Genomic DNA, 57,671 nt, shown 5'->3' with positions numbered 1-57,671 from the left:
CGCCGCCCGCCTGCGCCCGGAGAAGAGCGAGGTGGAGCGCCTGTGCGCCGCCAACGCCAAGGCGCACGGGCTGTTCGGCTGGACTCCCGCCTACGGCGGGCCGGAGGGCCTGCGCCGCGGCCTGGCGGAAACCATCCGTTGGTTCACCGAACCGGCGAACCTGGCCGGTTACAAGGCCGGGCGCTACAACATCTAGGACGACCGTAATGTCCACGTCCCTCTGCGACGACTTCCTCTCCGGCCTGAACGCCGTGCTCGGCGGCGCTGCAAAGCCGGTCGCCCTGCACGAACCGGAATTCGCCGGGCGCGAGTGGGAGCTGGTCAAGGACTGCCTGGACACCGGCTGGGTCTCCTCGGTCGGGCGCTACGTTGACGAATTCGAGGACCGCCTCGCGGCCTACACCGGCGCGCGCCATGCAGTCTCGGCGGTCAACGGCACCGCCGCCTTGCACGCCGCGCTGCTGTGCGCCGGGGTCGGCCGCGACGACGAGGTGCTGCTGCCGACGCTGACCTTCATCGCCACCGCCAACGCGGTGGCCTATTGCGGCGCGATCCCCCACTTCGCCGACAGCGCCGCGGACAACCTCGGCCTCGACCCGCAGGCCCTGGCGGCGCGCCTGGACGAAATCGCCGAGCCGGTCGCGGACGGCTGGCGCAACCGGCAGACCGGACGCCGTCTCGCGGCGGTGGTGCCGATGCACGTGTTCGGCCACCCGGTGGACATGGCCGCCCTGCTGGACGTCTGCGGGCGTTATGGCCTGCCGGTGGTGGAGGACGCGGCGGAATCCCTCGGCTCCCGCATCGGCGGCAAGCACACCGGCACCTTCGGCCTGGTCGGCACCTTGAGCTTCAACGGCAACAAGACGATCACCACCGGCGGCGGCGGCGCGATCCTCACCGACGATGCGGAGATGGGCAAGCGGCTGAAGCACCTCACCACCACCGCACGGGTGAAACACCAGTGGGAGTTCCTCCACGATGAGGTCGGCTACAACTACCGCATGCCCAATCTCAATGCCGCGCTCGGCTGCGCCCAGATGGAGCGCCTGCCCGAGATGCTGGCGCGCAAGCGCCGCCTCGCCGCGGCATACCACGCGGCCTTCGACGGCAAACCGGGCTTCCGCGCGGTGCGCGAGCCGGAAGGCTGCGAGGGGAACTACTGGCTGAACGCGGTGGTGCTCACCGAGCCCGACCGTGCGGCGCGCGACGCCTGCCTGCAAGCCGCCGCCGATGCCGGATACCAGTGCCGCCCGCTGTGGCGGCTGATGCACCATTTGCCGATGTACGAATCCTGCCCGCACGGGCCGCTGCCGGTGGCGGAGCGGCTGGAGGCCGGGCTGATCAACATCCCGAGCAGCGCCAAACTCGGGGGAGGGTCCTGATATGACGCGCACCGTCTGCGTGGTCACCGGATCGCGCGCCGAATACGGCCTGCTCCTGCCCTTGCTCAAGGGCATCGCCGCCGACACGCGCCTGACCCTGCAACTGGCGGTGACCGGCATGCACCTGTCGCCGGAATTCGGCCTGACGGTGCGGCAGATCGAGGCCGACGGCTTCACCCCCGACGCGCGGGTGGACATGCTGCTCGCCTCCGACACGCCGGCGGGCGTGGCGAAGTCCCTCGGCCTCGGGGTGATCGGCTTCGCCGACGCGCTCGACCGCTTGCGTCCCGACCTGCTGGTGGTCCTGGGCGACCGCTTCGAGATCCTGGCGGCGGCGCAGGCGGCGATGATTTTGCGCATCCCGATCGCCCACATCCACGGCGGCGAACTCACCGAGGGTCTGATCGACGAGGCGATCCGCCATTCCCTGACCAAGATGTCGCACCTGCACTTCACCGCCGCCGAGCCCTACCGGCAGCGGGTGATCCAGCTCGGCGAAGCGCCGGAGCGGGTATGGACGGTGGGCGCGCCGGGCCTGGACGCGATCCGCCTGACGCCGCGCCTCTCCCGCGCCGAACTCTCGGAGTCCCTCGGCTTCGACCTCGCCGCGCCCTATTTCCTCGTCACCTACCACCCGGTCACCCTGGACGCGGCGGGCGGCGGCATCGCCCCCCTGCTGGCGGCGCTGGCGGAATTCCCCGGGCACCGCATCCTCTTCACCGGGGTCAACGCCGACCCCGACAACGCCCCCATCCGCGAGGCGATCTCGGCCTTCGCCGCGGCGTGCCCGGGGCGGGTGCATGCCGCGGTATCGCTGGGGCAGAAGCGCTATCTCGGCGCGCTCGCCCATGCCGACGCGGTGATCGGCAACTCGTCGAGCGGCATCCTGGAGGCGCCTTCGTTCCGTATCCCCACGGTGAACATCGGCGACCGCCAGCGTGGCCGCCTGCGCGCCGCCTCGGTGATCGACGCAGGCGAGGACGCCGCCACGATCGCCTCGGCGATCCGCCACGCCCTGTCCGCGGATTTCCGCGCCGGACTGGTGGACATGCAGAGCCCCTTCGGCGACGGCCACGCCTCGGAACGGATGCTCGAGACCATCGCCACCCACCCACTGGAAGGACTGCTGATGAAGCGCTTCCAGGATATGCCGTCATGACCTCCCTGCGCGCCGTCTTCATCGGCTGCGTGCACTCCAGCCTCGCCATGTTGGAGGAACTGCTGACCGTACCCGGCCTGGAGATTTGCGGCGTGGTGACGCGGCAGGCCTCCACCGTCAACGCCGACTTCACCGACCTGTCCCCTCTCGCGCGCGCCAACGGCATCCCGGTGTTCCACGCGGAAGGCTCCGGCCAGGACGAAATGGCCGCCTGGATACGCGACCGCGGCGCCGATATCTGCTTCTGCCTGGGGTGGTCGTACCTGCTGAATCCGGCGGTGCTGGCCGCCGCGCCGCGGGGCGTGGTCGGCTATCACCCCGCCCTGCTGCCGCGCAACCGCGGGCGGCACCCCCTGATCTGGGCGCTGGTCCTTGGCCTCACGGAAACCGGCTCGACCTTCTTCCTGATGGATGCGGGCGCGGATTCCGGCCCCATCCTGTCGCAGGAACGCATCCCGATCGCGGACGACGACGACGCCGGAATCCTCTACGGCAAGATGATCGCCACGGCACGCGCGCAGGTGCGGCAACTCGCCCTCGGCCTGTGCGCCGGAACCGCCGCCGCGGTGCCGCAGGATGCCTCCCGCGCCAGCAACTGGCGCAAACGCGGCAGGGCGGACGGCCAGATCGACTGGCGGATGCCCGCATCGGGCATCCACAACCTGGTGCGCGCCCTGGCGCCGCCCTATCCGGGGGCACACGCCCTGTTCCGCGGCGCGGAGGTCAAGGTGTGGAAAACCCGCCTCGGCCCCGGCGGCCCTGCCGACGTCGAGCCGGGATGCGTGCTCGGGGTGGCGGGCAACGATATTCGCGTGCAATGCGGCGAGGGAACCCTCATCCTGGAACGCCACGAATTCGGGCCGGGTTTGCGGCCGGGAGACTATCTATGAGCATCGTTCTGGCCATCGCGCCCCACCCCGATGACGAAACCCTGGGTTGCGGCGGCGCCCTGTTGCGGCACCGTGCCCGCGGCGACGATATCCACTGGCTGATCGTCACCGCGCTCACCCCCCGCTTCGGCGACGCCGCGCGCATCGCCGGGCGCGAACGGGAAATCGCGGCGGTGGCGGAGGCGTTCGGCTTCGCCTCGACCGTCGAACTGGGGTTCGAGACCACCGCCCTCGACCGTGTGCCGATGGGCGATCTGGTCGCCCGCATCGCCGGAGCGGTGGACCGCCTGCGCGCCGAGACCGTCTACCTGCCCCATCCGGGCGACGCGCACTCCGACCACCGCGCGGTTTTCCAGGCGGGGATCGGCGCAACCAAGTGCTTCCGCCATCCCTCGGTCAAGCGGGTGCTGGCCTACGAAACCCTGTCGGAAACCAACTTCGGCCTCGACCCGCTGACGCTTGCCTTCCGCCCCACCACCTATGCGCCGATCGGACCCTGGCTGGACCGCAAGGTGGAAATCATGGGCCTCTACGAAGGCGAAACCGGCACGCATCCCTTCCCCCGTTCGGAACGCGCCATCCGCGCGCAGGCGACCCTGCGCGGCACCGAATGCGGCACGGAGGCGGCGGAAGCCTTCATGTTGATCAAGGAAATCCTGCCATGAGCGTGTTCGTCATCGCCGAGGCCGGGGTCAACCACAACGGCGACATCGAGATGGCGCACCGGCTGATCGACGCCGCCGCCGACGCAGGCGCCGATGCGGTGAAGTTCCAGACCTTCCGCGCCGCCGATCTGGCGGGCCGTGACGCGCCCAAGGCCGCCTATCAGGAACGCGCCACCGGTGCCGCCGAAAGCCAGCTCGACATGCTGAGGCGGCTGGAGCTTGCGCCCGCCGCACACTTCGCCCTGCGCGACCACGCGGCGAAGCGGGAAGTCGCTTTTCTCTCCACACCGTTCGACAGTGCGAGCCTGGACTTCCTCACCGGCGAGATGGGGATGGAAACGATCAAGATCCCCTCCGGCGAAATCACCAACGGTCCGTTCCTGCTGCGCATCGCGCGCGCCGCGCAAAGGATCGTTCTCTCCACCGGAATGAGTTCGCTCGGCGAGGTGGAGGCGGCGCTCGCCGTGCTCGCCTTCGGCCTGTCCGCCACGCCGGACACCGCTCCCTCGCACGCCGCGTTCGAGGCCGCCTTCCTCTCGCAGGCCGGGCAGGCGGCGCTGCGCGCGCGCGTCACCCTGCTGCACTGCACCACCGAATATCCCGCCGCCGCCGCCGACGTGAACCTGCGCGCCATGGACACCATGGCCGCCGCCTTCGGCCTGGCGGTCGGCTATTCCGACCACACCCAGGGCATCCACATCCCGGTCGCCGCGGCGGCGCGCGGCGCGGTGCTGATCGAAAAGCACTTCACCCTCGACCGCTCGCTCCCCGGCCCCGACCACAAGGCCTCGCTGGAGCCGGAGGAACTGGCGGCAATGGTGCGCGCCATCCGCGAGGTCGAGGCGGCGCTGGGCGACGGCGTCAAGCGCCCGGTGGCGGCGGAGATCGGCAACCGCGCGGTGGTGCGCAAAAGCCTGGTGGCGGCGCGGCCGATCGCCGCGGGCGAGACCCTTTCCGCCGAGACCCTAGCCTGCAAACGCCCCGGCACCGGCATTTCGCCGATGGACTTCTGGGCGCTTTGCGGCCGCCCCGCCGCCCGCGCCTACGCGGAGGGGGAGGCGATCGACCCATGAGCGCACCCCTGATCGTCATCGGAGCCGGAGGCCACGGCCGCGTCGTCGCCGACTTGGCCCGCGCCGCAGGTTTCGCCGTGGCAGGCTTCCTCGACCCCGCCCCCACGCTGCGCGGCGCGGAGGTCGATGGCCTGCCGGTGCTCGGAGACGACGCCTATCTGGCATCCGCCGCGCCCGGCTCGGTGTTGCTGGCCAACGGCGTCGGCGGCGCGGGCAAACCGGAAATCCGCCGCGCTGTGTTCGAACGTTTCGCCGCCGCGGGGCACCTCTTTCCCGCCCTCGTCCACCCGTGCGCCCATACGGCGGGCAACGTCACCTTCGATCCGGGCTGCCAGGTGATGGCGGGGGCCACACTGCAAACCGGGGTGCAGGTGGGCGTCAACGCGCTGGTCAACACCGGCGCGGTAATCGACCACGATTGCCGCATCGGCGCGCACGCCCAGGTCGCGCCGGGCGCGGTGCTGTGCGGCGGGGTGACGGTGGAGGACGACGCGCATGTGGGCGCCGCCGCCTGCGTGATACAATGCCTGTGCGTCGGCGCGGGGGCGATGGTGGCGGCGGGCGCGGTGGTGATCCGCGACGTGCCGCCGCAGGCGCGGGTCGCCGGGGTTCCGGCGCGGACGATGGGATGAAGAATGCCGAACTGGACTGACATGCTGGTGCCGCCCGAGGCGACGATCCGCCAGGCCCTGGCGGCGATCAACGCGGCGCGGTCGCAACTGGCCCTGGTGGTGGATGCGGAACGGCGGCTTCTCGGCACCCTGTCGGACGGCGACATCCGCCGCGCCCTGCTGGGCGACGCCACCCTGGACGATCCCGTCGCGCCCTGGATGAATCGCCGGCCCAAGGTGGCGCACGACGGCGACCGGCCGGAGGACATCCTGGCGATGATGCGGGTGCACGGGATGCACCGCCTGCCGATCATCGATACGGCGTCGCGCGTCGTCGGCTTGCGCTCCGTCGATGACTTCCTGCAAAGTCCGGAACGCGAAAGCCCGGTGGTGATCATGGCGGGAGGCCTGGGGTCCCGCCTCAACGAGCTCACCCGCGACCGGCCGAAGCCGATGCTGCCGGTGGGCGGGCGTCCGATCCTGGAAACCATCATCGAACGCTTCGTCGCCCAGGGATTCCGCGACATCTGGCTGGCGGTGAACTACCGCGCCGAGGTCATCGTCGATCACTTCGGCGACGGCGCGGCGCTCGGCGCGCGCATCCGCTATCTGCGGGAGGAAAAACGCCTCGGCACCGCCGGGGCGCTCAGCCTGATGCCGAAGGACCTGGCGCATCCGGTGCTGGTCAGCAACGCCGACCTGCTCACCAGCCTGGACTACGCCGCGCTGCTCGACGCCCATTGCGCCGCGCAGGCGGAGGCCACCATGGCGGTGCGCGAGCAGGAGCACGCCATTCCATTCGGCGTGGTCACCGAGACCGAAGGCCGGGTCCTCCGCATCGAGGAAAAACCCAGCCAGCAGGTCCTGGTCAACGCGGGCGTCTACGTCCTCGAACCCTCGGCCATCGGCCTGGTGCCGGATGGCACCTATTACGACATGCCGCAGCTCCTGGATGAGCTGATCCGCCGCGACCGCATGGTCCGGTGCCACCGCATCGACGGCTACTGGCTGGATATCGGTCGCCGCGCCGACTACGAACGCGCCCAGAACGAGTTCGGAACGCAATGACGCACGCACCCGCATCCCCGATCCTGGTGGTCGGGTCGGGCAGCATCGCCCGCCGCCACATCGCCAACCTGCGGACACTCCGCCCGGATAGCCGCATCCTGGTGCTGCGCCGCCCGGACAGCGACTCACCGCCGCTGCCGGAGGGCGTGGAAGCCGCCGCCGACGTGGAGGCCGCCCTGGCGGAACGCCCCCAGGCCGCCATCCTGGCCAACCCCGCGCCGTTCCGCGTTGCCCTGGCGCAGCGCCTGGCCGAAGCGGATTGCCACCTGTTCCTCGAAAAACCCTTGTCCACGACGCCCGACGGCATCGCCGAGCTGCTGCGCGCCGCCGCGGCGCGGAATCTGGCCGTGCTCGTCGGCTACAACCTGCGCTTCCTGCCCTCCGTCCGTGCCCTCGCCGACGCGGTGAAACGGGGCGCGGCCGGACGTCCCTTGCGCATCGAGGCCACGGTCGGCCAGTACCTGCCGCACTGGCGGCCGGGAACCGACTACCGGCGCGGCGTCTCCGCCCGCGCCGACCTGGGCGGCGGCGCACTCCTCGAACTCAGCCATGAACTCGACCTCGCGCTCTGGCTCGGCGGTCCGGCGCGCCGGGTATCGGCCCGCCTCGCCGACATCGGCGGCCTGGACATCGACGTCGAAGACACCGCCGACCTGCTTCTCGACTATGCCGACGGCGCGCAGGGAACCGTCCACATGGATTTCCTGCAGCGCGCGCCGCACCGCACCGTCCGCGTAATCGGCGGCGGCGCGACCCTGGAGTGGAACTACTTCACCGACCGCGTGACGCTCCACCGCACAGGCACGGAGACGGAAACCCTCTTCCAGGGGGAACCGGCCGACCGCAACCGGATGTACCTCGACGAGATGCGCCATTTCTTCGCGTGCGTCGCGCAAGACGCCACACCCCAGATCACCGGCGAAGAAGGCTACCGGGTGGTGCGCGTCATCCACGCCGCCCGGGACTCGGCCCGCCGCAACAGTGCGTTCGTGGACCTGACGGAATGACTCTCAAGCAACGCCTCCGCGGCAGCTTCCTCGCGCCCCTGATCCGCCGGGGAATCCGCCTGTACTGGCTGACCGTCGGCTTTCCCCGCTTCTTCCGCTCCTGGAGCCTCGACCGGCTGAGCCGCCACGCCTACCACCGCCTGAGCGAAGCGGAGCTGCGGGCGGCGCGGCGTTCCGACACCGTGTTCATCTGCGGCACCGGGGCGTCGCTCCGCAGCATCACGCCCGAGGAATGGGCGCGCATCGGCGAGCACGACGTGTTCAGCTTCCGCGACTTCCCGCGCCAGACCTTCGTGCGGGCGGACTTCCACATGTCGGGCGAGATCGACGTGCTGGACGAGTACGCCGCGGCGATCAACGCCAACCCCCGCTACGCCGGCGCCAAGTTCCTGGTCCAGGAAGGCTGGGAAGCCTGGATGTGCAACCTCCTGATCGGCAAGAGGAAACTGCGCGCCGACGCGCCGGTGTTCCGCTATCGCCGCACCGCGCGCGGCAAGATGGCCCCGCCCAGCGAGCGCTTCGCCGACGGCGTGGTGCACGGCGGCGGCTCGGTGGTCAGTGCCACCAACATCGCCCTGATGCTGGGATGGAAACGTATCGTGTTCGTCGGCATCGACCTCTACGACCACCGCTATTTCTACATGCCGCCGGACCAGACCCGCGCCGTGGAAAAGAAGGGCGTGGACCACACCAACCCCTTCTCCAGCGGCGATTTCATTGTCGAACAACTGGGGGCTTGGGCCGTTTGGGGGCGCTCTCGGGGGATAGAACTCCTCTGCTACAATCCACGCTCATTGCTGACTCGCCGACTGCCCGTATTCGGTTGGGACACACCCCCGCACCCATCCACCGATCAATCCGAGGGAGCCTCCATATGAACATCCTCGTCGTCGGAGCCGGCCAAATCGGCAGCCGCCACGTCCAAGGCTTGGCCGCCATTCCCCGGGTTCGCTGCGTCACCGTGGTGGACCCTTCACCGGAATCGCGCCAACGCACGGCGGAACGGTGGCGCGACGTGCCCGGGCATACGGACAAAAACCTGGTCCTCCTGGAGGAACTTCCCGCATCCGGCGATTTCTCCGCGGCCATCCTTTCGACCAACGCCACGGCACGGCTCGATCTTTTGCGGCAAGCCGCCGCCCTCGGCATCCGCCGTTTCCTCGCCGAGAAACTGCTGTTCCAATCGGAAGCGCAGTGGGGCGTGGCCCTCGGCCTTGCCGAAACCAAGAATCTGGCGGTCTTTCCAAACTATGTTTACCGCTATGCACGGCCTTGGGCGGAGGTGCGCGAGGCCCTGCGGGGGCGGACGTTCTCGATGGAGGTCTCGGCCGGAGACATCGGGCTGACCACCAACCTTCCGCATTGGCTGGATCTTTTCGAGTTCCTCGGCGGGTCGCCGCTGCACAGCCTGGATGTGGAGAAAATCGGCGCCGTCTACCCGAGCAAACGCGGGCAGGGCCTGATCGAGTGCTCGGGCGCCCTTTCCGGAACCGAGGCCTCCGGCTCTCGCGTCCACATCGACTTCTCCGCCGGAACCGCCGCCCCGTCCTGCACGATCAGAGCAGGGTCCGACTGGATCCGCATAGACGAAAACAACGCTGCGATCGAGGGAACCCTGGCCACGCCGGACATGCGGATGGAAGCGCCCATGGTCAGCCGTATTACCTCCCTGGCCATTCCCGATATTCTCGATGACCGGACCCTTTTGCCGTCTCTGGCCGCCACGGCGAAAATGAACCGTCTGTTGCTGCGTGTCCTGGGCCCGGCCCTGGGGTTCCGCGACGGCCCGGACCAGACAATTCCGATCACTTGAAACCAAGGACATCACCATGCTGTTGATCATCGGGGCGGGCGAAATCGGTCGCGAATATGCCAAGACCGTGCGTCATCTCGGCATCGGCGACGTGGACATCCTGTCCCGTCGGGCCGATCCGGCCGAGGCATTACGTCGTGAATTCGGCTTTCATCGGGCTTTCGGCGGAGACTTCGCACGCCTGCCGGAGATCATCGGCCGCTACGATAGGATCATCGTCGCCGCGCCGGTCGATACGCTTTCTCGGTATTTGACGAGCCTTGCCGAACTCACCCGTGCGCCCGTTCTGGTCGAAAAGCCCGCGGCCTTGACGGCGGCGGAACTGGCGGCCCACATCGACTGCCACCCGCAACAAAACGCCATGGTCGCCCTGAACCGGCTATTCTACCCCTCCGTACTCACACTCCGGCAGCGCCTGTCCGACGACCCCGTGCTCTCGGCCGATTTTTCCTTCACCGAGTGGCTGCACCGCATCGACCTGACCCGCTATGCCTCCCCCGTGCTGGCCCGTTGGGGAATCGCCAACAGCATCCATGTGCTTTCCACGGTGTTCGACATCATCGGCCACCCCGTTACCCTGCATGCGGAAGTTTCGGGAGCGGGAAGGATCGCCTGGCACCCTTCCGGCACCGTGTTCGCGGGAAGCGGCCGCAGCGAGGCGGGGATTCTCTTTTCCTATGCCTCCAACTGGATCAGCGCCGGCCGGTGGAGCGCCGCCTTCCGTACCGAGAAGGGCTCCTACCACCTGGAGCCCTTCGAGGGCTTGAGTTTTTGCCCCAAGGGCCGAATCGACCGGGAGGAAATCGAACCGGTCTGGGGCGGCGAGCTGAAGTGCGGCTTCGAAGGCATGGTCCGTGGCTGGCTGAGCGGGGAAAAGATCGACGAACGGTTCGGCCTGCCGCAGATGCTCCGGCACCTGACCACGGCGGAACGCATCATCTATCCGGACAAGCCCTGATGCCGCTCCCTCTTTGCCCCAAGGACATCCTGGACCTGTCCGTCGATCCCTTCGTCTTCTACAATTTGCTGCCCGGCGATGTGCAAGACCTGTCCACCGACTGGCCCTCGATCGACCTCGGCCGCGCCGGAGATTCGGCGCTGAAGCAACCGCCCGACGAGGCCTCTCTGGACACGCTCGCCCTGGGCCTTATGGCCTTACGGGGAAAGCCCTTGCCGGACTCCATCGACTGGGCGGCTCTGGCGGAAACCTGTGCGCGGCTCTATGCCCGGCATTTGCGGCCCGATGGCCGGCGCCCCCTTCGGATGCGTCTGGCCCGGATCGCCTTCATGCTCCACGACATTCTGGATCGGGATCGGCCGGACGAGACGGAGATACTCGCCCAGCAGGCGTTCCCCCAAGGATTCGTCTGGGATTGGCTCCCCCTGGAAGAAGGGACGCTGATCGCCGACAGCCGCCGGAAAAACGTTCACCATGAAGTCGGCGGCGCCGTCCGGTCGTCCCAACGCCTCGGACTTCCGACCCAGATCGACGCCCTGCCGGATGGGCGCGTCGGCATCGGTTCCTGCTACAGCGACGGGTGGTACGCGTGGAAACCGGGGGAAAAGGGCCACCATCACCCGAGGGAAACCGCCGTCGTCATGGTCTTTCCGCATGACGGCCGATTGTCGGAGCTCTCCTCGGACGGCACCGTGCGCGCGGAAACCGGTGCCGTGCTCGCCCATTTGCCGATACGGAAGGTCTGGTGCGCCCGCCACATCGACGGCCGGGTTTTCGCAAGCGACTGGAGCGAGCCGGGCGTTCTCTTCGTTCTCGATCTCCGCAGCATGATCTGCGACCGCGTCTCCATCGCTCCGGTGATCCTGACCAACGACATCTGCCGTCTGGGCGATTCCTATTACCTCGTGGACAAGATGCGTGGCCGGGTGCTCGCATTCGACCTCGACTTCCACTTCCGCGAGGCCCGCTTGAGATTTGGCAAGGGGGCCGGACGGTTGTACGATCCGATCGCGATCCGGGCGCACCAAGGCCTGTTGCACGTGCTCTCCTGGGTCACCGGTTCCCTCGTCACCATAAGGCCGTTCTGATGGCACTGCTGCACGTCGTCCACTGCATCGACACCGAAGGCCCCCTCACCGAGACCCTGGAGGCCAGCTTCGAGCGCCTGCGCGGCAGCTTCGGCATCGACCTGCCGCCCGACGCGGACACCCTCGCCCGGCTGCAACGCCGGGAAATCCCGTTGAACGGGCGGGAAGAGGCGGTGGCGCGGATGCTCGCGCCCGAGCTTCTCGCCTACAATTCCTCGTGGAACGCCATCGACGCCATGTTGGCGGAGCTTCTCTCCCCGGAATTCCGCAACCGGATGCGCGGCGGCGACGGCAACGGCTGGGTCTATTCCTGGCATTGCATGGACCACATGCGCTATGCCGAGAACCCGCGCCACAAGGACGTCGGCTACGGCAACGTCTTCCGCTTCTATCGCAATGCGTTGCGCCGCCACGGCGCGGAACGGGACGAGATCGACTGGCACTTCCACCCACTGTCGCTGACCCGCAACCCGCTACACGCCGCCACCAGCTTCGCCAACTCGCAGGACGTGCTGCTGGAGATCATCGCTCGGCGCATCCTCGAGGACGACTGGTTCCCGGTGGTCAACCGCCCCGGATTCCACGCCGAGCGGCCGGATTCCCACCTTTTCCTGGAGCAGTGGCTGCCCTTCGACTACGCCAACCAGGCGCACGAGAACGAAACCGACCAGCCCGATCTCTCCGGCGGCCGCTTCGGCGACTGGCGGCGCGCGCCGCGCTCCTGGCGGGGGTACCGGCCCAGCCACGACGACTATCAGGTGCCCGGCGGCTGCCGCCGCTGGATATTCCGCTGCCTCAACGTCGGCACCCGTTTTCGGGCAATGACGTCCGATCACTTGCGCGAAGCCTTCCGCGAAGCGGCGGAGACGGGTAAGGCGATCCTCGCCTTCGCCGACCACGATTATCGCGACATCCGCCGCGACGTCGCGACGGTGCGGGCGATGCTGGCCGAGGTGCGGCCGGAATTCCCCGGCGTCGAAGTACGCTTTTCCGGCGCCGAAGCCGCCGCCCGCGATCTTTTAGGAGTCTCGGACCGACCGGCGCCGCGCCTGTCGCTGCGCATCGAAGGCAGCCGTGCGGTGGTCCGCGTCGAAGCAGGAGAGATTTTCGGCCCCCAGCCCTTCCTCGCCCTGCGCACCCGCGACGGTCGGGCGCTGCACGACAATCTGGACTTCCAGGAGCCGGGTCGCCTGTGGACCTATTGCCTGGATGGCCAGACCCTGCCGCCCGAGGCTTTGACCGCCATCGGCGTCGGCGCCGCCGGACGCTGGGGCGGCTTCGCCACCGCCAAACTGGAGATGCCGCGATGACCCCGCGCGTCGTCGCCTTCATCTTCGCGCGCGGCGGCTCCAAGGGACTGCCGGGGAAGAACCTCTGCCCTCTGGCGGGCAAGCCGCTCCTGGCGCACGCCGTCGATGTCGCCAAGGCGGTTCCCGGCATCGCGCGGGTGGTGGTCTCCACCGACGACCCGGCGATCGCCGAGGCGGCGCGCGCCGCGGGAGCCGAGGTGCCGTTCCTCCGCCCGGCGGAGCTCGCCTCCGACACTGCGCCGGAGTGGCTGGCCTGGCAGCACGCCATCCGCGCCCTGCGTGAAACGGGCGACCCGGTGGACGTGTTTCTCAGCCTGCCCGCCACCTCGCCGCTGCGCCGCCCGGTGGACGTCGCCTGCTGCCTCGACACCCTGGCGGACGGTGACGCCGACATGGTGATCACGGTGCGCGAGGCGGAGCGCAACCCCTACTTCAACATGGTGCGGAAGGAAAAGGATGGTTCGGTGCGGTTGGCGGTAGAGGGCGTCTATCACCGCCGCCAGGATGCGCCGCCGATCTTCGACATCACCACCGTCGCCTATGCGGCGCGGGCGGATTTCATCCTTTCGGCGAACCGCATCTTCGACGGGCGGGTGCGCGCCGTGGTGATCCCGCGGGGGCGGGCGCTCGACATCGACGACGCCCTCGACCTCGCCATCGGCGAGGCCCTTTACGGACGCATCGACGACACCCCCGCGCCCTATCCGCTCTGAGCCCGATCCTCCCCCAGGAACCGCCCCTCGGATGGATTTATTTGCAGCCCTTCCGGCGATTTGCTATTCCTGCCGGATCAATCAGTTGCCGGAAAAAGGCGAGCGCGGCACATGGGTAGACCCCTACTGCAACGAATTCTCGGGCGTGTGCAACGGGAAATCGCGGCGCGCAAGCCGCGCCGCGTGAACGCCTGTCTGGCCGAGGCCTTCGTCGATGCGCTCGGCACGCTCGGCGTGACCCCCGGCAGCCGCGTCATGCTCTGCCTGGACGAAAGCGCGCTGCTGCAAACCATGCCGTCGCCGCCTCTGCGGGGAGACTCCGAGGGACGGGCACGGGGAAAGCTGATGGAGCGGACCCTGGCTTTGGTCGGGGGGGACGGACTGCTCGCCATTCCCTACCATCCGCTGAAGGAACCGAAGCGGGATGCCTTCCACCACACCCCTTTTTCACCGCAAGCCGCCCGCATCGAAGGCCTGGCCGGCGTCCTGTCGGCGCGTCCCGGGGCCTGCCGCAGCGCGTCGCCGATTCTGGCGGTTGCCGCAGTCGGCCGCGGCGCACGGGAACTGACGGCGAACCATCTGGAATCGGCCCCCTTCCCCATGGGGCGGCACTCCCCGTGGGAGCGTCTGCTGACGCCGCCGTCGGCCACTCTGGTGGTCTCGCGCGGAACCCGGTGTTTCAACCCGGGCCTTCTGTTGCCCGCGCACCAGAAGCCGCAGGATTACCTCCGTCCCAGTTTCTTCCACCGCCCCTTTTCCTTTCGTATCGCCGAGGCGGCGAACGCCCCTAGGGACGTTGCCTTCCACTTGCATGCGGTCCCCTTCGAACCACGCTACGATTTGGCGCTCCATAGCGACTTCGGGCTGTTTATGGACTACCTCGACGACAAATACGGCCTCTACCGCAAGGCCCGGGTCGGCGGTCTGGATCTCTGGGCTTGCGATCTCGCCGAGCAGTACGCTGCCTGCTTGGCGGAGATGAAGCTCGACAACTATCTTGAGGACGCACGTTATTGGTAACGGAGAAGACGATGACAGACGTTGTGGAAATCGAAGACTGGACCGCCGCATGGATCCGTGAAAAGAGCCGGACCGCCGAGGCTCGCATCGCCCCGGACATCGACTTCATCGAAGCCGGGATGCTCGATTCCATAACCCTGGTGCAACTGGTCTGTTCCGCCGAGGAGCGTTTCGGCATCCGCTTCAACGAAGGGCATTTCGCCGAACGCGACTTCCAGACCGTCGGCGGTTTCTCGCGGATCGTCGCCACCCTGCAGCAGAACAAAACCGCTCGGCCGGGACCTCGGCGATGACGGACGAAGGGGCATCGCTGGTTGACGAACTGCGCGCCCATCTGACCGCATCGGGTATCGGCACAGGTTCGGCGGTATTGATTCATTCCGGAATCAGCGACCTCCTGCTGGCCCATCCGCAAGTCCGGCCGTCCGACTTTTCCAAAGCCGCCGTCGCCATGTTGAAGGAATTGGTCGGTCCTCAGGGCACCCTGATGATGTCGACGGATTCCATCCGCAACCCGCGCGAGTTCTCGTATCGGGGGCTGGTGTTCGACGCCGAAACCATGCCCTGCCGCCGCGGCGCGATCAGCGAGGCGTTCCGTTTGAGTGACGGGGTGCTCCGCAGCCGCCACCCCTGGTGCAACGCCACCGTTTGGGGACGGCATGCGGCCTGGTTGCTCGCCGAACACATGGAAAGCCGCCCCTTTGCCATGGACCGCCATTCTCCCTGGTTCCGCCTGCTCGAACTCGATGCGGACATCGTCTACGTCTGCATCCGGCCCCATGTGGCGAACCTGTGCTCGGTGATGCCGCAGCACGTCATGGGCAACGATTATCCGGTCGGTTGCTTCATGGACAAGCCGGTTCCCTTGCAGACCCGCATGGAAGACGGCAGCATCGTCACCTTCCCCGTGCAGTTGGACGTCCACGACTGGTTCAAGGACGATGTCATCCGCTTCACCGGCCTGATCGGCAAAAGGTACAAACTGTACAACAGGCATGGCGGCAAGCTGTGCTACATCTATCAGGGCAGAGCGAAGGCCCAGTTCGATGCGCTGATGGCCGAGCTGGCCAATGGCCATGCACAACCCGACCTCCGCTACTGGGCGTGACCTCAATGACCTATGCTTTGTATTACGCCGGAATGGCCGGCGATCTGGTGACGGAACAGATCGGCCTCGCCGTGTCCGAAGACGGCCTCGACTTCACCCGCGTCGGCGACGGTCTGCTGGTTCCCACCTCCCCGGCACACCCCTGGAAAGCCCTGCGCACCTGCAACCCTACCGTGGTCGCCCGGCCCGGCGGCGGCTATGCGATGTTCTATCAAGGAATTTCCCAGCTGCAGGAAACCTGCATCGCCGCCGGATGGTCCGACGACGGCCTCTCCTGGCAGTTCGACGACGAACCGCTACTCTCCGTATCGACGCTGGGGGAAGAGTTGGAGGCCAAGGCGCGGGGCCTCTTCGGCCTGATCGAACCCTCGGTCCTGGTTGACTCTGACGGCTTCCGCATGTGGTTCGTCAGCCGCGGCGCGAACGAGCCGGGAAACCGCCTGCACCACGCGCGCAGCACCGACGGCAGGACCTGGCGCCTCGACGGCGCAGGCCTCGTCACGGGCGGCGATTTCGGTGCGGGCCGAATGATCCACTATCCGCAGGTCTCCGTGCACGGCAACGGCTTCATCCTCGACGTCAGCCTGAAGGCACGCGACGGCTCCTTCACCGTGATCCGCGGTTTCTCCGCCGACGGCCTCACCTTCGGCGACTGGCGGGAGGAGGTGCCGCGCGCTTTCCGGCGCGGCCTCTGCCACCGCATCCGCCGACGCCTGTTCCGCGACGCCAAACGCTTCGCCCTGGGGCTTGCACATTCGCACGTCGTCCCTGGAGAAACCGCAACCTATTACCACGCCTATCACCTGAACCGGCGCGGGCGGATCTGGATGGACGTGGTCCGCCGCGACGCCTCCGCGCCAGACGTCGCGCGGACGGTGTTTTCCCCCGCCGAGGCGGCGGATGCCTGGGATTCCTTCTTCGTCGCCGATCCATACATCATCCGCCTGGGCTGAGGCCCCGCGTCAGAAGGCGGAATAGACGAACGGCGGGCTGCCGAACCGCCACAGCAGCGCAACGGCGCAGACGGCGCAGGCCAGGGCTCCGGCGGCCCACGGCAGGGTCGGCGCCCAGCGCAAACCGCCCAGGATGCCCGGAGCGGCCTTCTCCTCGCCCATAATCTGGTGGCTGTTGGGCAGGCCCAGGGCAATCGCCGCCGCAGCTGCGGCCACCCAGAGGATTCGCCAGTCCGGCAAAGATGCCGCCCGTGGGGCGCCCTCGGCGCCCACTCCCGCCAGAGAGGCCAGCATCCGCGCCGCGGTGGGGACGTCGGCGGCACGGAAGAAGATCAGGCTGACCATCACGAAGACGAAAGTCGCCGCCCACCCGGCGACGGCCGGAAGGCGCGGCGCCTTGAACTGCCGCCAGGCCTGATTGACCGTCAGGCCCAGGCCGTGCAGCAGGCCGAAGATGATGAAGCTCCAGCCGCCGCCGTGCCAGATGCCGGAAACCAGCATGGTGACCACCGCCGGAAAAGCGGCGGTTTCGAAAAACATGCGCAGCCTCCCCGGGCGCGTCCGCATCGACGCCCGCGTCCGCCACAAGGCCAGGGGATTATAGATCACCCCCATCAGGAACTTCGTCAGGGTGGCGTGCCAACGGCTCCAGAAATCGGCCAGGCTGCAGGCCTTGAGCGGCGACTTGAAATTTCCGGGCAGAACGATGCCGCAGGCGCGGGCCAAGCCGATAGCGATGTCGGTGTAGCCGGAAAAGTCGAAATAGAGCATCAGGAAGAACAGCAGCAGACCTGTCCAGGCCTCCGCCATCGGCAGCGTGGCTCCTGCGGCAAGGCTGGAATAGACGGCATCGACGGCGGGGCGCAGGGGGTCCGACAGCACCGCCTTCTTGAACAGGCCCAGACTCAGATAGGTCGCGCCGATCCAGAGGTCGCGCCGGGCATCCCGCTGCCCGCCCGACGTGCCGATCTGCCGCGCCACGTCGCAAACACTGGTCAACGGCCCGCAGACCAGCTTCGGGAAAAAGAGGACTGCGGCGAAATAGTCGAGAGGACGCGGGCACACCGCTCCGTCGCGGTTCATCTCGAACAGAAACGTCACCTGCTGGAAGACCAGGAACGAAAGGGCGAGCGGCATGCCGATGTCCGCCCAGAACCCCGGCAGGCTCTGGGAAAAGGCGAACTTGTACTTGAAAAAGATCAGAGGCAACAAACCGGACAGCAGACCGGCGAAGAAAAGCACCCTGCGCATCCCCGCGCCGTCGCTGCGGCACAGCCGCGAACCGATCAGATAGGTCAGACTCAGCGAGGCAAGACCGATCCCCAGCGAATACCAGCCGCCCGCAGCCTGGAAGAACACGAGGCTGGCGGCCAGAACCACAGCCGTCGCCACCGTCCGGCCCGTGCCGAACCTCCCGGCAAGCCAGAATGCCGCCAGAAAGAGCGGCAGGAACTGCGACAGGAAGGCGAGGGAGTTGAACGGCATGGAGTCAGACCGGATGCGGCGCCGGGACGGCAAGGCCGACCGCAATGTGATGGGGGTGCGGAGAAAAGGAATCCAGCCGCAGACGCCAGATTGTTGCGCCGCCGTCCTCCGCGCCATCCTGCGAGAACCCCAGGCGCCGGTAGTGGTCGCGCACCAGTGCGTTCTTTTCGGTCGGGCGATAGACGCCGCGCAGCCAACGGAAGCCCCGTTGCCGGGCCAGTCCGGCAACGACGTTCAGGGTCGCGCACTCGACGCCGCGGTTCAGCACCCGGCAGCTCATCAGCCAAGTGTCCAGGTCCAGGGCATCGCCGTCGGGGCGGCCGATCACCACGCTGATCATGCCGTTATCGCCGAAGGTATCCTTCAGCCGGATCTGCAAGGCCAGAACCTGCGGGTCCTGTTCCATGGCCAGAACGTCGCGTTCGGTATAGCGCCGGGTGGTCAGGTTGAACTGATTGGTTTTGTTGATCAGTTGGGTGATCCGGGTCCGACCCATCGCGTCGAATGCGGACACGGTCATCTCCATGCCCAACGACGCCAGATAGCCGTCCATGTCGGTCACCGCCGCCCCGGCCTCGGAACGGCGCGCATTGTCCGCGTAATATCTGGCGCGAACCGCATCCTCGTCCGAATAGGCGGCCGCCTCGAACAGCCCCGACCAGGCCAGCACGCGCGGATAATCCGCCGGGTCCTCGGGCAGTTCCGGCACGCCCACCTGGGGCAGCTCGCGGCGCACCAGGGCGCGCTCGGCCGGGTTGTCGTCCAGCAGCGCCAAGGCATCGACGCCGATGTCCAGGCGCTTGGCGATGTCCCGCAGATTTCCGGCCTTGTCGCGCCAGTTGGCGACGAAGACGGCGATGTCGTCTTCCTTGATCAGCATGTCGCTGTGGCGGCGAAACGGCTGGCGCGCGATCTCGTCCTGGTTCTTCGAACAAACGGCCAGCACGATTCCCCGATCGCGCAGGGCCAGCGCCGTCTTCTGAATCGCCAGGAATGCCTCGCCCCGCGCCGTGCCGTTTCCCAGTTCGATGCCGTCGAGCCCGTCGTCGCCGATGACGCCTCCCCACAGGGTGTTGTCGAGGTCGAGGACCAGGCACTTGCGGGTCTGTCCGCGCGAGGCCGCCAGAAGCCGCAGGACCACATCGGCATAAAGCGGCACCAGGCTTTGCCCGAAGGACAGCTTGGCGATGTTCCACAGCGCCTCGTCATGCCAGGTTTCCAAGCCGACCGTCTCCGCCAGGCCCGCCACATCGAGAAGCAGGCTGCCGCTGCCGGCGGCCATCTCGGCGATGCCGCGGTTGACCGCAGCCAGCAGGTGCCGCCAGGCGCCGTTGACGCGGGCGTCCAGGCTGCCGAACAACGGCGCCGCCGGAGCCGGAATGGTGGGAAGCAGCAGGGTCGCGTGCGTATGGCTTTGGAAGCCTCGGCACAGGGACGACACCCACCCCAGCGCCTTTTCGACGTCGGCGGCCTCCTCCTCGGGAGAGCGGGGGCCTGCGGCAAGCGGCAGCGCCCGATGGTCCAGCGCCAGAAGCACATAGTCCGGCGCCGCCCGATTGATCTCAGAATCCGGATCCAACGCCTCGTGCGAGATCTGGCCGAACGCCCCCTGCACCACCCGCAGGTCGAAGCCGTAGCGGACCGCGGTGCCCCGCAGGGCCTTGGCCAAAAGATCGGTGGTGCCGTTGCCCGCCACCGCCAAGGTCAACGGCTGCAACGGGTCCAGGCTTTGCCCGGCCGCGCTACGCCGGTCCAGCGCCTTGCAGATCTGGTTCAGATGGCTTTCCGACATCGCATGCGCGGCCAGGCGGCGCGCCTCGACGGCGAAGGCCCCGTCCGGCAGGCCGGAGAGCTTCCGGCACGCCTCGCGGAAGTCCGGTGGCGTCGGGCAGAGCCAAGGAAGATCCTTAAGAGCCGGACCGGATTGCGACATCAGATGCCCTTGCGTGTCATCAAGTCTGCCAGTTCGCCGACGTTGTTGAGGGCGGTGATCTCGTCCGTGGTGAACCGCACGCCGAACTCTTGCTCTATGGCGACGAACAGGCGGATGTTGCTCAGGCTGTCCCATTCCTCGACATCGGACGAAGACAGCTCCGGCGTCAGGACCAGATCGTCGCGATCGAAGACATCCTGAAAAATCGGCGTCAGTTTCTGCGTGAGTTGGGGGTCGAGCATTCTATCCTCTAGCGGTTTCCGATGACCGGGCGAACGCCATGGCGCCGCCCCCTGCGCGCGGCGCGCGGGGAACGTATCCCACGCCCCGCGCGACCTTTTTCTTCCCGGGCGAGTATGCAATGATGCCGTACCGATGAAACCGGGCGGCCTCGCCGTCGCCCCGCCAAGGTCCAGCAGTATGACAAATGCCCCCCTCAAGATCACCCGGGAAATGCAGGACGCTTTCGCCCGGTTGTCGGGGGACGTCAATCCCCAGCACGTGGACGAAATCGCCGCCCGCCGTCTGATGTTCGGCATGCCGGTGGTACACGGCATCCATTCCCTGCTCCGCGTTCTCGAAGCGGTTGCCGAGGCCCGTGCCGAGGCCCGCGCTCTGGCCTCCCTGCGCGTCTCCTTCGATCTGCCGGTGGCGATCGGCGAGCCGCTGGAGTTGACCCTCGACGGCACGTTTCCCGAAGTGAAGTTTGCGTTGCAGCGCGATGGGCGAAAGGCCGTGCGGGGCCGCGCAAGCTTCTCCGCCACGCCGTCGCCGGAGCATCGGCCCTCTCCCTTGCCGGGCGGCCTCGTCTGCCGGACGCGCGGCGCCGCGGAGATAGACGATGCCCACGGCGCACTGCCCATCGGCTACGATCCGGACCTTTTCCAATCCCTGTTTCCCAATCTGTTCAAGACCTTCGACCGCGAGCAAGTGGCAATGCTTCTGACCGCCACCCGGCTGGTCGGCATGGAATGCCCCGGATTGCACTCGATCTTCGGCGGCTTGAAGATGACCTTCCATCCCGCCGCCGCGCCCTGCGCCGCCCTGGATTACCGCGTCACCACGTGGAACCCCGAATTCCGTCTGCTGCAAATGGCCATCTCCTGCCCCCATGCCGAGGGTATAATCGATGCCTTTCTCCGTCCTCCACCGGTGGCGCAGGCGGACATGGCGACGATCCGTTCCCTGATCGGCCGCCGCTCCTTCCATGGCCGGACCGCCCTGGTGATCGGCGGCTCCCGCGGGCTGGGCGAGACCACCGCCAAGATCATCGCCGCGGGCGGCGGCCGGGTGGTGCTGACCTACGCCGCAGGCGAGGACGACGCCTGGCGCGTCGCCGCGGACATCGCCGCCGCGGGCGGCCAAGCCAAGTCGGCACACTTCGACGTTCGCAATCCTGCGCCGCTCGACGCGCCGTTCGGCCCCTTCGACCGCGTCTACTATTTCGCAACGCCGCGCATTCCCCACAACGAGGGGAAATCGCTGGATGCGGACATCTTCGCGCGGCTTCTGGACTACTACGCGACCGGACTGGTGCGATGCGCCGCCGCGCTGCGGCCGCTTCTCGCCGATACCGCCGTGCTGTGCGCCCCTTCGACCGTGTTCATCGACCGGCCCGACCCCCGCTTCCGGGAGTACGCCCTGGCCAAGCAGGCAGGGGAGGCAACGGCCCTCGGATTGGCCGACGCGGCGTTGCGCGTCGTCTGCCCGCGCCTGCCGCGTCTGCGCACCGACCAGACCAGCGCCCTACAGGACGTCGGCGCGGCCGACCCGCTTCCCGCCCTTCTGGCGATGATCGATCGGGCCGAAGCGGCAGCCTAAGGATTCACACCGATTACCAGGCAGGAAACGGTCGCCTTGGTCGCCATCGCGCGCTTCAGGGTATAACCCGTCGTCGGATACTCTTCCGCCGTTTCGACGCGGAAACCGGCCTCCTCCACCATCGCCCGCACCTCGTCGAGGGAAGTGAGCAGATAAATGTGATCCGGGGCCGGACTGTTGATCGGGAAGTGGACGAAAATCCGCCCGCCCGGCACCAGGAAGGTCCGCAGGTTCTTCAACACCCGCAGCGGGTCTTCAAGGTGCTCCAGCACCTCGCTGATGACGACGACGTCGAACGGCTCGCCATCCTCGGCGCGGCGGCCGACCTCCGCCACGTCCCGCTGCGCCAGGCGCACCGGCCGGGAAATTCCCATCCGCCGCGTCGATGCCGCGGTCTGTTCCAGGCTTTCCGCGCTTACGTCCCACGCCTCGACCACGGCGCACCGCGGGTTGAGTGCCGCCGTCGCCAGGTACAGACCATGGCCCGGTCCCACCTCGAGGTAACGCGTCCCCTCCTTCAAGCTGTCGATGAAGGCGTCATGAAACAGGAAGGCCCGGGCATGGTTGCTCCACAACAGTTGGGAGACCAGAAGCCCCTCCATGTACTTCTGCATGAAGTCCTTGTTGGCGTAGACCTCGGCGTTGGCCTCGGCGAAGCTGGTGCGGCGGTATTTTCCGGTACGGATGAAAGCGATCTGCTCTTCGTTGAAGACCCCGCAAAGCCACTTGTAGCTGGCCGCAAAATCCGGCAACCGATCCCCCGCCAGGGCGCATATCCGTTCCGACAGGCGCTCTACATGAGCCCTTTCTTCCTCTGTATATCCGGACAGACTCTTAGAGATATAGATCTCATGTTCCGGCCATTCAGAGAGCACTGCGTCTACGATAGACTGCATATTTATCATATTGCTCATGCAAGCCCCATCCTATGGTGAAGCGGAGGTACCATTATTACAAAACGTAGTTACATGTCGCTTTTATATATGCACGGAACATCGCGATGATTTTTTGTTCTGCTTATGCACTGCCGCGGGTCTTCGCTGCGGGAACCCCCGCCCATATCTCGTAAGGACCGGCATCGCGCGTCACCACGGAGTTCGCGCCGATCACCGTGCCCTTTACGCCGGGCATGATCGCCCGGCAGCGTGGTTATACGCGCGCCATGTTGTAGGCGTGCTGCGCCATGCAGCGTTCGATCGTGGCGCGGTTGGCGCGGGTCCAGGCCACCGTTTTCTCGATACCCTCGCGCACCGAAACCTCGGCCGCAAAGCCGAGCTCCCGCCGCGATTTCTCGGTGGAGCCGAAGCGCTTGCCCGAATGGTCCCAGTCGCGCGCCGGGCGCAGGTCCACCGGCGTCGGGTTGCCGGTCGCCTGGTTGATCGTCGCCGCGAGGTCGCCGATGGTGGTCTCCACGCCGGAGGCGAGGTTGTAGACCTCGCCCGGCTTGCCGTTCCGGGCGCAGGCGATGAGGCCGCGCGCCATGTCCTCGACGAAGATGAAGTCGCGGCTGGCGTTGCCGCCGTTGTCGAGCGGCAGGGCCTCGCGGTTCAGCGCCTTCCAGATGAAGGTCGGGGTGACGTTGCGCCACACCGTGTGCACGGTGCCGCGCCACCGCCCCGCGCCGAGAATCTCCCGCGGGCCGAAGACGTTCTGGAAGCGCGCCTTGACCAGCGGCATGCCGTAACGGCCCCAGAAGTAGTTGCCGTAGAGTTCGCCGATCAGCTTGGAGATCGAATACGGGCTGTCGTGGTAGAGCGACACCGGCGCGTCCTCGGTCGTCGCCGTGGCGGTGCCGAAGGTCTTTTCCGCCACCGCGCAGCCCGCCGCGGCATAGACCACCTTCTTCAGGCTGCGGATGTCCTTCAGCCGGTCGAACAGCTTGAGGCTGGTCAGGGTGTTGTTCTCGTGGTCGGCGAAGGGATCGGCGATCGAGCTCTGGTTGCCGTGGTAGCAGGCGAGGTGCCAGGCGAAGTCCAGGTCCTCCGGCAGGGCGCGCAGGATACGGTCGTCGGTGATCGAACCGAGGACGAAGCGCACCCGCGGATCGTCGGGGACGTTGGAGATGTCGGACGACAGCAGGTTATCGACGATGACGATCTCGCGAGGGTCCTGCTCCAGAAGCTGCCGGACGAGGTTGCTGCCGACGAAACCGGCGCCCCCGACGACGAGAAGACGCGCATCGGCGAAGTTGGCCTGGGTCATGTCCGGTTTCCTTCGGCAGTCGGGGCGGAGAGGTGGCTGTAGACGTCGGTGACCCCATGGAGGTCGTACCAGGCGAGCATGCGGCCGATGGTCTCGGCGAAGCCGAAACGCGGCGTCCAGCCGAAGGCTTCCGTGGTGCGCACGGGGTCCAGCACCACGGCGGGCACGTCGTCGCCGCCCGGCGGCAGAACCGGCACCGGCTCGTCCAGGCTGACGCCGAGGTGCGCCACCACCACGTCGAAGATGTCCTTGATGGTGTGGCCCTCTCCGGTGGAGACGTTGAACACCCCGGTCGGCGCGCCTTCCGCCAGCGCCAGATCGATCAGGGAGAAGAAGTCCTCCATATCGAGGAAGTCGCGCACGGTGTCGGAGCAGAAGCACTTCTGCCCCGCCTTCAGCCGCTTGTAGAAGGTGGGGATCGGCCCGATGGCGAGGCGCGGCCCGGTGACGTTGGCCAGCCGCAGGGAAACCACCGGCAGGCCGCTCATCAGCAGGTACTGCTCGCCCGCGGTCTTGGAGATGCCGTAGCTGGTGAACGGCGCGGCCGGATGGTCCACCGGAATCGGCACCGTCCGCGGCCGCCCGTAGCACAGGGCGGTCTGGAAATTGACGAACCGCTTCACCGCGTGGCGGGCCGCCGCGGCGGCGACGTTGACCGTCCCGGCGACGTTGGTGGCGATGTCCTCGCGCCAGTCCGCCGGGTCCTTGTAGGCGGCGGCGCTGTGGATGACGTGGGTCGGACGGAAGCCGTCGAAGCAGCGGTCCACCAGGGCCGCATCGGCGATGCTGCCCTCGGCCACGGCCAGGCCCGCCGCCGGCGGCAGCGACGCGCGCTTGCCGGTGGCGAAGTTGTCCACGACCAGGATCTCGTGCCCGGCGGGGGCGAGCCGCTCCACTAGGTTGGAGCCGAGGCACCCCGCCCCGCCGGTGATCAGAATGCGCAACGCCGCTCTCCCTTACTTCTTGCCGGGTTCGTGCTTGAGGTGGGTATAGCCGCCGGAAACCCCGTAGGCACGGTAGTATTCCACCGCGGCGCGCACGGTTTCCTTCAACGGCGTGAAGCGGATATCGCCGAAGTCGGCGAAGGTGCGCGACGGGTCGAGCAGAATCGATGCGGTGTCGTCGGGGCCGAGGGGGCGGACCTCCGGCTCCGGATAGTCGTTGAGAATCATCGCCTCGACCACCGCATCGTAGAGGTCGATGATCGGCACGTCGGTGCCGGAGGAAAAGTGATAGGTGCCGTGCCCGGTGCCGTCGGCGGCGCGCACCGCCGCCCGCGCCAGGTCCTTGACGAAGACGAAATCGCGGCGCGCCGTGGTGACGAAGCAGCGCTTCCCCTCGGACAGGCGCTGGAAGAAGATCGGCAACGGGCCGGAGACGTTGCGCGGGCCGATGACGTTGGCGAGGCGGAAGGTCACGAAGTCGAGGCCGGAAAGCTCCAGGTAGTCCTCCGCCGCGGTCTTGGTGATGGCGTAGCTGCTGTTGCCCGGCAGCTTCGGATGGTCGAGGCGGATCGGCTGCTGCTGCGGCTTCAGGCCATAGCACAGGGCGGTCTGGAAGTAGACGAAGCGCCCCACCTTGTTGGCCTTCGCCGCCTGCACCACGTTGGCGCCGCCGACGACGTTGGTCAGGGCGTCGGAGTACCAGTCGTCCGGGTCCTTGTAGGACGCGGCGGTATGGATCAGGACGTCGGGCTTGAAGTCGCCGACCAGCCGGTCCACCAGCTCCTTGTCGGCGATGCTGCCCTCGACCGCGTGCAGGCGGTCCTGGGCGATCAGGTGCTCGCGGCGGCCGGTGGCGAAATTGTCGATCGCCATGACTTCGTCGCCGCGCGCGAGCAGAAACTCGGCGATATGGGACCCCACCTGGCCGAAGCCACCGGTAATGAACGCCTTCATTTGAAAACCACCTCTGTATCGACGACGGGATCGGCAAGCATCGCGCGGTAATCCGCCGCGCGGTCGTGAAAGATCTGATGCCACAATTCGAGGCTCAGCAAGCCCCAGGCCTTGCGCGAGAAGCGCCCCGCCTGGCCGAAGTTGGCCAGCACCGCATCGGCGTTGATGTAGGGGCGGGACTTTTCCTTCATGTTGCGGAAGATGTCCTCGACGTCGCCCTTCAATTCGCCGCCGAACCACTCCTTGAGCGGCACCGGGAAGCCCATCTTGTCGCGCCGGTGCGCGATCTCGCCGGGAAGGGTATCCTCGAAGGCGACCTTGAGCAGGCGCTTCATGTGGCCGCCCGCGAACTTGACGTCGGCGGGCACGGTCGCGGCGAACTCCACCAGCGGATGATCGAGGAAGGGCACCCGGCTTTCCAGCCCGTGCGCCATGCTCATCCGGTCTTCCACCTGCAACAGGGCGGGCAGCAGGCACTTGAAGTCGAAGTGGGTCATGCTGTCGAAATAGGCGCCCTTGCGCACGTTGGCGGGGTTCTTGAAGATCGTCTTGAAGTCCTCGACCACTTTGGCGCGGTCGAGCGCGGACCACTCCACCTCGTCCTGCATGTCGGCGGAACGATCGACCAGGCGCAGATACCGCTCGTCCAGGGAATCGAACAGCCCCTCGCTCCAGAACTGCTTGATCAGCGGCTGGTATTCCCGCAACAGGCCGAGATTCGGAATGATCGACTCGATGGTGACGACGAAGTTGCCGTTCCGGTAGGTGCCGTTGATCGCGGCGCTGATGCACTGCTCGAAATAGGCGAGCAGATAGCGCGCGTAGCCGCCGAATATCTCGTCGCCGCCCTGGCCGCCGAGGACCACCTTGACCCGCTCGGCGGCGAGCTTGGAAACCATGAACTGCGGGAACGACCCCGGCCCGGCGACCGGGAAGTCGAGGTGGCGGATGACGTCGCGGATATGGCGGCGGAAGTCCTCCGCGGTGATGTCGATGACCTGCAGTTCCGCGCCCGCGCGCTCCGTGGCGCATGCGGCGTATGCGCTTTCGTCGTAGCCGGGGAATTCGGTGAACTTGCCGTGGAAGCCGAGGTTCGCCGCGGCCCCGGTGCGCCCGGCGAGAATCGCCAGCAGGCTGGAATCGATGCCGCCCGAAACGTAGGACCCCACCGGCACGTCGCTGCGCAGGTGCAGGGCGAGGGACTCCTCGACCAGTTCCACCAGGCGGTTCTCGAAATAGCGCGGGCTGTGGTCGAAATCGATGTCGTAGCTGACGTCCCAATAGCGCCAGACGGTGAGCTTGCCGTTCTCGACCTTGAGCGCATGGCCGGGCAGGAGCTGGCGGATGCCCTTGAACAGGGTCTGCTCGCCGATGGTGTACTGGAAGACCAGATACTGCGCCAGGGCGTCGGCGTCGGTGCCGATGTCGGGCAGGAAGGGCAGCAGCGCCTTGGCCTCGGAGGCGAAATAGAGAACCCCGTCCACCACGGCGTAATAGAACGGCTTGATGCCGAAGCGATCGCGCGCGCAGAACAGGCGCCGCTTGCGCTCGTCCCAGATGGCGAAGGCGAACATGCCGCGCAAATCGCGCATGCAGTCCTCGCCGTGCGCCTCGTAGGCGGCGAGGATGCACTCGGTGTCGGAGCGGGAGCGGAACGCCCAGCCGCTTTCGGCGAACTGCGCACGCAGCTCCACGTGGTTGTAGACCTCGCCGTTGAAGACGATGGTGGCGCCGTTGGGCGCGCTCATCGGCTGCGCCGCCGCCTCGGTCAGGTCGATGATGGCGAGACGCCGGTGCACGAAACCCGCGGCATTCCCCGGCGCGATCCAGGCGCCGCGCCCGTCGGGGCCGCGATGCGCGATCAGACGCTCCTGCGCCGCCAGCACGGCGGCGGGCCGTTCCGGCGACCGGCCGGAGAGCGTGGCGAAACCCGCGATACCGCACATGGTCGTTCTTTTCCTTCCTGTCTTCCCGGAGCCCTTGCGGGCTGTCCGGTTTTATAATCCGGCGCGTCCGGTCGTTACAACGTTTGCCGCCGCCTCACACCACATCCGCCAGGAGATCGGCCAGGCGTCCGAGCAGGTGCGCATAGGTCAGTTGCCCCATCGCCACGTCGTAGGCGGCATCCGTCAGGCGTGCGCAATAGGCGTCGTCGCGCAACTTGCGCACCACCTCGTCGGCGTTGGAAAAATCCTTTTCCAGCGGAATGTAGTGCTCGTCCGGCTGGAAATAATCATTGTAGCGGCCGGTGAAGAGAATCTGCACGGTCTTGCACGCCGCCGCCTCGACCTGGCGGCCGCTGATGATGCGCATCGGCACCATCGGACCCTCGTAGACGTCGAAGAATTTCGCCTTGATCTCCGGCCACGTCGCCTCCGGGCGCGCCTTCTGGAAAGCGTTGACGCGGTAGCGCGTTTCATCGGTCAGTTCGAAGAACTCGCTGCCGGATTCGGTGCCGAGCTGGCCGCGGCAGCGGTTGAGGAACGCGGCGTAGCCCTTGGCGTCGAAACGGTCCTTGTGCTCCAGGGAGATGTCCACCCGCAGGCCGTACTCCGCCGCGCGCGCATTGAAGAAGTCCGCGATTTCCGGTTTCTCGTTGTTGCCCATGTAGAGCGGCGCCTCGTAGGCGCGGAAGCCGATGTCGATGTCGCGCCCGGCCAGCGGCGTCACCGGATAGAAGGTATCCGTATCGAGGCCGGTATTGGGGATGCAGGCGACGGTGCAGCCCAGCGCCTTGCGGTACATCTCGAGCACGCGCTCGTCGTTGCTCTGCGACAGCAGCAGGGAAATCCCCAGGCGGCGGCAGAAGGCGATCTTCTCCGGCATCAGCTTGTATTCGTTGCCGATGAAATAGGCCTTGGGCTGCGGGCAGCGCGACACCACCCAAAGCAGCAACCGCCGGAGATTCTGCTGGTTGGAGAAGCAGGAGTGCATGACGACGATGGCCTCGAACCCGCCCTTCATCAGGGTGGACACCACCTCCGCCTTGCCCGCCCAGCCCCGCCCGGCCAGATTGATCGGCACGCAGGAAAAGCGCGGGCTTTCCAGAAACGCCTTGGGCCAGCCGTGCTGATAGCTCAACGTGGTGTTGCTGCGGTCGGCCCAGAAGAGCAGGGCAATGCGGATCGGCCGGGTCATGATCCCCCTCCCAGTCTCCGGGCGCGGCTGCCGGGCCGAATCGGCGCAAGAGCCGCAACCCCTTGATATGACTTCGAGCTTCCACGCAAAATCATGCCCTCTCCCTTCGGGTTTCAAAGCGGTACCGCGCGCAAAGATTGGCCACGTGCAACAGGCCGAGCGCCGTCGTCGCGATGATTCGCGCCGTGGTCATCCCGGCGATGCCGTCGCGGGCGAGATAGAGGTAGAGCCCCGCCTGAAGCAAGGGAAACCCGATGTTCGGCGCATACAGGAAGAATTTCTGTTTGGTGGCCAGAAGCATATGTCCGAGAAGGCCGATCGGCCCGGTCAACGCCATGCACAGCCACAACCATTTCCCGTATTCCGCCGCATGCGCGTAGCGTTCCGAGAACAGCCAACGCACGACGGTCGGCAGCAGAAAGACCCCTGCGACCCCCAGGACCACCATGCCGGCGTACAGCAACCAGAAGGAATGCCGCAGGGTTCGCCAGGACTCAACGACGCTGACGGAGCGATAGATTGTCGGCGCAGCCGCCTGAATAATCACCGAGAACACTGTCTTCAACTGCTCGGGAAACTGCATGGCGATGGCGAAGGCCGCCACCTCCGCCGCCGAGGCGTAGTGGTTGAGAATCACCATATCCAGTGACAGCAGGCTGTTGAACACCAGCGCCGCCGTAGCGTGGTTTCCATAACGCAGGATCGCGGGGTCGATATCGCGGTTTTTCCGCCGCATCGCAGCACGGGTCAGAATCACCGCGTTCACCGCCGCCTGTGCTGCCATGTAGGCGGCGAGAATCGGCCACAGATGCCCAAGGCCGAGGAGGGCTCCGCCCGCCACCGCGGCAAGGTTGAGCATCGCAATCGCGCCGCGCCCCAAGGCCTGTTCGACGAAGCGCGCCTTGCCGTTGACCCAGGCCTGCCAGATGTCGGCGACGTTGTAGAAGGGAAAGACCACCGCCGCCACCACCAGCGCGGCGGCAATGCCGGAGGACCCGCCGCCGGTGTTGCCGTAATAGACCGCCGCTCCGGCCAGCGCCAGGCTGCCCACGCCGCTCGCCAGCATCTTGCCGCGCAACAACGGAATCAGGCTGCCGTCGCGGTTCTGCGCCGCCGCCATGGTCGCGGCCTGCGCCGTGCCGAGCAGGCAGAAGGTGGAAACGAAGCTGATCACCGAAAGGACGGTGCGGAACTCGCCGTAGGTCTCGACCGGCAGAAACCGCGCCCACACCGTGGTGGTGGCGAGGCCGCAGGCCATGGCGAAGGCCTGCGACATCGCCAGCGGCCCGATGCTGCGGGTGATCCATGCGATGCGGCCTGGGTTCATGCCCCGTCTCCGCCACGGGCCGCCAGGACCGCGGCGATCTTTTCCGCGGCATGGCCGTCGCCATAGGCCCGCAGGGGCCGGGCGGGCGGGCGGGACTGCGCCTCCACCGCGGCGACGATATCCTCGGCGCGGCCCCAGGCCAGGCGGTTCCACCCGGATTCCACGGTTTCCACCCACTCGGTTTCCGGCCGCAGGGTGACGCACGGCGTCCCGGCGAAGCAGGCCTCCTTCTGCACGCCGCCGGAATCGGTCATCACCAGGCCCGCGGCATGCAGCAGCGCCAGCATGTCGAGATACCCCAGAGGCTCCACCGTGCGCACGTTGCCCGGCACCTCCAGGCCGAAGGCGCGGATGCGGGCCAGAGTGCGCGGATGCGCCGGAAACACCACCGGCAGGGCAAGCCGCGCGAACGCCACGAAGATCTCGGAAAGGACCTTCGGCTCATCGACGTTGTAGGGGCGGTGCAGGGTGGCCAGCAGGAAGCGCTGCCCGGAGAGGCCGAGATCGTCGAGAACCCGCGACGACTCCCGCGCCGCCGGGGCGAAGCGCAACAGCGCGTCGTACATGGTGTCGCCCACCAGATGCACGCCGTTGCGCAGGTTTTCCGACGCCAGGTTGGCCACCGCCGTTTGCGTCGGACAGAACAAAAGGTCGGCGCAGTGGTCGGTGAGGACGCGGTTGATCTCCTCCGGCATGGTGCGGTTGAACGACCGCAGCCCCGCCTCGACATGGGCGATGGGCACGCCCAGCTTCGCCGCCGCCAGGCCCCCGGCGAGGGTGGAGTTGGTGTCGCCGTAGACCAGCATCAGGTCGGGTTTGCGCTCCAGCAGCAGGTCCTCGATCGCCACCAGCATCGCGCCGGTCTGCCGCCCGTGGGCGCCGGAGCCGATGCCGAGGTTGACCGACGGCTCGGGAATGCCGAGCTCGCGGAAGAAGATCTCCGACATCCGGTCGTCGTAGTGCTGGCCGGTGTGCACCAGGCTTTCGCGCACCCCGGCGTCGCGCAGGGCGAAGCAGAGAGGCGCGGCCTTGATGAACTGCGGACGGGCGCCCAGGACGGTCATCACATGCATGCGGAATCCCCCTCGCGCACGGTCCGGTCAGCCCTTCGCCGCGACGGCGGCGAGCGGGTGGTAATCCCCCGCCAGTCCGAGCGGCGCGGCGGTGCGGATGTCGTGCACCGCCTCGATCGAGGCCCGCGATTCCTGAATGCCGAAGCCGCCCCCCGCCAGGATGTCGCGGTAGGATTCGGTGTGCAGGTTGGTGAACCCTTCGGAAAACTCCAGCTCCTCGCCTTCGATCAGGATCGAGCGGTAGGTGCGCTTGCCCGCCGCCTTGGCGGCTTCCGGCAGGTGGTCCTGGTTGATCGACAGGAACCAGCGCACCCGCGCCCGCTCATAGGTGAGGAAGCCGCTCGCCGCATCGGTCTGCAACACGTGGACGCGGCTGTCCAGGCGCTTGCCGAACACCCAGGCCAGCATGTCGAAGAAGTGCACGCCGATGTTGGTGGCGACGCCGCCCGACTTCGCGATGTCGCCCTTCCAGCTGGTGTAATACCAGTTGCCGCGCGAGGTGAGATAGGTGAGGTCCACATCGAACACCTTGCCCGCGGGCGCCTCGGCGACGCGGCGGCGCAACTCCCGGATCGCCGGGTGCAGGCGCAGTTGCAGGATGTTGAAGACGCGGTGGCCGCTTTCCGCCTCGATCTCGGCGATGCCGTCGATGTTCCACGGGTTGAGCACCAGCGGCTTTTCGCAGATCGCGTCGGCCCCGGCGCGCAGGGCGAAACGCATGTGCGCGTCGTGCAGATAGTTGGGCGAGCAGATCGCCACGTAATCGATGCCGGCGCCGCGGCGGCGCTGCTTGTCGATGTGGCGGTCGAAGCGTTCGAACTCGACGAAGAAGTGCGCATCGGGGAAGAAGCTGTCGATGATCCCCACCGAATCGTTCGGATCGAGCGCCGCAACCAGGCGGTTGCCGGTATCCTTGATCGCCGTCATGTGGCGCGGCGCGATGTATCCCGCGGCGCCGATCATGGCAAAATTCAAAGGGCTGGCCTGCTTTCCTGACATTTTCAAATCACTCCGCCTGGTTCTTCGGCTTGCGGTTATCGCTTTCCGGACCCTTTTCCGCCTCCGCATCGCCGCGCCGGATGCGCAACAGCGGCGGCGCGAAAACCCGCCCCGGACCCAGGGCCGCGCAGGCGCGGTCGAAGGCTTCCTGCGGGTCGCGGGTTTCGGCGACGATGACGGCGTCCGCATCGGGCAGCTCCTCGAAGGAGCGGACCACCGGGACGCCCTGCAGGCGCTCCTTGTTGGTGGCGCGGTCCAGAACCGCGACCACCTCGATGCCGCTGTCCTGCTGCGACAGCATCAGGATTTCCATCAGCTCGCCGCCGCCGATCACCACGATGCGGCGCGCGCCGCCCCGGTGCAGAACCCCCAGCAGTTCGTCGAACTGGGTGCGCGCCTTGCGGAAGAAATGCAGCGAAAATTCCAGGTAGTCGGCGACGAGGCGCGCCTTTTCGCGGAAGCCCTTGGGCGTGACGTAATAGACGTAGCGCTTGCGCGGCGCCGCCTTGACCTTGACGAAGCCCTTGTTGACGGCGCGCTTGAGCAGCGCGTTGACCAGGCCGATCGACACCATCATGCGCCTGGACAGCGACATCTGGGTGATCTCCTCGCCCCCTTCCAGGGCGGCGAGAAGGTCGAGTTCGGCCTGGGTTCGGGTTTCGTCGGACATGCCACACCGTGCAAAGGTTCCGCGCGGCAGGATACTGCCGACGGCAGTATCGTTCAAGCCATGAAATTCATGCCGTGAATGAAAGGTGGCGGGACGGCTCAGCCGCCGCTGCGGCGGCCGGATTCCCAGGCCAGCGCGGAGCGGATCATGGTTTCGAGGTCGGGGTGTTTCGGCCGCCAGCCGAGCACGCGGCCGATCTTCGCCGGGTCGGCGACGAGATAGGGCGGGTCGCCGGGGCGGCGCGGCCCGACGCTCGCCGCCAGGGGGCGGCCGATCACCGCCTCCACCGCGGCGATCACCTCGCGCACCGAATAGCCCTTGCCGATGCCGCAGTTGACGACCAGGTTCCCGCCGGTGTTTTCCAGGTAGGCGAGCGCCCGCACATGCGCCTCCGCCAGGTCGGAAACGTGCAGGTAGTCGCGCACGCAGGTGCCGTCCGGGGTCGGGTAGTCGTCGCCGTAGATCTGCATCGCCGGGCGTTTGCCCTGCGCCGTCTGGCAGGCGATCTTCAAAAGGTGGGTGGCGTTGGGGCCGCCCTGGCCGGAGCGTCCCGCCGCGTCGGCCCCGGCGACGTTGAAATAGCGCAGCGCGGCATAGGCAAAGCCGTGCGCCGCCGCCGCGTCGGCGAGCATGCGCTCGGTCATCAGCTTGCTCCAGCCGTAGGGGCTGGTGGGGCGCAGGGGCGCGGTTTCCGCCGCCATGCCGCCGTCGATCGCGCCATAGACCGCCGCCGAGGAGGAAAACACGAAGCGCGGCACCCCCGCCGCGGCGCACGCCTCGATCAGGGTCAGGCTGCCCGCCACGTTGTTGCGGTAGTAGGGCAGCGGCTTTTCCATGGATTCGGTGACGATGATCGACCCGGCGAAATGCATCACCGCCTCGGGACGCACCGCGGCCAGCGCCGTGCCGATGAAGGCGCGGTCGCCGACATCGCCCTCGAGGAACCGTGCCTCCGGCGGCAGATTCTCCCGCTCGCCGGTGGACAGGTCGTCCACCACCGCCACGTCGTGCCCGGCCTCCAGCGCGGCATAGACCACGTGGCTGCCGATATAGCCCGCACCGCCCGTCACCAGAACTCGCGCCACCTTGAATTTCCCCTCTGAAACAGCCGCTTTGCGTTCCTACCCTCTCCGCCCGCGCCACGCAAGGCGGGACTTCCCATCGGCGGCGGGGCGGACGGCGGAGGGGGAGAGGCGCGGCTTGCCAAGCGGCAATCCGGACGCGTATTCTCCCTGCACCGGGTAAACGCCCGGTGTGCCGGCCGAAAGGGAACGCATGATAGTGCACGGTGTGTCCAGGCTGCTCCCGGGGTGCGAACTGGAATCGATCCTCGATTCCCTGCCGCTCGCCGTCTTCCTGAAGAGCCGCGATCTCGGGTACACTTGGTGCAACCGCCGCTTCGAAGAGATATGCGGCTGCCTGCGCACCGACCTGCCGGAAAGGCTGGCGTTCGAGGGGTTGAAGGGGCCGGAGGCGGACAAGGCACGGGAGAGCGATCTCGCGGTCCTGAACTCCGGCGAGCACCGCATCTACGACGCGCGGATAAGCTGCCCCTGCGGCATGAGCATCGACGCCCGCTTCTTGAAGATTCCGGCGATCAATCGCGCGGGCGACATCGTCGGCATCATCGGCGTCGCCATCGACCTTACCGGTGACCGCGAGGCCGAGCGCAAGCTCCTGCACAATCTCGACTACATGGCGGAGGAAAACGCGCGGCTGGAACGCATCGCAAGCGACCTGCAAACCTCGCTCGCCTTCTCCGAGGACAACGCCGCGCAACTCGCCGAACTCGCCGAGCAGATCGACAGCCAGAAGCAGAGCATCGCCGAACAGAACGAGCAGATCCGCCGCCTGATGTACCGCGACGACAACACCGGCCTGCACAACCGGCGCTATTTTTTCGACACCGCGCCGCTGATGCTGTCGCAACCGGCCGATCCGGCGCGGCCCGGCCTTCTGGCGATCGCCGACATCGACTTCTTCAAAAGCATCAACGACCGTTTCGGCCACGCCGCGGGCGACGCGGCGCTGCGCAGTTTCGCCCAGGTGGCCGCCGACGCCCTGCCGGAAACCGCGCTGTTCTGCCGCGTCGGCGGCGAGGAATTCGCCATCCTCACCGCGCCGATGAGCATTCCCGAGGCGGAAGCCCTGCTCAACCGCCTGCGCGAGACGATCGGCGCCCACCATCTGCACCTCGGCCCGGAGTCGAACCTCAACTTCACCATCAGCATCGGCGCGACGCCGCTGTGCGCCGGGGGCAACCTGGACGAACTTCTGCACGCCGCCGACAACGCGCTCTACATGGCGAAGCGCGGCGGACGCGACCGCGTCGTCGTCGGGGCCTGAACCCGCGCCGGACCGGCACAATCCGGCACGAAAGATCGTGACAATCCCACCGGCACAAACGCCGGGCGGGGCCGCCGGAAATCCGGCGGCCCCGCCCGGGGGGTTCCGTATCGATACCTCAGACCTGCCAGAACGGCTTTGCCGCTTCCGCCGCCGCCTGCGCCCGGGTCATCCCCATGGCCGCCAGCATCCGGTCGGGCAACACCCGCAGCGAACGGCGGAAGGCGATGCGGTTGCACCACTCGGCGACCCGTTCGGCGATGGCGCGCGGTTCGCGCCGCGCCGCCGCGGCGGGCCGTCTGCCGGTGCGCAGTCCATATGTACCGAGACATTCTGTCTTGTTCATGACATTTCCTCCCGAAGGTGTCTCGATTGTCTACGGACAATAGATAAATTGACTCAATTCGGACGTCAATGTATTTATTGTCACCATGACAACGTGGACTCCCGATATCTCCTCCCGTTCCGGTCCCCGCTACATCGCCATCGCCGAAGCCATCGCCGAAGCCGTGACCACGGGCGAACTCGCCCCCGGCGACCGCCTGCCGACGCATCGCGACCTGGCGGACCGCCTGGGCGTCACCGTGGGCACCATCACCCGTGCCTATGCGGAGGCGATCCGCCGCGATCTGGTGAGCGGCGAGGTCGGGCGCGGCACCTTCGTCAAGCCGTCGCTGATGACCTTCACGCCGCTGTCCACGCGGCACGATTCGGAACCCGACGTCTTCGACTTCGCGGTCAACCTGCCCGCCGAGGGCATCGCCACCGAGCGCCTGCGCGACACCCTGCCGGTGCTCACCGCGCACCCCCACCTCGGCACCCTGCTCGGCTACCCCAGCGACACCGACCTCGACCGCGCCAAGCGCATCCTCGCCAGTTGGGCGGAGACCCAGGGCGCGCCCAACGCGCCGGACCGCCTGATCATCAACAACGGCGCGCAGAACGGCATGCTCGCCGCGCTCTTGACGCTGTGCCGCGCCGGCGACACCGTGCTCTGCGACGAGTTCACCTATCCGGGGATGAAAAACCTCGCCCGCCTGCTCGGCGTGCGCCTGCAGGGGCTCGCCATGGACGACCACGGCATGACCGCCGAGGCCCTGGAGCACGCCGTGCTCCACCATGCGCCGCGCGCCGTCTACATCGTCCCCAACTACCAGAACCCCACCGGCACGGTGTGGCCGCGCGACCGCCGCGAAACCCTCGCCCGGCTCGCCAACCGCCACGGCATCTGGATCATCGAGGACGACGTCTACGGCTTCCTCGCCGAGGATTTCGAGCGCCTGCCGCCCTTGGCCGCGCTCGCGCCGGAACGCACCATCTACCTCAACAGCGCCGCCAAATGCATGGCCCCGGGCCTGCGCGTCGGTTACATGATCGGCCCGGTGGAGCTTCTCCCCGCGCTCTCCGCCGGGGTGCGGCTGTCCACCATGACCCCCGCGCCGCTGACGCTGGAGGTCGCCACCCGCTGGATCGAGGACGGCACCGCGGTGGATTCCTGCCGCTGGCACCGCGCCGAGGCGCGCGCGCGGCGCAACCTCGCGCTCAAGGCGCTGGACGGCTTCGCGGTGGCGGGCGACACCGGCACCTACCACCTCTGGCTCACCCTGCCGGAGCCCTGGCGCTCCGACGAGTTCACCCGCGCCGCGCGCAACCGCGGCATCATCGTCTCCGCCGCCGACCACTTCGTCCTCGGCCGCCGCGCCGCGCCGCCCGCGGTGCGCCTGGGCCTCGGCGGCGGCAAGTCCCGCGCCAAGGTCGAGGACGGGCTCAACCGCCTCGCCGAGATGCTGCGCGGCGGGCCGATCGGCAGTTTCTCCAGCATTTTCTGAATCTTAGATTCCCCAGCGGCGAAGCCAGGCCTGCAGCATCAGGATGTGCCACAGGCGGTATTGCCGGTTGTGCAGCCCCGACTGGTGCTGGCTCCAGGTGCGGCGCACCGCCGCCGCATCGAGGAAGGGATTGTCCTTCAACGCCGCGGGGGAGAGCAACTCCTCCCCCCAGTCGCGCAGAGGGCCGCGCAACCATTGCCCCACCGGCACGCCGAAGCCGATCTTCGGGCGGTCGATCAGCGCGCGCGGCACATAGCGGTCGAGCACCCGGCGCAGGATGTGCTTGCCCACCCCGCCGCGGATCAGCAGGCCGGGCGGCAGGCTCCAGGCGAACGCCACCACCCGGTGGTCGAGCAGCGGCACCCGCGCCTCCAGGCTCACCGCCATGCTGGCGCGGTCCACCTTGGTGAGGATGTCGTCGGGCAGATACCCCAGCATGTCGCGGCAGCGCAGCCGCGCCACCAGGCCGGGCAGGCGCGCGGCAAGCCCGTCGTCGGGCTGGATGCCGCCGCCGCCCGGCACCGGCAGCGCGCCGTCCGGCCACTGCGCGGTGACGCGGCGGTACATCGCATCCACGCCGTCGAGGCCGAGCAGCGCCGCGCCCTTGTGGATCTTGTCGCCGAAATGGCTGGGCTTGCAGCGCGCGGGCACCGGCGCGAACAGGGCGTCCCACGCCTCCGGCGGCGGCAGGCGCAGCCCCGCCGCCATGGCGCGGCGCAGCGGCGCGGGAATCCAGCCGGTCTTCCGCCACAACGACGCGATGCCGAGATAGCGCGTATACCCCGCGAACACCTCGTCGCCGCCGTCGCCGGAAAGCGACACGGTGACGTGGCGGCGCGCCAGGCGCGACACCAGGAAGGTGGGAATCTGCGACGAATCGGCGAACGGCTCGTCGTACATCTCGGCGAGCAGGGGGATCACCTCCTGCGCCTCCTCGGGGGAGACCTCCATCTCGGTGTGCGCGGTGCCGAGGTGGGCGGCCACGGCGCGCGCATGCGGCGCCTCGTCGAACGCCTTTTCGGCGAAGCCGATGGAGAAGGTGCGCACCGGCTGCGCCGACTGCGCCTGCATCAGCGACACCACCAGGGAGGAATCGATGCCGCCGGACAGGAACGCCCCCAGCGGCACGTCCGCCACCATGCGCCCCGCCACCGCGTCGCGCAGCAGCAGGTCCAGCGCCTCGGTGATCTCCTCCTCCGTCCGCGCGTCCTGGGCGGCCTGTCCGGCCTCCGCCACCGCCGCGAGGTCCCACCAGCAGGCCAGGGCCTCGCCGCCCGCGTCCACGCTCAGCATGTGGCCGGGCGGCAGCTTCGCCACGCCGCGGTAGATCGACATCGCGCCGGGCACGCAGCCGCGCTGCAAAAACGGCCCGATCGCCGCCGGGTTCACCTCCGCCGAAAAACCGGGGCAGGCGCGCAAGGCCTTCAATTCCGAGCCGAAGAGGAACACCCCGCCCTGCCGCGCGTAATAGAGCGGCTTGATCCCCAAACGGTCGCGCACCAGAACCAGGCGGCGCTCGCGGCGGTCCCACAGGGCGAAGGCGAACATCCCGACGAAGCGCCGCACCGCCGCGTCCACGCCCCAGGCGGCGCAGGCTTCCAGCAGCACTTCGGTATCCGAATGGCCGCGCCAGGCGATGCCGGGCAGGTCGCGCGCCACCTCGGCGGCGTTGTAGATCTCGCCGTTGTAGACGATCGCCCAGCGGCCGTCGGCGCTCCGCATCGGCTGGTCGCCCGCAGGCGAAAGATCGACGATGGAGAGGCGGCGGTGCGCCAGCGCCACCCCGGCCTCCGCATCGGTCCACACCGCGCCCTTGTCCGGCCCGCGATGGGCGATGGCGTCGGCCATGCCGCGGCCCAGCGCGGCAAGCTCATCCGCCCGTCCGCCCGCGAAACTCCACAAACCCGCGATTCCACACACGATGCACCCGCGCCCGATGATCCCGTCAGCAGGCTCTGGTTTGCCAGGGAAACGCCGCGGCGTCAAACCCGCGGCCACGATCGTCCTTGTCGTGCGCAGTCGTGGCGGGTAGCATCCGGGCGTTTTATTCCTTCTCGCCAAATCTCGGGCATGACATGAGCACGCACGCACGCAAGATTTCCGTCGTCGGCCTCGGTTACGTCGGGCTGCCGCTGGCCGTCGCTTTCGGCCGTTCCGGGGGGCGCATCGTCGCCTTCGACATCAACCGGCGGCGCATCCGCGAACTCGCGGAAGGCCGCGACCGCACCGGCGAAGTGCCGGAAGCCGAACTGCGCGAGGCCGACCTCTTCTTCACCTCCGATCCCGCCGATCTCGCCCAGGCCGACTTCCACATCGTCACCGTGCCGACGCCGATCGACGAGGCGCGGCTGCCCGACCTCCGCCCCCTCATCGCCGCCTCGCGCACCGTCGGGCGCGTGCTCAAGACCGGCGACATCGTCGTCTACGAGAGCACGGTCTACCCCGGCGCGACGGAGGAGGACTGCGTGCCGGTGCTGGAGGCGGAAAGCGGCCTGAAATTCGGCCGCGACTTCACCGTCGGCTACAGCCCGGAACGGATCAATCCCGGCGACAAGGAACACCGATTCACCACCATCAGGAAGGTGGTCTCCGGCTCCGACGCGGCCACCCTGGAAACCGTCGCCGCGGTCTACGGCGCGGTGGTCACCGCGGGCATCCACCAGGCGCCGTCGCTCAAGGTGGCGGAAGCCGCCAAGGTGATCGAGAACACCCAGCGCGACATCAACATCGCCCTGATGAACGAACTGTCGCTGATCTTCGCCCGCCTCGGCATCGACACCCGCGACGTGCTGGCGGCGGCGGGGACGAAATGGAACTTCCTGCCGTTCTCGCCGGGCCTCGTCGGCGGCCACTGCATCGGCGTGGACCCCTACTACCTCACCCACCGCGCGGAACGCGCGGGCTACCACCCCGAGGTCATCCTCGCCGGACGCCGCATCAACGACGGCATGGGCCCCCACGTGGCGCGGGAGGTGGTGCGCCGCCTGCTCGCCCGCGGCGGCTGCGTCCGCCCGCTGGTCACCGTGCTCGGCCTCACCTTCAAGGAGGACGTGCCCGACATCCGCAACACCAAGGTGGTGGACATCGTGGCGGAACTCGCCGCCTTCGGCATCGCGGTGCAGATGCACGACCCGGTCGCCGACCCGGAGGAAGCCTTCGCCGAATACGGCGTCCGCCTGCTCCCCGCCGCTGAGCTGAAACCCGCCGACGCGGTGGTGCTCGCGGTGTCCCACGCCGCTTTCCGCAACGGCGGCTGGCCCGCCATCCTGCCCCTGCTCAAGGACGGCGCGGGCATCGTCGCCGACGTCAAGGGCGCGCTCGACCGCACCGCCCTGCCGCCCGGCATCGACCTCTGGCGGTTGTGACGGGAAAAAACCAGAACTTTGCGAGGGGACTCGGTCCCCTCGCGCACCCCATAACTTTTGGTTTTCGCGCGGAGCGCCATAGAGTCATCACGCGACGTGACGGTTGCCTGCCGCTACGCGGCGAAAAACAAGTTACGGGGTCGAGGGGCCTCCCGGCCCCTCGCGGGTCCGGGCAGGGCCCGGCCTGGTTTTCCCCGCTCTTCCCTTTCCCCCACTTTTGCCGTATGCCTTGCGGCCATGCCGCACCGTGCCGCCGCTTATGAAATTCTGAAGGCCGTTCTCGACCGCCGCCAGCCGATGGACGAGGCGTTTTCCCGCCTCACCCGCGAGTTGCCGGTGCGCGACCGCGCCTTCGCCCGCGCCCTCGTCGCCCTCGCCCTGCGCCGCAAGGGAGAGATCGACGCGGTGATCGATGCCTGCCTCGGCCGCCCGCTGCCGCCCTCGGCGCGCGGGGTACGTCATGTGCTCGCCATTGGACTGACCCAGGCGTTCTACATGGGCACCTCGCCGCACGCGGTCTCCTCCACCTCCGTCGCGCTGGCGCGCGACAAGGGCTTTTTCCGCCAGTCGGGCCTGGTCAACGCGGTGATCCGCCGGGTGCAGCGCGATCCTTCGGCCTTCGATTCGGTGCGGCGCAAGGCCGCCAACCTGCCCGACTGGCTGCTCGCCTCCTGGACTTCCGCCTACGGCGAGGAGACGGCGCGCCGCATCGCGGGCGCGCTGCTCGCCGAGCCGCCGCTCGACATCAGTCTGCGCAACCCCGCCGAGGCCGAAGACTGGGCCGCGCGCCTGGAGGCTACGGTTTTGCCCACCGGCAGCCTGCGCCTGCGCCCCGCAGGTCCGCTGGAGGAACTGCCCGGCTTCGCCGGGGGCGCATGGTGGGTGCAGGACGCCGCCGCCGCCCTGCCCGCCCGCCTGTTCGGCGACGTCGCGGGCAAGCGCGTGCTCGACCTTTGCGCCGCACCGGGCGGCAAGACCCTGCAACTCGCCGCCGCGGGCGCAAACGTCACCGCGCTCGACCGCTCGGCGGCGCGCCTCGACCGCCTGCGCGAGAACCTCGCGCGCACCGGGCTCGCCGCCGAGATCGTCGCCGCCGACGCCGCGGCGTGGACCCCGCCCGAGCCCTTCGACGCGGTGCTGATGGACGCGCCGTGCTCCGCCACCGGAACCCTGCGCCGCCACCCCGACGCCGCGTGGATCAAATCCCCCGCCGACGTCGCGAGCCTGGCGGAAACCCAGAAGCGCCTCCTCGCCGATGCCGCGCGTCTGGTCAAGCCGGGCGGAACCCTGGTCTATTGCGTCTGCTCGCTGCAGCCGGAGGAGGAGACCGCCGCGCCGCCGCCGGGCTTCGCGCCCGCGCCGATTAGCGCCGCGGAAATCGGCGGCTGGGACTTCGCGCTCCGCCCCGACGGCGCGCTGCGCACCCTGCCCTGCCACCTGCCCGATGCGGGCGGCCTCGACGGCTTCTTCGCCGCCCGCTTCCGCCGGGGATAACGCCTGCAAGCAGGCGGGGCTGCCGCCCCACCTCGGGAACGGCTACGATCCCCTTGCGGGTCCAGGGCAGGGCGCCCCCCGGCCTGGTTTTTCTCTCCTCCCGGGGCGCTGCTTGACGGCGGCGTGGCGGCACCGTAGCCTCGGCGCGTCGTGGCCGGTGCGGAGCTTGCCGTCTTGTCCCAGTCCGTTTCCCTGTCTTCGGAGTCGTGGCGTCATCGCCTGACCGCCGCTTTGATCGGTCTCGTGGTTCCCGCAGGCGCCTTCGGCGCCGCCCCGGTTCTGATCGTGGCCGCCGCCGCCCTGCTTGCCGGGCTCTCCGTGCCCGACCGCGCCCGGCATGCGCGGCGGTTGCTGCTCGCCGCGCTGTTTCATCCGCTGGGGCTTGCATGCGTGGTGATGCTGCTTGCCTGGGCGCCCAACCTGTTCGTCTCCCCGGACCGGCTGGAAAGCGCCGGAACCTGGCTGCGCGTCGCCGTGGTCCTGGGCGGCGGCGTCTATTTGTGGTCGATCCTCGACCGCGCCCCGCGCCTCGCCCGCATCGCCCGGGACTTCCTGCTGTTCGGCATCGCCGCGGCGCTCGCCCTGTCCCTGGCGGCCCTCGTCCTCGCGCCGGAAACCATCGCCGCCCTGCGCCGCACCGGCGCGGGAGACGGCCCGTGGATGCGCTACAAGGCGTTTTCCACCGCCCTCGTCTGCGTCGTGCCTTTCCTCGCCTGGGCGGGCTGGGCCCAGCCCGGCGCGCGCCGCATCGCCGCGTGCGCCGGGGCCGTGCTTTATGCCGTGTTCGCCGTCGCCACCGACAGCCGCGACGCCTTCGCCGGTCTGGCGGTGGCAGGTCTCGCCGCCCTCTTCCTGCCGGCGGCGCGGTCTCCCCGGGCGCGGCTGGCGATTCCCGTCCTTCTCGTCCTCGCCGCGGCGGCGGTGGCCGCGCTCGCGCTGCACCCGGGCGGACGCAACCCCGAAAACATCGGCGCGCTCGGCCTGCCGCTGTGGCTGGTGGAATACCAGCGCCAGCACATCTGGGCCTTCATTCTGGAGCGTCTGCCGGAACGGCCGTGGATCGGCATCGGGCTCAACGCCATCGCCCACATTCCCGGGGCCGACCACCTGATCCCCGGCGCGGGGCAGGCCTTCGTGCCGTCGCATCCGCACAACTGGATTCTGGAAATCCTCGCCGAGACGGGCGGCATCGGCTTCGCGCCCGCCTTCCTCGCCGTGGCCGGGCTGATCGTGCGCGACGCGCTGGCGGTGTTCCGCGGCGGCAGCCTGCGCCACGCGGCGCGCCTCGCCCTGTCGTGCGCCTTCTGGGGGACGGCGTGCTTCAACTTCTCGATCTGGGCGCCGTGGTGGGGGGTGACCTTCGTCTTCCTCTTCCTCATCCTGTCCGCCCGCCCGGCAATTCCCGCCGAGCCCGCGCCGCGCATGCTGTTTGCCGTGACCGAGGACTTCGCCTTCCTGTCGCACCGCCTGCCGATGGCGGGCGCGGCCAAGGCGGCGGGCTTCACCGTCGGCGTCGTCTGCGCGGTGAAGGACAAGCGCGCGCAGATCGAGGCGCTCGGCTACGCCGTCCACCCCTGGCCGGTGAACCGCGCCTCCACCAATCCCTTGCGCGAATACCTGGCCCTCAACGGCCTGCGCCGCTGTTACGAGGAGACCACGCCCGCCCTGGTGCACCATGTCGCGCTGAAGCCGGTGGTCTACGGCGCCATCGCGGCGCAGCTGGCGGGAATTCCGGTGGCGGTCAACGCGATGATCGGCCTGGGCTTTTTGTTCATCAGCGAGGGCCGCAAGGCCGGGCTGCTGCGGCGGGTGGTTCTGGCGGCGCTGCGCCTGGCGCTGGACCGCCCGGGCTCGCGCCTTCTGGTGCAGAACCCGGACGACGCGGCGATCTTCGCCAAGGCCGGGGTGATCGCGCCGGAGCGCATCGTCCTCATCCCCGGGTCGGGCGTGGACGCCGAACGCTTCCGCCCGCTGCCGGAACCGCCGGGCGAAACCATCGTCGTCTCCGTGGTCTCCCGCATGCTGTGGGACAAGGGCATCGGCGAGACGGTGGAGGCGGCGCGCATCCTGCGCGAGCGCGGCCTGCCGGTGCGGCTGCGCCTGGTCGGCGACGTGGACCCGGCCAACCCGCAGAGCATCCACCCCGCCACCCTGTGCCTGTGGAACGCCGACGGCCTGATCGAGTGGAAGGGTCCGCGCAAGGACATCGGACAGGTCTGGGCGGAAAGCCACATCGCGCTGCTGCCCTCCTACCGCGAGGGCATGCCCAAGGCGTTGCTGGAGGCGGCGGCCTGCGGCCGTCCGCTGATCGCCGCCGATGCGCCGGGCTGCCGCAGCCTGGTGGCCGACGGGGAGAACGGCCTGCTGGTGCCGGTGAAGGATTCCGCCGCCATCGCCGAGGCGATCGCCCGCCTCGCCGCCGACCCGGCGCTGCGCCGCCGCATGGGCGCGGAGGCGCGCCGCCGCATCGAGGAAACCTATGCCGACCCGATCGTCGCGGCGCAGGTGGAGGCGCTCTACCGCTCGCTCGCCGCGGCGGAGACCGGGGCATGACGCCGGGCCTTCTCTTCGGCGGCTTCTGCCTCGCCGGGGCGGCGGCCACCGGCCTGGCGCTGCGCTGGTTGCGGGCGCGGCGGATTCTCGACATGCCCAACGCGCGCAGCAGCCACGCCGTCCCCACGCCGCGCGGCGGCGGCCTGGCGGTGACGCCTTTGGTCCTCGGCGGCCTGGCGGTCTGGTTTTCCAGCCACGGCGGCTCCGCCGCCGACTGGGCGATGCTGGCGGGCGCGCTGCTGCTCGCCGCGGTTTCCTGGATCGACGACCGCCGCACCCTGACGCCGCTGCCGCGCTTCGCCGCGCAGATCGTTGCCGCCGCCGCCGTCCTCGCCCTGATGCCGAAAAGCGCGATCCTCGGCGGGCTTCTCCCGTCGTGGGCGGAAAAGCTTGTCCTCGGCCTCGCCTGGGTGTGGTTCGTCAACCTGTTCAACTTCATGGACGGCATCGACGGCATCACCGGGGTGGAGACCATCGCCATCGCGCTCGGCCTGTTCGTCGCCGCACCGGGGGTTCTGGCGGGCGGGCCTCTCGCCATCGTCGCCGGGACGACGCTCGGCTTCCTGGTCTGGAACTGGCACCCCGCGAAGATCTTCATGGGCGACGTCGGCAGCATTCCGCTCGGCTTCGTCCTCGGCTACCTGCTGCTCAGCATGACCGCGCTGCACCCCGCGGGCTGGGCGGTGGCGCTGATCCTGCCCGCCGTCTACTGGGCGGACGCCACGGTCACGCTCGCGCGCCGGGCATTCGCCGGAAAGCCGGTGTGGCGGGCGCACCGCGAACACTTCTACCAGCGGGCGACGCAGGGCGGCTGGTCGCACGCGCGGGTAAGCGCGCTCATCGCCTTTGCCGATATCGTCCTCATCGCGCTCGCGCGTGCCGCCGCGCGTACCGGCCCGTGGCTCGCCCTGGCCGCGGCGGCGGTCGCCACCGCGTTGATTCTGGCCCTCTTCCAGTCGAAATACCGCAACCGCGACGCGGCGTGAGTCCGGTTTCGGCTTTTGCTTCCGATGCACGGGCAAAGGGTGTACCTTCTCGCCCGCATTTCAGCGGCAACCGAAGAAGTCTTCATGCGTCTGTCCCGCAAGCATATCGTCTTCGTCCATGACCTGGTCATGGCGGCGCTGGCCCTGCCGGTGGCGCTTTATCTGCGGCTCGACTTCGCGGTTTTCGACCGTTTCGCCCCGCACGACCTTCTCTTCATGGCGGGCGTCTTCACCGCGATCGCGGCGGTCGCCTTCCGCACCCAGAAGATGTACGCCGGCATCTGGCGCTACGCCTCGGTCAACGACCTCCTGGCGATCGTGCGCGGCGTCACCCTGCTCATCGCCGCCTTCACCCTCGGCCTGTTCCTCTACAACCGCCTCGAAGGCTTCCCCCGTTCCACGCCGTTCATCGCCTGGGGCGTGCTGATGGTGCTGCTCGGCGGACCGCGCTTCGCCTACCGCATGCTGAAGGACCGGCGCATCACCCTGCACGCCGACGCGGCGCAGAACGCCCGCGTGCCGGTGCTGCTGATCGGCGCGGGAGACGCCGCCGACCTGTTCATCCGCGCCATGGAAACCAACCCGCAGGCCAACTACCGCGTCGTCGCCATCCTCGGCGAAACCTCGGCGCGGGTGGGGCGGCGCATCCGCGGCGTCGAGGTGATGGGCACCCTCGACGACCTCGCGCCGGTGGTGGAAACCCTGACCGCCAAGGGGCGGCGGCCGCAGCGGGTGATTCTCACCAAGGACACCTTCGACGGCGAGGTGGTCGCCCGCATGGCGGAGGAAACCCAGGCGCTCGGCCTCGGCCTGTCGCGCCTGCCGCGCCTCGACGACCTGCGCACCGCGCTCGCCGATCAGGCCTTCGACCTCAAGCCGGTGGCGATCGAGGACCTGCTGCAGCGTCCGCAAACCGTGCTCGACCGCGACCGCATGGCCGCCTTCATCCGCGGCCGCCGCGTTCTCGTCACCGGCGCGGGCGGCTCCATCGGCAGCGAGCTGGTGCGCCAGGTGGCGGGCTTCGGCCCCGCCGAGATGACCCTGGTGGAAGCCTCGGAATTCGCCCTCTACACCATCGACATGGAGCTTTTCCGCACCCGGCCGGAGATGCCGCGCGCCGCGCTGATCGGCGACGTGCGCGACCGCGCCCGCCTGGATGCGATCTTCACCGAGCGCCGCCCCGAGCTGGTGTTCCACGCCGCGGCGCTGAAGCACGTGCCTCTGGTGGAGGCCAACCCGCTGGAAGGCCTGATCACCAACGCGGCGGGCTCGCGCAACGTCGCGGAGGCCTGCGTCGCGCATGGCGTTTCCACCATGGTGATGGTCTCCACCGACAAGGCGGTCAACCCCACCAACGTGATGGGCGCAAGCAAGCGCATGGCGGAATGCCTCTGCCAGGCGATGGACCTGGCACCGGAAACCCGCGGCACCCGCTTCGTCACCGTGCGCTTCGGCAACGTGCTCGGCTCCACCGGCTCGGTGGTGCCGCTGTTCGAGAAGCAGTTGCGCGAGGGCGGGCCGATCACCGTCACCCACCCGGAGATGCGGCGCTATTTCATGACCATCCGCGAAGCGGTGGAACTGGTCATCGAGGCGGGCGCCATGGGCGCCGCGCCGGATGCCGCAGCCGGGCACGAGGGCAAGATCTACGTCCTCGAAATGGGCCAGCCGGTGAAGATCGTCGATCTCGCGCGGCAGATGATCCGCCTTGCGGGCTTGCGCCCCGAGGTGGACGTGCCCATCGTCTACACCGGGCTGCGCCCCGGCGAAAAACTCTTCGAGGAAATCTTCCACGGCGAGGAGCAGCTGCTGCCCACCGCGACCAAGGGCGTTCTGCTCGCCGCGCCGCGCCCGGTGGAGCTGGCGGACATCCGCGCCCTCCTCGACAAAATGGAGGCCGCCTGCCGCGCCGGCGACCTCGATGCCGCGCTGGCCGTGATGCGCCGCGTGGTGCCGGAATACCAAGGGTCCGAAACCGGACCGCACTGACACCCGAGACTTTCGATAAAGAGGACGGCCAATGGCTGAGACGTTGAACCCGCGGATTGCCCGCGCCCTGATTTCGGTTTCCGACAAGACCGGCCTGGTGGACCTGGCCCGCGCCCTGCACGATGCGGGCGTGGTCCTGCTCTCCACCGGCGGCTCCGCCGCGGCGATCCGCGATGCGGGCATCCCGGTGACGGAAGTGGCGGATCACACCGGTTTCCCCGAGATGCTGGACGGCCGGGTGAAGACCCTGCACCCGAAGATCCACGGCGGCATCCTCGGCATCCGCGGCAACGCGGCGCACGAGGCGGCGATGGCCGACCACGGCATTCCGCCGATCGACCTGGTGGTGGTCAACCTCTACCCGTTCGAGGCCACCGTGGCCAAGGGCGCGGACTTCGAAACCTGCGTCGAGAACATCGACATCGGCGGCCCCTCGATGATCCGCGCCGCGGCGAAGAACCACGCCGCCGTCACCGTGATCGTCGATCCCGCGGACTATACGCCGCTGCTCGCCGAAATCGCCGCCAACGGCGGCGCCACCGCCGCCGCCTTCCGCCGTGCCATGGCGGGGAAGGCCTTCGCCCGCACCGGCGCCTACGATGCGGCGATCTCCACCTGGTTCTCGCGGCAGGAAGGCAAGACCTTCCCCGAGCGCCTGTTCCTCACCGGCACACTGGCGCAGGAACTGCGCTACGGCGAGAACCCGCACCAGCAGGCGGCGTTCTACACCGACGGCGCGGCGCGCCCCGGCGTCGCCACCGCGCGCCAGGTGCAGGGCAAGGAGCTCTCCTACAACAACCTCAACGACACCGATGCCGCGTTCGAGCTGGTCGCCGAGTTCGAGGCTCCGGCGGTGGCGATCATCAAGCACGCCAATCCCTGCGGCGTCGCCACCGGCAAGGACCTCTCCGCCGCTTATGCCGAGGCGCTGAAATGCGACCCGGTCAGCGCCTTCGGCGGCATCGTCGCAGTCAACCGCACGCTCACCACGGCGCTTGCCGAAGAGGTCGCGAAGATCTTCACCGAGGTGGTGATCGCCCCCGAGGCGGAGGACGGCGCGCTCGCCATCTTCGCCGCGAAGAAGAACCTGCGCCTCTTGCTCACCGGCGGCATGCCGGATGCCGCGGCCCCCGGCTGGTTCGCCAAAACGCTCTCCGGCGGCATCCTCATGCAGTCGCGCGACAACGGCCGCATCGCCGCCGCCGACGTGAAAGTGGTGACCAAGCGTGCGCCGACGGAGCAGGAGCTGCGCGACCTCCTCTTCGCCTTCACCGTCGCCAAGCACGTCAAGTCCAACGCCATCGTCTATGCCAAGGACGGCGCAACCGTCGGCATCGGCGCGGGACAGATGAGCCGCGTCGATTCCTCGCGCATCGCCGCGCACAAGGCGGGCGACGCCGCGGACATCGCCAAGCTTCCCGCCTCCCTCGCCAAGGGCAGCGTCGTCGCCTCCGACGCCTTCTTCCCCTTCGCCGACGGCCTCCTCGCCGCGGCGGAAGCCGGGGCCACGGCGGTGATCCAGCCCGGCGGCTCGATCCGCGACGCCGAGGTGATCGCCGCCGCCGACGACGCGAACCTTGCCATGGTGTTCACCGGAATGCGACACTTCCGCCATTGACCGTCCGCTTCCGGACGGATGGATTTCCAAGGCGTTTCACGGCCAACGGATTTTTTCGGAGACATCGGCAAATGGCAAAACCCAACCCCAGCGACGCGATCATGGTCACCACCACCGACGGCATTCAGGACCACAAGGTCGCCCTCTACCTCGGCATCGTTTCCGGCGAGGCGATCATGGGCACCAACCTGTTCAAGGATTTCTTCGCCTCGATCCGCGACGTCGTCGGCGGCCGCGCCGGAGCCTACGAAAAATCCCTGCGCGAGGCCAAGGTCCTGGCGATCGCCCAGATGAAGGAAGAAGCCTACAATCTGGGCGCGCACGCCGTGGTCGGCGTGGACCTCGACTACGAGGTGATCGGCGGCGACGACAAGACCATGCTCATGGTCTCCGCCAACGGCACCGCCGTGAAACTGGGGTAAGGCCAAAACTTCCCGGAGGGACTCGGCCCCTCCGGACCCCCCATAACTTCTTATTTTCGTGCGCAGCGCCATAGGCCCGTGCGGTCGCCACGGGAGGTGTCGCTTGCCGTTGCGCGGCAAAAAAAGTTATGGGGTGCGCGAGGGGTCCAAGACCCCTCGCAAAGTTTTTGTATTACCCCCGCCGCGTTCCCGGCACGGCGGCGAGCAGCAGGCCGCCCGCGGCGAGGAAGGCGAGGATGGTGGCCATTCCGGCGCGTTGGGAAGCGAACGCCGCGGTAGCGGTGGCGAGCGCCGCGGGGCCGAGGAAGGCGGTGACCTTGCCGGAGAGGGCATAGAGGCCGAAACAGGCGGCGACCGCCTCAGGCGGGGCGATGCGGGCCATGAAGGTGCGGCTGGCCGCCTGGGCGGGGCCGACGAACACCCCCAGCGCCAGCCCCAGCCCCCAGAACAGGCGGACATCCGAGGTCACGACGAGGACCGCGCCGATGCCGGTCATCGCGGCGAGCGAGATCAGCACCACCCGCTTCGGCCCCATCCGGTCGTCGAGCCAGCCGAAGGCGGCTGCGCCCAGCCCGGCGGTGACGTTGAGGCCGATGCCGAAGGCGATGACCTCGGCGAGCGACAGGCCGAAGGTGCCCGCGGCATAGACCCCGCCGAAGGCGAAGAGGGTGTTGAGCCCGTCGGTATAGAGCATGCGGGCGAGCAGGAAGCGCCCGATGCGCGCATCCTTCGGCCAGGCGCGGATGGTCGCGCGCAGCCCCCGGAACGCGCCCCCGGCGGCGGCGGCAAGGCCGCCCGCCGCGCCGGTGGCCGGGTCCTTCACCCACACCAACAGCGGCAGGGAAAAGACCGCCATCCAGATGGCGACGAAGGGCGCGGCGGCGCGCACCGGCTCCGCCACCGCGGGGTCGAGGCCGAAGGGCGGCGGCGACGCCCTGACCAGACCGAACAGAACGGCGACGAGGCAGGTAAGCCCGCCCGCATAGCCCACCCCCCAGGCCCAGCCGGAGATGCGGCCGATGCGGGAAGGCGCAGCCAAATCCGGCAGCAGCGCATTGTAGAAGACCGTTGCGATTTCGAAACAGACTGTCGCGGCGGCCACCAGGGTCAGGCACGGCAGCACCGAGGCAGGCTCCGGCGCAATCCACCACAAGGCGGCGGTGAAGACGCACGTCGCAGCGGTGAACGCGCCGACCCACAGCGTGCGGCGGCCCATGCGGTCTGCCATCGCGCCGAGCACCGGGCTCGCCACGGCGATCGCCACCCCGGCGGCGGACATCGCCCAGCCCCACAGCGCCGTGCCGGACTCCGGCGTTTCGGCCACCGCCTTGGTGAAATAGGTGGAAAACACGAAGGTCAGCACCACGGTGGGAAAGGCGGAGTTGGCCCAGTCGTACAGGCACCACCCCCATACCGCCCGGCTCCCGCCCGAAGCACCCGTCTGCCCTGCCATGTGCCCTGCCCCGCGGTGAACCCCAGCCTCGTCCGTCCGGTTCTATCACACCGCCCGGGAAACAAAAACGCTGCGAGGGGACATCTCCGCCTTGGGAACGCCCTCTGGGCGTTCCCACCGCCTCCGGCGGTCGGCTCCAATCCCCTCGCGCACCCCATAACTTTGGTTTTTGCGCGTAGCGCCATAAGCAACACGGGCGTTGAATGCCGCTACGCGGCGAAAAACCAAAGTCATGGGGTCCGGGGATCGAATCCCCGGCGGGGTCCAGGGGCAGAGCCCCTGGCCTGGTTTTAGGAAAGCGCGGAGGGACCGAGTCCCTCCGCGCGAAGTTCTGGTTTTACGCCCGCGCCATGGTGCGGGTTTGGCGGGCCGCGACGGTGAGCATGGCGAGGTCCGGGGCCTGCGGGCTTTCGCGGTATTCGGCGAGCAGGCGGTCGAGCTGCTGCACCGCGTAGGCGTTGGCCTCGGTCCAGGCGGCGAGCGCCTCATCGACGGATTTCGGCTTCTCTCCGCCGGGGATGAGGGCGAGCACGCCTTCGGCGACGTCGCGTTGCTGTTCGGCGAAGTCCTCGATCAGCGCGCCGATGGCGAGCTTCTGCCAGTGGGAGCGCACCGGCAGGCGGGCCGCCGCATCGCGCGCCCAGCGGAAGCCGAAACGTTCGCCGACGGCGTGATAGACGCGCGCCGCCTGCGGGATTTCCACCTGGCGGGTTTCGGCGAGTCCGACGATGTCGGGCACCGCGACGAGGCTGCCGAGCACCGCGATGTGGCGGGCGAGGTCTTCCGGCACGCCCGCGGCCACCCATTCCGCGGCCTGCGCCGCGGCCGCGCCTTCCGCCGCCTCGCCGTGGGCGTCGTTGACGGTAAGAAGCGCATCGACACCGTTACGCAAGCGGATGGAAAGGCCGCCGATGTCGATTTCCACCCCGGCATGGTGGAGAATCCACGCCACCACGGCGCGCGCCGCCTTGTTCACCGCGATCAGCAGGTCGAGTTGCACGCCCGCGGGGATGCGGTTGTCCTGGGCCTCGATCTCCGCCCAGAGGTCGTTGAGGTGGTAGGCCTCGCGCGCGACCAGGAAGGCGCGGGCGATATCCGCCGGGCCGCGGCCGGTTTCCTCGATCATTTCGGTAAGCAGGGTGCCGCCGACGCGGTTGACCAGGGCGTTGCCGACCACGGTGGCGACGATCTCGCGCCGCAGGCGGTGGGTTTCGATCGCCGCGGCGAAGCCCTCGCGCAGCGGCGTGGGGAAGTAGCCGAGGAGCTCGTCCTTGAGCATCGGCGCGTCCGGCAGGCCGCTGTCGATGATCTCGTCGAACAGCCAGAGCTTGCAGTAGGGCATCACCACCGCGGATTCGCTGCGCGTCAGAATGCCACGCTTGGCGATACGGTCGGCGATCTCCTCTTCGTTGGGAAGGAACTCGATGGCGCGGTCGAGCCGCCCCAGGCGTTCCAGGTGACGGATCAGGCGGGCCTGTTCGTCCAGGCGTTCCGGCCCGCACGCCTCCATCATCGAAAGCGCCTGGCCCTGCAGATAGTTGTCGCGCAGCACCAGGGTGCCGACCTCGTCGGTCATCGACGCGAGGAGCACGTTCCTCTGCTTCATCGTCATGTCGCCGCGGGCGACGATGTCGTTGAGCAGGATCTTGATGTTGACCTCGTGGTCGGAGCAATCGACGCCCGCGGAGTTGTCGATGGCGTCGGTGTTGATGCGCCCGCCCCTCAGCGCGAACTCGATGCGGGAGCGCTGCGTCACGCCGAGGTTGGCGCCCTCGCCCACCACCTTGGCGCGGACCTCCTTCGCGGTGATGCGCACCGCGTCGTTGGCGCGGTCGCCCACCTCGGCGTCGGTTTCGTCGCTGGCGCGCAGGTAGGTGCCGATGCCGCCGAAGAACAAGAGATCCACCTCGGCGGCGAGGATGGCGCGGATCAGTTCGTTGGGCGGCAGCGTCGCCTCCGTCAGGCCGAGTCGCGCCTGCACCTCGGGCGAGACGGTGACCGACTTGGACTGGCGGCTGAACACCGCGCCGCCCTTGGAGAGCAGCTTCGGGTTATAGTCCGCCCAGGTGAGGCGCGGCGTATCGAACAGGCGCTTGCGCTCCGCGAAGGAGGCCGCCGGGTCCGGATCCGGATCGACGAACACGTGCATGTGGTTGAACGCGCCGATGAGGCGGATGGTCTCCGATTGCAGCATGCCGTTGCCGAACACGTCGCCCGCCATGTCGCCCACCGCCGCCACGTCGAAGGGCTCGGACTGGATGTCGCGGCCGAGTTCGCGGAAGTGGCGCTTCACGCACTCCCACGCGCCGCGCGCGGTGATGCCCATGACCTTGTGGTCATAGCCCTGCGATCCGCCGGAGGCGAAGGCGTCGGAAAGCCAGAAGCCCGCCGCCCCGGACTCCGCATTGGCGATGTCGGAGAAGGTGGCGGTGCCCTTGTCCGCGGCGACCACGAGGTAGGGGTCGTCGCCGTCGTGGCGCACCACGTCCCTGGGCGGCACCACCTTGCCGCCCGCCAAATTGTCGGTCAGGCCGAGCAGCGCCCGCATGAACAGCTTGTAGCACTCCACGCCTTCCTTCTGGAACGCCTCGCGCCCGCCTTCCGCCGGGGGCCGCTTGACCAGGAAGCCGCCCTTGGCGCCCACCGGCACGATCACCGCGTTCTTCACCATCTGCGCCTTGATCAGGCCGAGGATTTCGGTGCGGTAGTCCTCCGGCCGGTCGGACCAGCGGATGCCGCCGCGCGCCACCGGCCCGCCGCGCAGGTGCACCGCTTCGAGGCGCGGCGAATAGACGAACACCTCCACCCAGGGCCTGGGCTTCGGCAGGTCGATGACCTCGCGGCTCGCCAGCTTGAAGGCCAGCGTGGGCTTCGCCGAACCGTCCGCCTCGGTCTGGTAGTAGTTGGTGCGGATGGTGGCGTGCACCAGGTTGAGGAAACGCCGGAGAATGCGGTCGTGGTCGGCGTTCTCGATGGCGTCCAGCTCCTGGGCGATCGCCGCCTCCAGGCGGGTGCTTTCCGCCTCGCGGGTTTCCGCGTTGTGGAAGGGATCGTTACGGATGTGGAAGAGATCGATGATGTGCCGCGTCACCGCTGCGTTTTCGAGGAGCGCATCGGCCATGTAGGCCTGCGAGAAGGAGAACCGCACCTGCCGCAGATAGCGCCCGTAGGCGCGCAGCACCGTGACCTCGCGCGCCGTCAACCCGGCGCCGATGACCAGACGGTTGTAGGCGTCGCTTTCCATCTCGCCGTTCCAGACGCGGGAAAGCGCCTCCTGGAAGGGGCGGCGCACCGCGGCGATGTCCACGCCGCCGCCATGCGCGGCGCGCATGCCGAAGTCGTGAACCCACACGTTGGCGCCGCCTTCCTCCGCCGCGCCGCCGCCGACCTTGATCGCATGGGGAATCTCCTCCATCACCTTGAGGCCCATGTTCTCGAGCATCGGCAGGATGTCGCACAGCGGCACCGCGCGTCCGCCGCGGTAGATCTTCAGGCGGACTTCCGTTTCCGGGGCTTCGAGCGGCCGGTAGAGGTTCATCCCCAGCACACCGGAGGCGAGAATTTCCTCCACCCGTTCGATGTCGTAGACCGCGGCCTCGGCATCGAAGTGCTCGGTATAGTTGGTGGGGAAGGCGCGGCCATAGCGGCGGTGCAGGTTGGCCGCCCGCTCCTCGCCGAGGCCGCGCACCAGGGCGTCGCGCAGCCGGTCGTCCCAGGCGCGCGCCACGGCGGCGATGCGCGCCTCCACCTCGCGGGCGTCGAACACCGGCACCGCGCCGGGCCGGGTGCGCACGATGACATGCAGGCGCGCGAGCGGCGCATCGGCGATCTGGGTGTAGTAGGAAAGGATGGTGCCGTCGAACGCCTTGGCCAGGATATCCTGGATCGCATGCCTCAGTGCGGTATCGAAACGATCACGCGGCACGTACACCAGGCACGAGATGAAGCGCTCGAAATCGTCCGGACGGACGAACAGCGCGGCGCGGCGGCGCTCATGCAGTTGCAGAATCCCCACCGCGACGCGGCCGAGATGCGCCTCGGAGGACTGGAACAGTTCGTCGCGCGGCAGGTTTTCCAGAATCGACAGCAGCTTCTTGCCGTCGTGGCCCTTGCGCTTGTAGCCCGCCGCGGCGATCACCCGGGTGATCTTGCCGTGCAGCATCGGCACCGCGAGCGGCGAGTTGGTGTAGACGTCGGCGGTGAACAGGCCGACGAACAGCCACACCCCGATGACGTGGCCTTCCGCGTTGCGGCGCTTCACCACGATGGCGTCCATCGCCACCGGGCGGTGCACGGTGGCGCGGCGGTTGCTCTTGGTCACCAGGACCGAAGGCCCCTCGTCGCCGAAGATGCGGGTCTCCACCTGGCCCGCCGCGTTGGTCTGCAATTCGTCGAAGACGCGGCGCTCCGGGTCGCGCAGCACGCCGAGACCGGAGTCCGGGTCGAGCTTCAGGGTTTGCGCGCCGCCCTTGCCCACGGCGTGATAGACCCGTGCGCCGAGCATGGTGAAGTGGTGCTGGCGCAGCCATTCCAGGAAGGCGCGGCATTCCAGCGGGTCGTCGCCGCCCTCGGGGAAGCCCTCGGTGAGCGCCTCGTCGATGCGGCCGCGCATCGCCTCCCAGTCCTCCACCGCGGCGCGCACGTCGGACAGCGTCGCCGAAAGCTCCTTGGCGATGCGTTCCAGCATCGCGGCGTCGCTCTGCCGCGTCACCTCCAGATGCATCACCGATTCGGCCTGCCCCTGGCCGCCGTCGCCGGCGTCCGCCGGCAACAGCGCGGCGAGCGCGCCCTTGGCGTCGCGCTCCACCGCCACCACCGGGTGGATCAGCACCAGAGTCTCCAGCCCCAGGTCGTTCAGCGTGCCGGTCACCGAATCCACCAGGAACGGCATGTCGTCGTTCACCACCTCGACCACGGTGTGCTCGCACGACCAGCCGTTCTCCGCATGCGACGGGTTGAACACCCGCAGCAGCAGCTCGCCGGGGCGGCGCTTCTGCGCCAGGCCCCAGGCCGACCGCCCCGAGCCGTAGAGGTATTCCAACGGCTTGCCGAGCACGTCGTCCGGCGGCACGGTGCGGTAGAACTGGCCGATGAACTCGGCCACCGCATCGATTTCCTGGGGGGGGGTATGTGCCGCTTGCATTTTGTGCCGCGCATGCGCGACGATCTCGGCCACCATGGTCTCGCAACCGACCGATAGGACAGGACCCATTTTTCGTATCCTTAGCTTTTTTAAAGCGTTGTTCCTCGCCGTTATAGGCTAGGCATTATTTGCGGCTTTGCAATGCGTTAAGTGCTTTTTTCAGGAAAGGAACAAGCCGTGCTGGAAATCGCCGGACTGTGCGCGGGATACGGCGCGGTGCAGGTGCTGTTCGGCCTCTCGCTCGCCGTCGGCGGCGGCGAGGCGGTGGCCCTGATCGGCCGCAACGGCGCGGGAAAATCCACCACTCTCAAGTCGGCGATGGGACTTACCGACATCACCGCCGGAGAAATTCGTTTCGAAGGCGAAAATATCACCGGATGCCCCCCCCACGCCGCGGCGCGCGCCGGGCTCGGCTGGGTGCCGGAAGACCGCCGGGTGTTCGCCCGCCTCACCGTGTGGGAAAACCTCGACGTCGGCCGCCGCGCCCCCCGCCCCGGCGCCCCGGCCTGGGACGAAGACCGCGTGCTCGCCGTCTTCCCCCACCTCAAGACGCTCCTGAAGCGCGACGCCGGACTGCTCTCCGGCGGCGAACAGCAGATGCTCACCGTCGCCCGCACCCTGATGGGCCAGCCGCGCATGCTGCTGCTCGACGAACCCTCCGAAGGCATCGCCCCCAAGGCGGTGGAGGACCTCGCCGCCGCGCTTGCCGAAATCAAGGCCACCGGCGTCGGCATCCTCCTCTCCGAACAGAACCGCGGCTTCGCCGCCGCACTCGCCGACCGCGCCGTGCTGCTGGACCGCGGGCGCGTCATCGGCGAAGGCCGCCTCGCCGACCTGATCGCCGAAGGCGCCCAACTCGCCGCCTGCCTCGGGGTGTAACACCAGGCCAGGCGCTGCCCGGACCCGCAAAGGGCCGGAAGGCCCTTTGATCCCATATGTTTTTTCTTTTGCGCGTAGCGCCATAGAGCCATCGCGCGGCGTGACGGTTGATGGCCGCTTTGCGGCGAAAAACAAGTATGGGGTCAAGGGGACTGTTCAGACCGGGGAGATATCTGACAGGTGTTCGGAGAGATACCTGACAGTTTCCGGTTGTTGGGATGATTGCCGCA

Annotated in this window: 48 protein-coding genes (1 of these 48 running past the window's edge); 30 read left to right on the top strand and 18 right to left on the bottom strand. The window is 68.4% G+C overall.

Annotated elements, in window-relative coordinates; genetic code table 11:
* The 19 genes from O7R11_RS06020 to O7R11_RS05930 form a co-directional block, all read left to right on the top strand.
* Nucleotides 1-196: the end of an NAD-dependent 4,6-dehydratase LegB gene (locus O7R11_RS06020; RefSeq protein WP_337996596.1), read on the top strand. It extends 803 nt beyond the left edge of the window; 196 of the gene's 999 nt are visible here — the last part of the coding sequence; its start codon lies off the left edge, out of view; its stop codon occupies nt 194-196.
* A 10-nt stretch (nt 197-206) separates the two neighbouring features.
* A complete protein-coding gene (locus O7R11_RS06015) occupies nt 207-1,382 on the top strand; it encodes a LegC family aminotransferase (protein ID WP_337996595.1) in 1,176 nt (391 codons plus the stop codon).
* Nucleotide 1,383: 1 nt separating this feature from the next.
* Nucleotides 1,384-2,541 (top strand): UDP-N-acetylglucosamine 2-epimerase, encoded by a 1,158-nt coding sequence (gene neuC / locus O7R11_RS06010; RefSeq protein WP_337996594.1) that lies wholly within the window; start codon nt 1,384-1,386, stop codon nt 2,539-2,541.
* Nucleotides 2,538-3,431, top strand: coding sequence for a methionyl-tRNA formyltransferase (locus tag O7R11_RS06005; protein WP_337996593.1), 894 nt, complete (start codon nt 2,538-2,540; stop codon nt 3,429-3,431). Before neuC ends, O7R11_RS06005 begins: the two co-directional genes overlap by 4 nt.
* Complete coding sequence (locus O7R11_RS06000) at nt 3,428-4,096, top strand: PIG-L deacetylase family protein (RefSeq protein ID WP_337996592.1); 669 nt, start codon at nt 3,428-3,430, stop codon at nt 4,094-4,096. The genes O7R11_RS06005 and O7R11_RS06000 overlap by 4 nt, the downstream gene beginning before the upstream one ends.
* Nucleotides 4,093-5,169, top strand: coding sequence for an N-acetylneuraminate synthase (neuB, locus tag O7R11_RS05995; RefSeq protein WP_337996591.1), 1,077 nt, complete (start codon nt 4,093-4,095; stop codon nt 5,167-5,169). Before O7R11_RS06000 ends, neuB begins: the two co-directional genes overlap by 4 nt.
* Entirely contained in the window at nt 5,166-5,801 is a 636-nt protein-coding gene (locus O7R11_RS05990) for an acetyltransferase (protein WP_337996590.1), read from the top strand. Before neuB ends, O7R11_RS05990 begins: the two co-directional genes overlap by 4 nt.
* A 3-nt stretch (nt 5,802-5,804) precedes the next feature.
* Nucleotides 5,805-6,848, top strand: coding sequence for a nucleotidyltransferase family protein (locus O7R11_RS05985; protein ID WP_337996589.1), 1,044 nt, complete (start codon nt 5,805-5,807; stop codon nt 6,846-6,848).
* Nucleotides 6,845-7,855 (top strand): Gfo/Idh/MocA family protein, encoded by a 1,011-nt coding sequence (locus O7R11_RS05980; protein WP_337996588.1) that lies wholly within the window; start codon nt 6,845-6,847, stop codon nt 7,853-7,855. The genes O7R11_RS05985 and O7R11_RS05980 overlap by 4 nt, the downstream gene beginning before the upstream one ends.
* A complete protein-coding gene (locus tag O7R11_RS05975) occupies nt 7,852-8,733 on the top strand; it encodes a hypothetical protein (RefSeq protein WP_337996587.1) in 882 nt (293 codons plus the stop codon). Before O7R11_RS05980 ends, O7R11_RS05975 begins: the two co-directional genes overlap by 4 nt.
* Nucleotides 8,730-9,668: a Gfo/Idh/MocA family protein gene (locus O7R11_RS05970; RefSeq protein WP_337996586.1), complete on the top strand. Its 939-nt coding sequence runs from the start codon at nt 8,730-8,732 to the stop codon at nt 9,666-9,668. The genes O7R11_RS05975 and O7R11_RS05970 overlap by 4 nt, the downstream gene beginning before the upstream one ends.
* Before the next feature lie 16 nt (nt 9,669-9,684).
* The gene (locus O7R11_RS05965; RefSeq protein WP_337996585.1) at nt 9,685-10,626 is read left to right on the top strand and encodes a Gfo/Idh/MocA family oxidoreductase; all 942 of its coding nucleotides are present in this window, start codon (nt 9,685-9,687) and stop codon (nt 10,624-10,626) included.
* Nucleotides 10,626-11,714 carry a hypothetical protein gene (locus tag O7R11_RS05960; protein WP_337996584.1) on the top strand — a complete coding sequence of 363 codons (1,089 nt, stop codon included), beginning with the start codon at nt 10,626-10,628 and terminating at the stop codon, nt 11,712-11,714. The genes O7R11_RS05965 and O7R11_RS05960 overlap by 1 nt, the downstream gene beginning before the upstream one ends.
* The gene (locus O7R11_RS05955) at nt 11,714-13,024 is read left to right on the top strand and encodes a hypothetical protein (protein WP_337996583.1); all 1,311 of its coding nucleotides are present in this window, start codon (nt 11,714-11,716) and stop codon (nt 13,022-13,024) included. The genes O7R11_RS05960 and O7R11_RS05955 overlap by 1 nt, the downstream gene beginning before the upstream one ends.
* Complete coding sequence (locus O7R11_RS05950) at nt 13,021-13,737, top strand: acylneuraminate cytidylyltransferase family protein (protein ID WP_337996582.1); 717 nt, start codon at nt 13,021-13,023, stop codon at nt 13,735-13,737. Before O7R11_RS05955 ends, O7R11_RS05950 begins: the two co-directional genes overlap by 4 nt.
* A gap of 147 nt (nt 13,738-13,884) precedes the next feature.
* Nucleotides 13,885-14,757 carry an AAC(3) family N-acetyltransferase gene (locus tag O7R11_RS05945; RefSeq protein ID WP_337996581.1) on the top strand — a complete coding sequence of 291 codons (873 nt, stop codon included), beginning with the start codon at nt 13,885-13,887 and terminating at the stop codon, nt 14,755-14,757.
* Nucleotides 14,751-15,050, top strand: coding sequence for an acyl carrier protein (locus O7R11_RS05940; RefSeq protein WP_337996580.1), 300 nt, complete (start codon nt 14,751-14,753; stop codon nt 15,048-15,050). Before O7R11_RS05945 ends, O7R11_RS05940 begins: the two co-directional genes overlap by 7 nt.
* Nucleotides 15,047-15,865, top strand: coding sequence for an AAC(3) family N-acetyltransferase (locus O7R11_RS05935; RefSeq protein WP_337996579.1), 819 nt, complete (start codon nt 15,047-15,049; stop codon nt 15,863-15,865). Before O7R11_RS05940 ends, O7R11_RS05935 begins: the two co-directional genes overlap by 4 nt.
* A gap of 5 nt (nt 15,866-15,870) precedes the next feature.
* Nucleotides 15,871-16,818: a glycoside hydrolase family protein gene (locus O7R11_RS05930; protein WP_337996578.1), complete on the top strand. Its 948-nt coding sequence runs from the start codon at nt 15,871-15,873 to the stop codon at nt 16,816-16,818.
* Between the two features lie 9 nt (nt 16,819-16,827).
* Here the strand turns inward: O7R11_RS05930 and O7R11_RS05925 are convergent, their stop codons facing one another.
* Genes O7R11_RS05925 through O7R11_RS05915 form a run of 3 tightly spaced genes read right to left on the bottom strand, consistent with a single transcriptional unit; the run spans nt 16,828 to nt 20,478 of the window.
* Nucleotides 16,828-18,303, bottom strand: coding sequence for an MBOAT family O-acyltransferase (locus O7R11_RS05925; RefSeq protein ID WP_337996577.1), 1,476 nt, complete (start codon nt 18,301-18,303; stop codon nt 16,828-16,830).
* Between the two features lie 4 nt (nt 18,304-18,307).
* A complete protein-coding gene (locus tag O7R11_RS05920; protein ID WP_337996576.1) occupies nt 18,308-20,236 on the bottom strand; it encodes an HAD-IIIC family phosphatase in 1,929 nt (642 codons plus the stop codon).
* Entirely contained in the window at nt 20,236-20,478 is a 243-nt protein-coding gene (locus O7R11_RS05915) for an acyl carrier protein (RefSeq protein ID WP_337996575.1), read from the bottom strand. Before O7R11_RS05915 ends, O7R11_RS05920 begins: the two co-directional genes overlap by 1 nt.
* A gap of 178 nt (nt 20,479-20,656) precedes the next feature.
* On the opposite strand from O7R11_RS05915, the gene O7R11_RS05910 reads away from it, so the two are divergent.
* Nucleotides 20,657-22,057 carry an SDR family NAD(P)-dependent oxidoreductase gene (locus O7R11_RS05910; RefSeq protein WP_337996574.1) on the top strand — a complete coding sequence of 467 codons (1,401 nt, stop codon included), beginning with the start codon at nt 20,657-20,659 and terminating at the stop codon, nt 22,055-22,057.
* Here O7R11_RS05910 and O7R11_RS05905 read toward each other — a convergent pair.
* The 11 genes from O7R11_RS05905 to galE form a co-directional block, all read right to left on the bottom strand.
* Nucleotides 22,054-22,971 (bottom strand): class I SAM-dependent methyltransferase, encoded by a 918-nt coding sequence (locus O7R11_RS05905; RefSeq protein WP_337996573.1) that lies wholly within the window; start codon nt 22,969-22,971, stop codon nt 22,054-22,056. The genes O7R11_RS05910 and O7R11_RS05905 overlap by 4 nt on opposite strands.
* 235 nt (nt 22,972-23,206) lie before the next feature.
* Nucleotides 23,207-24,259, bottom strand: a complete 1,053-nt coding sequence (locus tag O7R11_RS05900) for an NAD-dependent epimerase/dehydratase family protein (protein ID WP_337996572.1) — start codon at nt 24,257-24,259, stop codon at nt 23,207-23,209.
* The gene (locus O7R11_RS05895) at nt 24,256-25,203 is read right to left on the bottom strand and encodes an NAD-dependent epimerase/dehydratase family protein (RefSeq protein WP_337996571.1); all 948 of its coding nucleotides are present in this window, start codon (nt 25,201-25,203) and stop codon (nt 24,256-24,258) included. Before O7R11_RS05895 ends, O7R11_RS05900 begins: the two co-directional genes overlap by 4 nt.
* Nucleotides 25,204-25,215: 12 nt before the next feature.
* Complete coding sequence (locus tag O7R11_RS05890; RefSeq protein WP_337996570.1) at nt 25,216-26,157, bottom strand: NAD-dependent epimerase/dehydratase family protein; 942 nt, start codon at nt 26,155-26,157, stop codon at nt 25,216-25,218.
* Nucleotides 26,154-28,103 (bottom strand): asparagine synthase (glutamine-hydrolyzing), encoded by a 1,950-nt coding sequence (gene asnB, locus O7R11_RS05885; RefSeq protein WP_337996569.1) that lies wholly within the window; start codon nt 28,101-28,103, stop codon nt 26,154-26,156. The genes O7R11_RS05890 and asnB (O7R11_RS05885) overlap by 4 nt, the downstream gene beginning before the upstream one ends.
* 94 nt (nt 28,104-28,197) lie before the next feature.
* Entirely contained in the window at nt 28,198-29,295 is a 1,098-nt protein-coding gene (locus O7R11_RS05880) for a glycosyltransferase (protein ID WP_337996568.1), read from the bottom strand.
* 91 nt (nt 29,296-29,386) lie between these two features.
* The gene (locus O7R11_RS05875) at nt 29,387-30,622 is read right to left on the bottom strand and encodes a lipopolysaccharide biosynthesis protein (protein ID WP_337996567.1); all 1,236 of its coding nucleotides are present in this window, start codon (nt 30,620-30,622) and stop codon (nt 29,387-29,389) included.
* Nucleotides 30,619-31,695 carry a non-hydrolyzing UDP-N-acetylglucosamine 2-epimerase gene (wecB, locus tag O7R11_RS05870; protein WP_337996566.1) on the bottom strand — a complete coding sequence of 359 codons (1,077 nt, stop codon included), beginning with the start codon at nt 31,693-31,695 and terminating at the stop codon, nt 30,619-30,621. Before wecB ends, O7R11_RS05875 begins: the two co-directional genes overlap by 4 nt.
* 27 nt (nt 31,696-31,722) lie before the next feature.
* A complete protein-coding gene (locus O7R11_RS05865) occupies nt 31,723-32,658 on the bottom strand; it encodes a Gfo/Idh/MocA family protein (protein WP_337996565.1) in 936 nt (311 codons plus the stop codon).
* 43 nt (nt 32,659-32,701) lie between these two features.
* Complete coding sequence (locus tag O7R11_RS05860; protein ID WP_337996564.1) at nt 32,702-33,364, bottom strand: MarR family transcriptional regulator; 663 nt, start codon at nt 33,362-33,364, stop codon at nt 32,702-32,704.
* Nucleotides 33,365-33,462: 98 nt separating this feature from the next.
* Nucleotides 33,463-34,449: a UDP-glucose 4-epimerase GalE gene (galE, locus tag O7R11_RS05855; protein ID WP_337996563.1), complete on the bottom strand. Its 987-nt coding sequence runs from the start codon at nt 34,447-34,449 to the stop codon at nt 33,463-33,465.
* A gap of 205 nt (nt 34,450-34,654) precedes the next feature.
* On the opposite strand from galE, the gene O7R11_RS05850 reads away from it, so the two are divergent.
* Nucleotides 34,655-35,710: a diguanylate cyclase gene (locus tag O7R11_RS05850; RefSeq protein ID WP_337996562.1), complete on the top strand. Its 1,056-nt coding sequence runs from the start codon at nt 34,655-34,657 to the stop codon at nt 35,708-35,710.
* Nucleotides 35,711-35,828: 118 nt separating this feature from the next.
* Here the strand turns inward: O7R11_RS05850 and O7R11_RS05845 are convergent, their stop codons facing one another.
* On the bottom strand, nt 35,829-36,056 hold the full coding sequence (locus O7R11_RS05845; protein WP_337996561.1) for a DUF1127 domain-containing protein: 228 nt from the start codon (nt 36,054-36,056) through the stop codon (nt 35,829-35,831).
* Between the two features lie 85 nt (nt 36,057-36,141).
* Between O7R11_RS05845 and O7R11_RS05840 the strand changes: the two genes are divergently transcribed.
* Nucleotides 36,142-37,539 carry an aminotransferase-like domain-containing protein gene (locus tag O7R11_RS05840; protein ID WP_337996560.1) on the top strand — a complete coding sequence of 466 codons (1,398 nt, stop codon included), beginning with the start codon at nt 36,142-36,144 and terminating at the stop codon, nt 37,537-37,539.
* 3 nt (nt 37,540-37,542) lie between these two features.
* On the opposite strand, the gene asnB (O7R11_RS05835) is transcribed toward O7R11_RS05840, so the two are convergent.
* Entirely contained in the window at nt 37,543-39,459 is a 1,917-nt protein-coding gene (gene asnB, locus O7R11_RS05835; RefSeq protein ID WP_337996559.1) for an asparagine synthase (glutamine-hydrolyzing), read from the bottom strand.
* 155 nt (nt 39,460-39,614) lie between these two features.
* Here asnB (O7R11_RS05835) and O7R11_RS05830 point away from each other — a divergent pair, with 155 nt between their 5' ends.
* From O7R11_RS05830 to O7R11_RS05800, 7 genes are all read left to right on the top strand, one after another.
* A complete protein-coding gene (locus O7R11_RS05830; RefSeq protein WP_337996558.1) occupies nt 39,615-40,904 on the top strand; it encodes a nucleotide sugar dehydrogenase in 1,290 nt (429 codons plus the stop codon).
* 237 nt (nt 40,905-41,141) lie between these two features.
* Nucleotides 41,142-42,398 carry an RsmB/NOP family class I SAM-dependent RNA methyltransferase gene (locus O7R11_RS05825; protein ID WP_337996557.1) on the top strand — a complete coding sequence of 419 codons (1,257 nt, stop codon included), beginning with the start codon at nt 41,142-41,144 and terminating at the stop codon, nt 42,396-42,398.
* Nucleotides 42,399-42,572: 174 nt separating this feature from the next.
* Entirely contained in the window at nt 42,573-44,951 is a 2,379-nt protein-coding gene (locus O7R11_RS05820; RefSeq protein ID WP_337996556.1) for a glycosyltransferase, read from the top strand.
* On the top strand, nt 44,948-45,937 hold the full coding sequence (locus tag O7R11_RS05815) for an MraY family glycosyltransferase (RefSeq protein ID WP_337996555.1): 990 nt from the start codon (nt 44,948-44,950) through the stop codon (nt 45,935-45,937). Before O7R11_RS05820 ends, O7R11_RS05815 begins: the two co-directional genes overlap by 4 nt.
* An 84-nt stretch (nt 45,938-46,021) precedes the next feature.
* Nucleotides 46,022-47,926 carry a polysaccharide biosynthesis protein gene (locus tag O7R11_RS05810; RefSeq protein WP_337996554.1) on the top strand — a complete coding sequence of 635 codons (1,905 nt, stop codon included), beginning with the start codon at nt 46,022-46,024 and terminating at the stop codon, nt 47,924-47,926.
* Nucleotides 47,927-47,957: 31 nt separating this feature from the next.
* Nucleotides 47,958-49,544: a bifunctional phosphoribosylaminoimidazolecarboxamide formyltransferase/IMP cyclohydrolase gene (gene purH, locus O7R11_RS05805; RefSeq protein WP_337996553.1), complete on the top strand. Its 1,587-nt coding sequence runs from the start codon at nt 47,958-47,960 to the stop codon at nt 49,542-49,544.
* A gap of 71 nt (nt 49,545-49,615) precedes the next feature.
* Nucleotides 49,616-49,966 carry a heavy metal-binding domain-containing protein gene (locus tag O7R11_RS05800; protein ID WP_476445259.1) on the top strand — a complete coding sequence of 117 codons (351 nt, stop codon included), beginning with the start codon at nt 49,616-49,618 and terminating at the stop codon, nt 49,964-49,966.
* Nucleotides 49,967-50,138: 172 nt separating this feature from the next.
* Here O7R11_RS05800 and O7R11_RS05795 read toward each other — a convergent pair whose 3' ends face one another.
* Both O7R11_RS05795 and O7R11_RS05790 read right to left on the bottom strand, forming a co-directional pair.
* Nucleotides 50,139-51,419, bottom strand: coding sequence for an MFS transporter (locus tag O7R11_RS05795; RefSeq protein WP_337996552.1), 1,281 nt, complete (start codon nt 51,417-51,419; stop codon nt 50,139-50,141).
* 337 nt (nt 51,420-51,756) lie between these two features.
* Nucleotides 51,757-56,631, bottom strand: a complete 4,875-nt coding sequence (locus O7R11_RS05790) for an NAD-glutamate dehydrogenase (RefSeq protein WP_337996551.1) — start codon at nt 56,629-56,631, stop codon at nt 51,757-51,759.
* Nucleotides 56,632-56,739: 108 nt separating this feature from the next.
* Here O7R11_RS05790 and O7R11_RS05785 point away from each other — a divergent pair, with 108 nt between their 5' ends.
* Entirely contained in the window at nt 56,740-57,441 is a 702-nt protein-coding gene (locus O7R11_RS05785) for an ABC transporter ATP-binding protein (protein ID WP_337996550.1), read from the top strand.
* Nucleotides 57,442-57,671: the final 230 nt, after the last annotated feature.

It is taken from the genome of Oleispirillum naphthae, assembly GCA_027864655.1.
In the GTDB taxonomy this organism is placed as follows: domain Bacteria; phylum Pseudomonadota; class Alphaproteobacteria; order Rhodospirillales; family Rhodospirillaceae; genus Oleispirillum; species Oleispirillum naphthae.
The sequence above is the reverse complement of the archived record's forward strand: the minus strand, read 5'-3'. Positions and strand labels throughout refer to the sequence as shown.

Bases quoted from the DNA above. Each gene is read 5' to 3' on its own strand.
- O7R11_RS06015 (WP_337996595.1), top strand. From the start codon at position 207: ATGTCCACGTCCCTCTGCGACGACTTCCTCTCCGGCCTGAACGCCGTG.
- neuC (WP_337996594.1), top strand. From the start codon at position 1,384: ATGACGCGCACCGTCTGCGTGGTCACCGGATCGCGCGCCGAATACGGC.
- O7R11_RS06005 (WP_337996593.1), top strand. From the start codon at position 2,538: ATGACCTCCCTGCGCGCCGTCTTCATCGGCTGCGTGCACTCCAGCCTC.
- O7R11_RS06000 (WP_337996592.1), top strand. From the start codon at position 3,428: ATGAGCATCGTTCTGGCCATCGCGCCCCACCCCGATGACGAAACCCTG.
- neuB (WP_337996591.1), top strand. From the start codon at position 4,093: ATGAGCGTGTTCGTCATCGCCGAGGCCGGGGTCAACCACAACGGCGAC.
- O7R11_RS05990 (WP_337996590.1), top strand. From the start codon at position 5,166: ATGAGCGCACCCCTGATCGTCATCGGAGCCGGAGGCCACGGCCGCGTC.
- O7R11_RS05985 (WP_337996589.1), top strand. From the start codon at position 5,805: ATGCCGAACTGGACTGACATGCTGGTGCCGCCCGAGGCGACGATCCGC.
- O7R11_RS05980 (WP_337996588.1), top strand. From the start codon at position 6,845: ATGACGCACGCACCCGCATCCCCGATCCTGGTGGTCGGGTCGGGCAGC.
- O7R11_RS05975 (WP_337996587.1), top strand. From the start codon at position 7,852: ATGACTCTCAAGCAACGCCTCCGCGGCAGCTTCCTCGCGCCCCTGATC.
- O7R11_RS05970 (WP_337996586.1), top strand. From the start codon at position 8,730: ATGAACATCCTCGTCGTCGGAGCCGGCCAAATCGGCAGCCGCCACGTC.
- O7R11_RS05965 (WP_337996585.1), top strand. From the start codon at position 9,685: ATGCTGTTGATCATCGGGGCGGGCGAAATCGGTCGCGAATATGCCAAG.
- O7R11_RS05960 (WP_337996584.1), top strand. From the start codon at position 10,626: ATGCCGCTCCCTCTTTGCCCCAAGGACATCCTGGACCTGTCCGTCGAT.
- O7R11_RS05955 (WP_337996583.1), top strand. From the start codon at position 11,714: ATGGCACTGCTGCACGTCGTCCACTGCATCGACACCGAAGGCCCCCTC.
- O7R11_RS05950 (WP_337996582.1), top strand. From the start codon at position 13,021: ATGACCCCGCGCGTCGTCGCCTTCATCTTCGCGCGCGGCGGCTCCAAG.
- O7R11_RS05935 (WP_337996579.1), top strand. From the start codon at position 15,047: ATGACGGACGAAGGGGCATCGCTGGTTGACGAACTGCGCGCCCATCTG.
- O7R11_RS05930 (WP_337996578.1), top strand. From the start codon at position 15,871: ATGACCTATGCTTTGTATTACGCCGGAATGGCCGGCGATCTGGTGACG.
- O7R11_RS05925 (WP_337996577.1), bottom strand. From the start codon at position 18,303: ATGCCGTTCAACTCCCTCGCCTTCCTGTCGCAGTTCCTGCCGCTCTTT.
- O7R11_RS05920 (WP_337996576.1), bottom strand. From the start codon at position 20,236: ATGTCGCAATCCGGTCCGGCTCTTAAGGATCTTCCTTGGCTCTGCCCG.
- O7R11_RS05915 (WP_337996575.1), bottom strand. From the start codon at position 20,478: ATGCTCGACCCCCAACTCACGCAGAAACTGACGCCGATTTTTCAGGAT.
- O7R11_RS05910 (WP_337996574.1), top strand. From the start codon at position 20,657: ATGACAAATGCCCCCCTCAAGATCACCCGGGAAATGCAGGACGCTTTC.
- O7R11_RS05905 (WP_337996573.1), bottom strand. From the start codon at position 22,971: ATGAGCAATATGATAAATATGCAGTCTATCGTAGACGCAGTGCTCTCT.
- O7R11_RS05900 (WP_337996572.1), bottom strand. From the start codon at position 24,259: ATGACCCAGGCCAACTTCGCCGATGCGCGTCTTCTCGTCGTCGGGGGC.
- O7R11_RS05890 (WP_337996570.1), bottom strand. From the start codon at position 26,157: ATGAAGGCGTTCATTACCGGTGGCTTCGGCCAGGTGGGGTCCCATATC.
- asnB (WP_337996569.1), bottom strand. From the start codon at position 28,103: ATGTGCGGTATCGCGGGTTTCGCCACGCTCTCCGGCCGGTCGCCGGAA.
- O7R11_RS05880 (WP_337996568.1), bottom strand. From the start codon at position 29,295: ATGACCCGGCCGATCCGCATTGCCCTGCTCTTCTGGGCCGACCGCAGC.
- O7R11_RS05875 (WP_337996567.1), bottom strand. From the start codon at position 30,622: ATGAACCCAGGCCGCATCGCATGGATCACCCGCAGCATCGGGCCGCTG.
- wecB (WP_337996566.1), bottom strand. From the start codon at position 31,695: ATGCATGTGATGACCGTCCTGGGCGCCCGTCCGCAGTTCATCAAGGCC.
- O7R11_RS05865 (WP_337996565.1), bottom strand. From the start codon at position 32,658: ATGATCGGCGCCGCGGGATACATCGCGCCGCGCCACATGACGGCGATC.
- O7R11_RS05860 (WP_337996564.1), bottom strand. From the start codon at position 33,364: ATGTCCGACGAAACCCGAACCCAGGCCGAACTCGACCTTCTCGCCGCC.
- O7R11_RS05845 (WP_337996561.1), bottom strand. From the start codon at position 36,056: ATGAACAAGACAGAATGTCTCGGTACATATGGACTGCGCACCGGCAGA.
- O7R11_RS05840 (WP_337996560.1), top strand. From the start codon at position 36,142: ATGACAACGTGGACTCCCGATATCTCCTCCCGTTCCGGTCCCCGCTAC.
- O7R11_RS05830 (WP_337996558.1), top strand. From the start codon at position 39,615: ATGAGCACGCACGCACGCAAGATTTCCGTCGTCGGCCTCGGTTACGTC.
- O7R11_RS05825 (WP_337996557.1), top strand. From the start codon at position 41,142: ATGCCGCACCGTGCCGCCGCTTATGAAATTCTGAAGGCCGTTCTCGAC.
- O7R11_RS05815 (WP_337996555.1), top strand. From the start codon at position 44,948: ATGACGCCGGGCCTTCTCTTCGGCGGCTTCTGCCTCGCCGGGGCGGCG.
- O7R11_RS05810 (WP_337996554.1), top strand. From the start codon at position 46,022: ATGCGTCTGTCCCGCAAGCATATCGTCTTCGTCCATGACCTGGTCATG.
- purH (WP_337996553.1), top strand. From the start codon at position 47,958: ATGGCTGAGACGTTGAACCCGCGGATTGCCCGCGCCCTGATTTCGGTT.
- O7R11_RS05800 (WP_476445259.1), top strand. From the start codon at position 49,616: ATGGCAAAACCCAACCCCAGCGACGCGATCATGGTCACCACCACCGAC.
- O7R11_RS05795 (WP_337996552.1), bottom strand. From the start codon at position 51,419: ATGGCAGGGCAGACGGGTGCTTCGGGCGGGAGCCGGGCGGTATGGGGG.
- O7R11_RS05790 (WP_337996551.1), bottom strand. From the start codon at position 56,631: ATGGGTCCTGTCCTATCGGTCGGTTGCGAGACCATGGTGGCCGAGATC.